Here is a 40,388-nt window from a genome sequence, read left to right as displayed (position 1 = left end):
CGCCCGGTCACATTCCGAACCCGGAAGCTAAGCCTTACAGCGCCGATGGTACTGCAGGGGGGACCCTGTGGGAGAGTAGGACGCCGCCGAACAATCTTTCAGAAAAGGGTTGGGCCCTGAACTTCGGTTCGGAGCCCAACCCTTTTTTGTTTTTCGTCACTCGACGTTCATGTCCCGCGCCCAGCATCCACCGCATGGGTACTGCCGCAATGCTCACGGCCGCAGGTGTCGGAGTCGGTGACGAGGTGATCGTGCCGGCGTTCGGGAACGTCGAAGTAGCCGAAGCGGTGACCCGCGTCGGCGCGCTTCCCACCTTCGCCGATGTGGATCCGGTGACCTACTGCCTGGACGCCGTCGCCGTAGAAGCAGCCACAACTCGCCGGACGGCGGCCGTCGTTGCCGTACATCGGTTCGGGCGACCGGTCGATGTCGGGCCGCTGCACGAGGTCGGGCGGCGGCATGGGCTCTTGGTGCTGGAGCACAGGGAGTCCGAGGCGCCGTACGACGAAGTGGCGGGGCGGCGGGAGTGGGCCGCCTATCTCGACGCGCGGTTGCGCGGGGTGCGGACGCCCGACGGTGGCGACGGGCACACCTATCAGCAGTACGTGGTGCGGGTGCCGGGAAACGGGCGGCCCGACCGTGACGCCTTCGCACGCGCCCTGCGGAGGAGGGGCGTTGACTGCCGGGTGCCGGTCAGGACTCCGCTGCACCGGCTGCCCGCGTTCCGGCGCCGCGTGTCGTTGCCGGAGACCGAGCTGGCCACCGACGAGACACTGGCATTGCCGGTGGACGCCGCGCTGACGAAGCGGGACATGCAGCGGACGGTGTCCGCGTGCAATGCGCTCGGAGGACTGCTCCAACCCGCCCTCTGACCGAGTTTGGGAACACGGCTCCGTTCGGGGTATGATCTATTCCGTTGCCGCGGGGGAAACCTCGACAGGTAACCGGCCCCCATAGCTCAGTCGGCAGAGCGTCTCCATGGTAAGGAGAAGGTCAACGGTTCGATTCCGTTTGGGGGCTCCACCAAAAAGAATCCCCCTGCCCTTCCGGGCGGGGGGATTCTTTTGTTTTCGGTCCCGCTCCTCAGGCCACGCGCATCGCGAGGATGGCCATGTCGTCGGAAGGGGCGTCCGACGCGAAGCGTTCCACCGCGCGCATGATGCGGGCCGCCACCGCGCCGGCCGTGAGACCCGTGCACGCGGTGAGCACCTCGGCGAGGCCGTCGTCGCCCAGCATGCGGGTGCCCTCGCGGCGTTCGGTGACGCCGTCCGTCACACAGAGCAGGACATCGCCGGGGTCGAGGGTGATCGTCTGCTCGTACAGCTCCAGATCCTCCATGACGCCCAGGAGCGGCTGGGGTTCGGCGGCCGGCTCGACGGTGCCGTCCTGGCGCAGGCGGAGCGGGAGCGGGTGTCCGGCGCAGACCATCTTCAGCTCCGCGCTGCCGTCGGCCTGCGGGCGCATCTCGCCGTAGAGGAGGGTCAGGAAGCGGCTGCGGGCGCCCTCGTCGAGGATCGCGGAGTTGAGGCGTTCCAGGACGGCCGGGCCGCTCAGGCCTTCCCTCGCCAGCAGACGGAGGGCGTGGCGGGCGAGGCCCGTCACCGCCGCCGCGTGCGGGCCGGTGCCGCAGACGTCGCCGATGGCGAAGCCGTAGGCGCCGTCGCTGATCGGGAAGAGGTCGTAGAAGTCGCCGCCGACCTCGTTGCCCTCGCCTGCCGCGCGGTAGATGACCTCCACCTCGACACCGTCGATGTCGGGGAGTTCCGGTGGCAGGAGGCTGCGCTGGAGGGACTGGCTGATGGCGGTGCGCTCGGAGTAGAGGCGGGCGTTGTCGAGGGCGAGGGCCGCTCTGCGGCTCAGGTCCTCGGCCAGTTCCAGGATCTCCTGGCGGAAGTGCTCGTCGGTGGGCTTGCCGAGAGTCAGCATGCCGATCACGCGGTTGCGGGCGACCAGGGGGAGGACAACGGTCTCGCCGCCCACCGCGGACGCGGTGGCGAGGGTGGGGCCGATGCCCGAGGACACCTGGTGGGTCGGCCCGCCGGTCAGGCCCAGACTCCGCATCGAGCTGCGCAGCGCCGCGTCGTGCGCCGCCTCGCCGGGCGCCGACCAGACACGGGCGCCCGGGGTGGGCACCGGGTCCGGCGGGGCCACCTTGGAGAGCAACGACTTGATGCCGTCGATGAGTTCCTCGTCCTCGTGCAGGACGTACGACAGATACGGGTCGGAGGCCTGGTCGGCGATCGTGTAGACCGCACACCAGGTGGCCAGCGTCGGGACCGTCATCTGGGCCATCAGGGCCAGGGTCTGGTCGCGGTCGAGGGTGCCGGCCAGCAGGTCGGAGGCCTCGACGAGGAAGCTCAGTGAGCCGCGGCGCAGCCGCTCCAGTTCGCCCAGGCGGGCCGACTCGACGGCCAGCGCGATGCGGTCCGCGGCGAACTGGAGGCGCAGCGCCTCCTCGTTGGAGTAACGGCCTGGGCCTTCGGCCGCGACGCCCAGGGAGCCGGTGAGGCGGCCCTCGACCTTCAGCGGGACCGTGACGACCGAGCGCATGCCCGTGCCGTTCAGGAGGGGGACCGCGCCGGGGACGGCGAGAAGGTCCTCGTGGACGGCAGGCATCCGGGCGGAGCCGTACCGGCCGGGGCCGGCCTCGACGGGGACGCGGGCGAAGCGCTGGCGGGCGGAGGGCAGGCCCGTCGAGGCGCGGACCTCCAGCTCCGTCTCGTCGTCGGTGGCCAGGAGGAGGAAGGCGGAGTCGCCGTCGAGCATGTCGCGGGCGCGCTCCACCGTGCGTTGGAGGAGGCCGTCGAGGTCGTCGGGTGCGGGGGAGCCGATGAAGACCTCGAACGGGTCCGTGCTCTGGCCGTCGGCGGGGGCGTCGGTGACGGGGACGCGGGTCGGGGACTGCAGGACCGCGCGTTCGTGGTCGCGGACCAGGAGGCAGACGGTGGAGGGGTCGCCGTCGGTGGAGCGGACCCTCAGATGGGAGGCGTAGACCGGGGTCACGCGGCCGTCGGCGCCGCGGAGGCCGTAGCTGCCCTCCCAGCGGGAGAGCTGGAGGGCTTCCACGATGCCGGTGCCGGTGCCGGGGGTGTGCGGCCAGGCCGCGAGGTCCGTGAGGGGCTTGCCGACGACCTGGTCGGCCGGATAGCCGAAGAGATCCTCGGCGTCCTCGTTCCAGGCCGAGATGGCGCCGGTGCGGTCGATCTGGACGACGGCGACGCGGACGCGGCTGTCCGCGAGCGGCAGCAGGTGGGCGGGGAGGGCGGGGCCGGCCGTGCGCGTGCCTACCGGGCGGTCGGGCAGGTCGAGCTGGAACCAGACGGTCTTGTGGGTGGGCGTGTAGTCGACGCCCCAGCGAGCGGCGATGGCGGCGCACAGCTGGAGGCCTCGGCCGCCCTCACGGTCGGGGCTGCCCATGGTGGCGAGCGAACCCTGGAGGGGGATCTCGCGCTCCGGGTAGCGGTCGGCGACCTCGATCCGTACGCCGTCCTCGTGGCGCAGGCACTGGAGGTCGGCATGGGTGCCCGCGTGGACGACGGCGTTCGTGACGAGTTCGCTCGTGAGGACGACGGCGTCGTCGACGATGTCGGCGAAACCCCACCCCTGGAGGGTGTCGCGGACGAACGCGCGGGCGGTCGCGACGGATCGCCCGACGGGCTCGAAGCTGGCAGCCGCGCGCGCGGTGATCACAGAACTCCTCGGCCGGTCGTCGACGTGCTGGGTTTCCTCCCGGCTGTCCTGCTCGCGTCGCAGTTGCGGCGGGAACGCGCCCGGGGGCCGGGGGTCCGGGGGCTGTCCCCCCGGGATCAGTCCGGTGGTCATGTGTGCGGCCGCCCCTCCGATGCCCGCTCGTGCTCCTGCCACCGCCCAGGCCGGACGAACCGGCGCGGCTGGACAGCCGCATGCAAGGTTACTTACCTTCCCCGTCCCTGCGGATGCCGGTCACCTGTGTGTGCGCCCCAGGGTGTGCGGAGGGTGTGCGAAAGCTGCCGAACTGTTATGGCCGGGTTCGGTGGGGGTGAAACACTGGGCAGGCTTCTTGTGAAGGTCCGGCAGACTGGATGTCTTCTGTGTTCGCCGGGCAGCAGCCCTCTGGGCCTGCCTGATTACATCGGCAGTACGACGGTCGACCCCTCCGGGAGGGACAACGTGGAGTCTGGCGCAGCGACGCGGGGCACGAAGGCGCGCGCGAAAGGCGGACAGACCCTGAGCAGGCAGCGTTCACCCCGGGGCGGGACCACGACGGTGGACACGGCGGCTCTGAACCGGCTGCTGGCTGCCCTGGTCTCGATGCGGGAGGGGAACTTCCGCAAGCGGCTCACGGTGTCCGGCGACGGCGTGATGTCGGAGATCGCGGCCGTCTTCAACGAGGTGGCCGACCGTAATCTGCATCTCACGGGTGAGCTGTCGCGCGTACGGCGCATGGTCGGGCGTGAGGGAAAACTCACCGAGCGGCTGGAGACGGGTGCCTGCGAGGGCTCCTGGGCGAGCGCCATCGACAACTCGAACGCGCTGGTCGACGACCTCGTACGGCCGGTTTCCGAGGTCGGGCGGGTGCTGTCGGCGGTGGCCGAGGGTGATCTGTCGCCGCGGATGGAGCTGCGGACGCCCACCGCGGAAGGGGCGGGGCATCCGCTGCGCGGGGAGTTCCTGAAGGTCGGGCGGACGGTCAACAACCTGGTCGACCAGTTGTCGACGTTCACCGACGAGGTCACCCGCGTGGCCAGTGAGGTGGGCACCGAGGGCAAGCTGGGCGGGCAGGCCCAGGTGCGCGGTATGTCGGGTTCGTGGAAGGACCTGACCGAGTCCGTCAACACGATGGCGGAGCGGCTGACGGCTCAGGTGCGTGACATCGCGCTGGTGACGACGGCGGTGGCCAAGGGTGATCTGTCCCGCAAGGTCACCGTGCATGTCGAAGGCGAGATGCTGGAGCTGAAGAACACCGTCAACACGATGGTGGACCAGCTCTCGGCGTTCTCGTCCGAGGTGACCCGGGTGGCCCGCGAGGTGGGCACCGAGGGCATCCTCGGGGGGCAGGCCCGGGTGTCCGGCGTCGACGGTGTGTGGAAGGAACTCACCGATTCGGTGAACACCATGGCCGGCAACCTGACGGCCCAGGTGCGCGGGATCGCGGAGGTCACCACGGCGGTCGCCAACGGCGATCTGTCGCAGAAGGTGACGGTGTCGGCGCGTGGCGAGGTCGCGCAGCTGGCCGACACGATCAACCAGATGACCGAGACGCTGCGGACCTTCGCGGACGAGGTCACGCGGGTGGCCAACGAGGTCGGGGCGGCGGGGCAGCTGGGCGGCCAGGCGAACGTGCCGGGTGCCGCCGGCACGTGGAAGGACCTCACCGACTCGGTCAACACCGTGTTCCGCAATCTCACGACGCAGGTGCGCGACATCGCCGCGGTGACGACGGCGGTGGCCAACGGTGATCTGTCGCAGAAGGTCACGGTGGACGTGGCCGGCGAGATGCTGGAGCTGAAGAACACCGTCAACGGCATGGTCGACCAGCTGTCGGCCTTCGGTGCCGAGGTCACACGGGTGGCGCGGGAGATCGGCGTCGAGGGTGAGCTGGGCGGTCAGGCGCAGGTGTCGGGCGCGGCCGGGACGTGGAAGGACCTGACGGATTCCGTCAACACGGCGTTCAGGAATCTCACCGGACAGGTGAGGAACATCGCCCAGGTGACGACGGCGGTGGCCAACGGTGATCTGTCGCAGAAGGTCACCGTGGACGTGTCCGGTGAGATGGCGCAGTTGAAGAACACCGTGAACACGATGGTGGACCAGCTGTCGTCGTTCGCCGACCAGGTGACGCGGATGGCCCGGGACGTGGGCACGGAGGGCCGGCTCGGCGGTCAGGCCCGGGTGGACGGTGTGTCCGGCACGTGGAAGGAGCTCACCGACTCCGTCAACTCGATGGCGGGGAACCTGACGTCGCAGGTGCGCAACATCGCGCAGGTGACGACCGCCGTGGCCCGGGGCGACCTCTCCCAGAAGATCGACGTCGACGCGCGCGGGGAGATCCTGGAGCTGAAGAACACCATCAACACGATGGTCGACCAGCTGTCCGCGTTCGCCGACCAGGTGACCCGGGTGGCGCGTGAGGTGGGCACCGCCGGGCAGCTGGGCGGCCAGGCGCAGGTGCCGGGTGTGGCGGGTGTGTGGCGGGACCTGACGGACTCGGTGAACGGCATGGCCGGCAACCTCACCGCCCAGGTCCGCAACATCGCGCAGGTCGCCACCGCCGTGGCGCGCGGTGACCTGTCCCAGAAGATCACCGTGGACGCGCGCGGGGAGATCCTGGAGCTGAAAAACACCCTGAACACGATGGTGGACCAGCTGTCGTCGTTCGCCCAGGAGGTCACCCGGGTGGCCCGTGAGGTGGGTACGGAGGGGCAGCTCGGGGGTCAGGCGGAGGTGCAGGGCGTCTCCGGCACCTGGAAGGACCTCACGCAGTCGGTGAACTTCATGGCGAACAACCTGACCATCCAGGTGCGTCAGATCGCCGAGGTCACGACCGCGGTCGCCAAGGGCGATCTGTCGAAGAAGATCACCGTCGACGCCAAGGGCGAGATCCTCGAACTCGTCACCACCGTGAACACGATGGTGGACCAGTTGTCGTCGTTCGCGGAGCAGGTGACCCGGGTGGCCCGTGAGGTGGGCACCGAGGGCATTCTGGGTGGTCAGGCGCACGTGCCGGGTATCACGGGCATCTGGAAGGACCTCAGCGGCAACGTCAACCTGATGGCCAAGAACCTGACGATGCAGGTGCGCAACATCTCGCAGGTCGCGGCCGCCGTCGCCAACGGCGACCTGACGCGGCAGGTGACGATCGAGGCGCGCGGCGAGGTCGCGCAGCTCGCCGACACCATCAACACCATGGTCAAGACGCTGGGTTCGTTCGCCGAGCAGGTCACCAAGGTGGCCCGTGAGGTGGGCACGGACGGCATCCTCGGCGGGCAGGCGCACGTGCCGGGTGTGGCGGGCACGTGGAAGGACCTCACCGAGTCGGTGAACCAGATGGCGTCCAACCTGACCGGCCAGGTGCGCAACATCGCCATGGTCACGACGGCCATCGCCAAGGGTGACCTGACGAAGAAGATCGACATCGACGCGCGCGGGGAGATCCTGGAGCTGAAGACGACCATCAACACGATGGTCGACCAGCTGTCGTCGTTCGCCGAGGAGGTCACCCGGGTCGCCCGTGAGGTGGGCACCGAGGGGCAGCTCGGCGGTCAGGCACGCGTGCGTGACGTCGACGGCACCTGGCGGGACCTCACCGAGTCGGTGAACGAGATGGCCGGGAACCTGACCCGGCAGGTGCGTGCCATCGCGCGCGTGGCGACCGCGGTGACGCGTGGCGACCTGAACCTGAAGATCGACGTGGACGCGTCCGGCGAGATCCAGGAACTGCAGGACTACATCAACAAGATGATCGCCAACCTGCGCGACACCACGATCGCCAACAAGGAGCAGGACTGGCTCAAGGGCAACCTCGCGCGCGTGTCCGCGTTGATGCAGGGCCGGCGGGATCTGGAGGACGTGGCCTCGCTGATCATGAGCGAGCTGCCGCCGCTGGTGGCCGCGCAGCACGGCGCGTTCTTCCTGGCGATGCCGCCGGCCGACGGCGCGGGCGATGACTACGAGCTGCGGATGCTGGGCTCCTACGGGTACTCGATGGGGTCGATGCCGACCTCGTTCCGGCCGGGCGAGGCGCTGGTGGGCACGGCGGCCGAGGAGAAGCGGACGATTCTGGTCTCCAACGCGCCGAGCGGCTATCTGAAGATCTCCTCGGGGCTCGGAGAGGCGCCGCCCGCGCAGGTGATCGTGCTGCCCGTGCTGTTCGAGGGGCAGGTGCTCGGCGTGATCGAGCTGGCGTCGTTCACGCCGTTCACGCAGATCCAGAGGGACTTCCTCAACCAGCTGGCCGAGATGATCGCGACCAGCGTGAACACGATCTCCGTCAACACCAAGACGGAGCAGTTGCTGAAGCAGTCGCAGGAGCTGACCGAGCAGTTGCGGGAGCGGTCGGCGGAGTTGGAGCAGCGGCAGAAGGCCCTCCAGGCGTCCAATGCCGAACTGGAGGAGAAGGCCGAGTTGTTGGCCCGGCAGAACCGGGACATCGAGGTGAAGAACACCGAGATCGAGGAGGCGCGGCAGGTCCTGGAGGAGCGGGCCGAGCAGCTCGCGGTGTCGATGCGGTACAAGAGCGAGTTCCTCGCCAACATGTCGCACGAGCTGCGTACGCCGCTCAACTCGCTGCTGATCCTGGCCAAGCTGCTCGCGGACAACGCCGAGGGCAACCTCTCGCCGAAGCAGGTCGAGTTCGCCGAGACGATCCACGGGGCCGGTTCCGACCTGCTCCAGCTGATCAACGACATCCTCGATCTGTCGAAGGTCGAGGCGGGCAAGATGGACGTGTCCCCGACGCGCATCGCGCTGGTGCAGCTCGTGGACTACGTGGAGGCCACCTTCCGTCCGCTCACCGCGGAGAAGGGCCTGGACCTGTCCGTGCGGGTGTCGCCGGAGCTGCCGGCCACGCTGCACACCGACGAGCAGCGGCTCCTTCAGGTGCTGCGCAACCTGTTGTCGAACGCGGTGAAGTTCACCGACTCCGGCTCGGTCGAGCTGGTGATCCGGCCGGCCGGGGCGGACGTACCGGTGGCGATCCGGGAGCAGTTGCTGGAGGCCGGTTCGCTGGCGGACACGGACGCTCCGCTGATCGCGTTCTCGGTGACCGACACCGGCATCGGGATCGCGGCCAGCAAGATGCGTGTGATCTTCGAGGCGTTCAAGCAGGCCGACGGCACCACCAGCCGCAAGTACGGCGGTACGGGCCTCGGGCTGTCGATCTCGCGGGAGATCGCGCAGTTGCTCGGCGGTGAGATCTACGCCCAGAGCGAGCCGGGGCGTGGTTCGACGTTCACGCTGTATCTGCCGCTGCACCCCAGCGAGCTGCCGCCGCAGGGTTACCAGCAGGTCGTGCCCCAGCTGGAGGCCGGGGATCTGGTGGCCTCGGAGAACGGGATGCGGGAGCGGTTGGAGCTGTCCGGGCAGCAGATCCAGACGCCGGCCGAGGTGAGGTCGTACCAGGACACGCAGAACGGTCCGGCGGCGCTGTTCCGGCGTCGGCGCCGCTCGACGGCAGCGAGCGAGCCGCAGGTCGGGCGGCCCGAGCAGTGGGCGCCCGTGCGGCAGGAGGCGGCGCCGCAGCAGGGCCCGCGGGGCATCCGGTTCGGGGGTGAGAAGGTGCTGATCGTCGATGACGACATCCGCAATGTGTTCGCGCTGACCAGCGTCCTGGAGCAGCACGGGCTGTCGGTGCTGTACGCGGAGAACGGCCGCGAGGGCATCGAGGTCCTGGAGCAGCACGAGGACGTGGCGGTCGTCCTGATGGACATCATGATGCCGGAGATGGACGGGTACGCGACGACCACGGCGATCCGACGGATGCCGCAGTTCTCCGGGCTGCCGATCATCGCGCTCACCGCGAAGGCGATGAAGGGCGACCGGGAGAAGGCGATCGAGTCGGGTGCCTCCGACTATGTCACCAAGCCCGTCGATCCCGATCATCTGCTGGCGGTGATGGAGCAGTGGATGCGCGCGGAGTGACGGGAATCCTCCGCGGACGCGTGGCGTTGCTGACTCAGGGTGTACGAAGGCGTGTAGTGGGACGGGATTCCGGGAACCTTCTGGTCTTCCGCCGCGTTCCTGCTACGTGCACTGTGACATCACGGTGACAGGGTGTGGCGACGGTCGGGGTGCGGCTACCATGACCGGCACAAGGAAGGGCGGCGCAACGGAGTCGTCCCCAGGGGCGGCGCCCGGTGCACTGCCGGGGCGAGGAGGGCGGGCCATGGTGCAGAAGGCCAAGATCCTCCTGGTCGATGACCGGCCGGAGAATCTGCTGGCGCTGGAGGCGATCCTCTCTGCGCTCGATCAGACGCTGGTGCGGGCATCGTCCGGGGAAGAAGCGCTCAAGGCACTGCTGACGGACGACTTCGCGGTCATTCTGCTGGACGTCCAGATGCCGGGAATGGACGGTTTCGAAACGGCCGCGCACATCAAGCGGCGAGAACGGACTCGGGACATCCCGATCATCTTTCTCACGGCGATCAATCACGGCCCGCACCACACCTTCCGCGGGTACGCGGCGGGGGCGGTGGACTACATCTCCAAGCCGTTCGACCCGTGGGTGCTGCGCGCGAAGGTCTCCGTCTTCGTCGAGCTGTACATGAAGAACTGCCAGCTTCGGGAGCAGGCGGCCCTGTTGCGGCTCCAGTTGGAGGGCGGCGGGGACAAGGCGTCGGTCGGTGGGGCCAAGGAGTCGGCGGGACTGCTGGCCGAGCTGTCCGCGCGGCTCGCGGCCGTCGAGGAGCAGGCCGAGGCCCTCTCCAAGCAGCTCGACGACGAGTCGGCGGACGCGGCGGCGGTGGCCACGGCGGCGCATCTCGAGCGCAAACTCACCGGTCTGCGCCGGGCGCTGGACGCGTTGGAGCCCGGCACGCAGGGCGGTCCGCCCTCCGTGACGTCGCCGCACTGAACCGGAACGGACGGGTGCCGCGCCCCGAGTTGTGCGTGAGCGGGTGTCAGCCGCGCGGGGGCGCGCGTCAGTTCCGCGCCTCCCCGATGGCGACACGAACGGGTGAAGCAGCGGTCACACGTGTCGGCTGCCGTCTCCCCCGGTAACCTCACACCATGGCCTCACGTCCCTCCGCAGCCAAGAAGCAGCCCGCCAGGAAGGCGGCCGCTCCCGCGAAGGCTCCGGCGAAGAAGGCCGTCGCCAGAAAAGCCCCGGCGAAGAAGGCGCCCGCCCGGAAAGCCGCGGCCGCCAGACCCGCGCCCAGACCCGCCCCCAGTCCGACAGGGGGCGTCTACCGGCTGATGCGCGCCGTCTGGCTGGGCCTGGCGCACGCCGTCGGGGCGGTCTTCCGCGGCATAGGGAACGGCGCCAAGAACCTCGACCCCGCCCACCGCAAGGACGGCGTCGCGCTGCTGCTGCTCGGCCTCGCGCTGATCGTCGCGGCGGGGACGTGGGCCGATCTGCGCGGCCCGGTGGGCGACCTCGTCGAGATCCTGGTGACCGGAGCCTTCGGCCGGCTCGACCTGCTCGTGCCGATCCTGCTCGCCGTCATCGCCGTACGGTTCATCCGGCATCCGGAGCAGCCGGAGGCCAACGGCCGGATCGTGATCGGTCTGTCCGCGCTGCTCATCGGGGTGCTCGGGCAGGTCCACATCGCCTGCGGCTCGCCCGCCCGCAGCGACGGCATGCAGGCGATAAGGGACGCCGGCGGCCTCATCGGCTGGTCCGCGGCGACCCCGCTGACGTACGCCATGGGCGAGGTCCTCGCGGTGCCGCTGCTCGTGCTGCTCACCGTCTTCGGGCTGCTGGTGGTCACCGCCACGCCCGTCAACGCCATCCCGCAGCGGCTGCGGCAGCTCGGAGTGCGCCTCGGCGTGCTCCAGGACACCGAGATCGAGGAGTACGACGAGTTCGGCGACGACGAGGCGCGCTACGACGAGCAGTGGCGCGAGGCGCTGCCCGCGCGCCCCCGGCGCCGCTCCGGCGCCCCCGAGGCGTACGATCCCGACGGCGCGGAGCAGGAGGCCATCAACCGGCGCCGCGGCCGGCCCCGGCGCTCCGCGGTGCCGCAGCCCGCGATGGACCGGCAGCCGGACGCCGTCGACATCGCGGCGGCCGCCGCGGCCGACCTGGACGGCGCCGTGCTGCACGGCATGCCGCCGTCCCGGATCGTCGCCGACCTCACCCAGGGCGTGAGTGCCGGCGATCGCGAGTCCACCACGCCCACGCCCACGCCCGTACCCACGCCGGTGCCGGCCCCGGCCGGCCGGCCGAAGCAGGAGAAGCTCAGGGCCGGCGTCGTGCCCGACCTGACCAAGTCGGCACCCGAGGCACCGCGCGAGATGCCGTCGCGCGCCGAGCAGCTCCAGCTGTCCGGCGACATCACCTACGCGCTGCCCTCGCTCGACCTGCTCACGCGCGGCGGCCCCGGCAAGGTGCGCAGCGCCGCGAACGACGCGGTGGTCGCCTCGCTCACCAACGTCTTCTCGGAATTCAAGGTCGACGCCGCCGTCACCGGCTTCACCCGCGGCCCGACGGTCACCCGCTACGAGGTCGAACTCGGCCCCGCCGTGAAGGTCGAGCGGATCACCGCCCTGACGAAGAACATCGCGTACGCCGTCGCCAGCCCGGACGTGCGGATCATCTCGCCGATCCCGGGGAAGTCCGCGGTCGGCATCGAGATCCCGAACACCGACCGCGAGATGGTCAACCTCGGTGACGTGCTCCGGCTGGCCGAGTCCGCCGAGGACGACGATCCGATGCTGGTCGCCTTCGGCAAGGACGTCGAGGGTGGCTATGTCATGCACTCGCTGGCGAAGATGCCGCACATACTCGTCGCCGGCGCCACCGGTTCCGGCAAGTCGTCCTGCATCAACTGCCTGATCACCTCGGTCATGATGCGGGCGACCCCGGAGGACGTCCGGATGATCCTGGTCGACCCCAAGCGCGTCGAGCTGACCGCCTACGAGGGCATCCCGCACCTGATCACCCCCATCATCACCAACCCGAAGCGGGCCGCCGAGGCGCTCCAGTGGGTCGTACGCGAGATGGACCTGCGGTACGACGACCTGGCGGCGTACGGCTACCGGCACATCGACGACTTCAACCGCGCGGTGCGGGAGGGGACCGTCAAGAAGCCCGAGGGCAGCGAGCGGGAGCTTCAGCCGTACCCCTACCTGCTGGTCATCGTCGACGAGCTGGCCGACCTGATGATGGTCGCGCCGCGGGACGTCGAGGACTCGATCGTGCGGATCACGCAGCTGGCCCGCGCCGCCGGCATCCATCTGGTGCTGGCCACGCAGCGGCCGTCGGTGGACGTCGTGACCGGTCTGATCAAGGCGAACGTGCCGTCGCGGCTGGCGTTCGCCACCTCCTCGCTGGCCGACTCGCGGGTCATCCTCGACCAGCCGGGCGCCGAGAAGCTGATCGGCAAGGGTGACGGGCTGTTCCTGCCGATGGGGGCGAACAAGCCGACGCGTATGCAGGGCGCGTTCGTCACCGAGGCCGAGGTCGCGGTGGTCGTGCAGCACTGCAAGGACCAGATGGCGCCCGTCTTCCGGGACGACGTCACCGTGGGCACCAAGCAGAAGAAGGAGATCGACGAGGACATCGGCGACGACCTCGACCTGCTGTGCCAGGCGGCCGAGCTGGTCGTGTCCACCCAGTTCGGGTCGACGTCCATGCTCCAGCGCAAGCTGCGGGTCGGCTTCGCCAAGGCGGGACGGCTGATGGACCTCATGGAGTCGCGCAACATCGTCGGCCCGAGCGAGGGATCGAAGGCGCGTGACGTTCTCGTGAAACCCGACGAGTTGGACGGACTGCTCGCCGTGATCCGCGGGGAGTCTGAAGGATAGACGTCTGACCGCGGGGAAGGCGTGCGCCCGTGACTCACCCGTTAGGGAGCCGGGAGCAACCGTTTCCGCTCGTCGTACGTCAAGTTGAGCGAGAGAGCAGGTGCGGGTCCCTCGCCGGGAGTCGCACCTGACCCGTCGTCGGCGTGTCCGGCCATTCCGATGGCGTACAAAGTCCCACCGCCCGGTTGCCCCTCCCTTTGGCACCCCCCCTAGACTGAACCTCCAGCACAGGTGGCTACACGCTCGAAAGGCGCCCCCGTGTCCATCGGCAACTCCCCTGAAGACGAGCGTCCGTTCGAAGACGTTTCCGAGGCAGCCCACCCCTCCATCGGCCGAGCCCTCCAGCAGGCCCGTATCGCTGCCGGGCTCACCGTCGACGACGTCAGTACCGCCACCCGGGTCCGTATCGCCATCGTGCACGCCATCGAAGCGGACGACTTCGCGCCCTGCGGCGGCGACGTCTACGCGCGCGGTCACATCCGGACCCTGGCCAGGGCCGTCCACCTCGACCCCGCCCCGCTGATCGAGCAGTACGACGCCACGCACGGCGGACGCCCGGCGCCGACCCCGGCCGCGCCCCTGTTCGAGGCGGAGCGCATCCGCCCCGAGCGGCGCGGGCCGAACTGGACCGCGGCCATGGTCGCGGCGATCGTCGCCGTGGTCGGGTTCGTCGGGTTCACGGCGTTCAAGGACGACGACGGCACGACCGACGTCGCCGACGGCACCGCGCCGTCCAGCAGCGCGCCCGCCACGCCGACCCCCAAGACCGAGAAGCCCGTCGACGAGAAGCCCGAACCCTCCGACAGCGCCATCGCCGCGGCCCCGCAGGACAAGGTGACCGTCCAGGTCACGGCCACCGACGGCAAGAGCTGGATCTTCGCCAAGGACCACAACGGCCGGATGATCTTCGACGGACTGCTCAAGCAGGGCGAGTCGCAGACCTTCCAGGACAGCGAGAAGGTCAATCTCGTCCTCGGCGACGCGGGGGCGGTGACACTCCACGTCAACGGCAAGAAGATCGACGACGACTTCCAGCCGGGCGCCGTGGAGCGGCTGACGTACACCAAGGGCGACCCGCAGGCCGGCTGAGGCAGGCGGCGTCCGGTAGCGCACAGGGGTCGGCGGTCGTCGCCGGCCCCTTCGGCATGGCGCCTGGAGATCGCCAACCCCGTCGACATGGGGTGTCAGTCAGACAAAGTAGTCTTGAGTCCATGCCTGAACGCCGTACCGTCGCACTCGTCACCCTTGGCTGCGCCCGTAACGAGGTGGACTCGGAGGAGCTGGCAGGCCGTTTGGAGGCGGACGGCTGGCAGCTCGTGGAGGACGCCGAGGACGCGGACGTCGCCGTCGTCAACACCTGCGGTTTCGTCGACGCCGCCAAGAAGGACTCCGTCGACGCCCTTCTGGAGGCCAACGACCTCAAGGGCCACGGCAGGACCCAGGCCGTCGTGGCGGTGGGCTGCATGGCCGAACGCTATGGCAAGGATCTCGCGGAGGCCCTGCCGGAGGCCGATGGCGTCCTCGGATTCGACGACTACGCCGACATCTCCGACCGCCTCCAGACCATCCTGAACGGCGGCATCCACGCCTCCCACACCCCCCGCGACCGGCGCAAGCTCCTGCCGATCAGCCCCGCGGAGCGGCAGGACTCCGCCGCCTCGGTGGCCCTTCCGGGGCATGCTCCGGCAGACCTTCCCGACGGTCTCGCTCCGGCCTCCGGACCCCGCGCGCCCCTGCGCCGCCGGCTCGACGGCAACCCGGTCGCCTCGGTCAAGCTCGCCTCCGGCTGCGACCGGCGCTGCTCCTTCTGCGCCATCCCGTCCTTCCGCGGCTCCTTCATCTCCCGCCGCCCGAGCGACGTGCTGAACGAGACGCGTTGGCTGGCCGAGCAGGGCGTCAAGGAGATCATGCTGGTCTCCGAGAACAACACCTCCTACGGCAAGGACCTCGGCGACATCCGGCTGCTGGAGTCGCTGCTGCCCGAACTCGCGGAGGTCGACGGCCTGGAGCGGGTGCGCGTCAGCTACCTCCAGCCCGCCGAGATGCGGCCCGGACTGATCGACGTGCTGACCTCCACGCCGAAGATCGCCCCCTACTTCGACCTGTCCTTCCAGCACTCGGCGCCCGACGTGCTGCGCGCGATGCGCCGCTTCGGCGACACCGACCGCTTCCTCGAACTGCTCGACACCATCCGGAGCAAGGCGCCCGAGGCGGGTGTGCGCTCCAACTTCATCGTCGGCTTCCCCGGCGAGTCGGACGCCGACCTGGCCGAGCTGGAGCGGTTCCTGAACCACGCGCGCCTGGACGCCATCGGGGTCTTCGGATACTCCGACGAGGAGGGCACCGAGGCCGCGACCTACGAGAACAAGCTCCATCAGGACGTCGTCGCCGAGCGGCTCGCGCGGATCTCCCGGCTCGCCGAGGAACTCGTCTCGCAGCGTGCCGAGGAGCGGCTGGGCGAGACCCTGCACGTGCTCGTGGAGTCGGTGGACCCGGCGGAGGGCGTGTACGGCCGCGCGGCCCACCAGGCGCCCGAGACGGACGGCCAGGTGCTGCTCACGAGCGGCGAAGGTCTGATCGTCGGTCGTATGGTCGAGGCGAAGGTGGTCGGTACCGAAGGTGTCGACCTGGTGGCCGAGCCTCTGCCGGGCTCGATCGGGTGTAGTGAGGAGGCGGACAGATGACGGGTGTCCCGGCATCGGCCGCGGGGGGCTCCGCGCGGGCGAAGGGGGCTGCCACGAGCCCCGGCCCCGGTGCTTCCGGTTCCGCCGACGTTTCCGGGGCCGCCCCCGAGATGGGCTCCGACGTCACCGGCCCCACCCCGGACGAGCAGGGAACCCTCAGGCCCGCGCGGGGCGGGAAGATCGCGGCCGCGGCCGTCAACCAGGCCAGCGTCTGGAACGTGGCCAATCTGCTGACCATGCTCCGGCTCCTCCTGGTGCCCGGCCTGGTCGCCCTGATGCTGGCCGACGGCGGATACGACCCGGCGTGGCGCGCCTTCGCCTGGGCGGCCTTCGCCGTCGCCATGATCACCGACCTGTTCGACGGGCACCTGGCGCGGACGTACAACCTCGTCACCGACTTCGGGAAGATCGCCGACCCGATCGCCGACAAGGCGATCATGGGGGCGGCCCTGATCTGCCTCTCCGCGCTCGGCGACCTGCCGTGGTGGGTGACGGGAGTCATCCTCGGCCGGGAACTCGGGATCACCCTGCTGCGTTTCCTGGTCATCCGGTACGGCGTCATCCCGGCGAGCCGGGGCGGCAAGCTGAAGACCCTCACCCAGGGCGTCGCCGTCGGGATGTACATCCTGGCGCTGACGGGCTGGCTGGCCACCCTGCGGTGGTGGGTGATGGCCGCGGCGGTCGTGCTGACCGTCGTGACCGGGCTCGACTACGTAAGACAGGCCATTGTGCTGCGCAGGCAGGGGATCGCCGAGCGGCGGGCGGCTGCACGGGAGACGGAAGCGTGAGTTCGACCGCCACCGACGTGGTGCGACTACTGACGGTGAGGGGCGAGACGCTCGCCGTGGCCGAGTCGCTGACGGGTGGTCTGGTCGCCGCGGAGATCACCGCCGTGCCCGGGGCGTCCAAGGCCTTCCGGGGATCGGTCACGGCGTACGCCACCGCGCTCAAGCACCGGCTGCTCGGCGTGGACGCGGACCTGCTGGCCGCGCGCGGCGCCGTGGACGCGCAGGTGGCGGCCCAGATGGCGGCCGGTGTGCGCAGGGCGCTGGGCGCCGACTGGGGCATCGCGACCACCGGGGTGGCCGGCCCCGACGCCCAGGACGGTCAGCCCGTCGGGACGGTCTTCGTCGCGGTGGACGGCCCCTCGGGACGGGAATCCGGTTCCGCCTCTGGCGGAAAAGTGGAGGCCCTGCGGTTGAACGGCAGCCGTGCGGAAATTCGTAGAGAGAGTGTACGGAGCGTACTCGCAGTGCTTCTGAGGGAGCTGGCGGGCGAACAGACCGGGAATGAGCGGGCACAGGATACGGAACAGAACGGGGGGTTTTGATGTTTGCAGCCCTGAGTGAACACGACATCGCTCCCCGCACGGCCGCGGCGCAAGGCGGTACGGTGGGGCGTGAAGGATGCGGCTACGCGGTCCGAGGAGGGAGCCACCGATGATTCTGCTCCGTCGCCTGCTGGGTGACGTGCTGCGTCGGCAGCGCCAGCGCCAGGGCCGTACTCTGCGCGAAGTCTCCTCGTCCGCCCGAGTCTCACTCGGCTATCTCTCAGAGGTGGAGCGGGGGCAGAAGGAGGCTTCCTCCGAGCTGCTCGCCGCCATCTGCGACGCGCTGGACGTACGGATGTCCGAGCTGATGCGGGAAGTGAGCGACGAGCTGGCGCTCGCCGAGCTGGCCCAGTCGGCTGCGGCCACCCCCAGCCGGCCTGTACCGGCGTCGGTCCGTCCGATGCTGGGTTCCGTGTCGGTGACCGGTGTGCCACCGGAGCGGGTGACCATCAAGGCGCCCGCCGAGGCTGTGGACGTGGTCGCCGCGTGAGGTGCCCCCGGTGGGCGCGTCGACCGACGAGTGCGTGTGAGGACGGGTGCGAGTACGCGTAGGCGTACGGCAACTGTGAGGCCCCGGCCGGGGCTTCTCCGGAGATCCGGAGGGGTGCGGTCGGGGTTTTTGCGTGGGGTGCGCTGGTCCGTTTGCCGCGGTTCCGGGGTGCCGTCATGGTGGAGGGGCATGGCGGGAGTCGATCACCCGGAGGTGCGGATGTACGCCGTGAGGAGCGCGCTGGTCGACGGGGGTCGGTCCGGCGGGGGTCTGTCCGGCGGGGGTGGCGCGCGGACGTGTCTTGGTGCGGTTCGGCGGGTCGGTGTCGTGCGGGGGTTCGGTCTTGTGCGGGGGTTCCGTCTTGTGTGGTGGTCCGGCGGGATGGGGCGGTCCGGCGTTGTGCGGCCGTCCCGTGCCGTGCGGGGGTCAGAAGGCGCCGGGGGCGGGCCGAGGGGCTTCTCGGTGGTGGGCGGGCGGTGACAGGCGTGACGGGCCCGATAGTGCGGCGGGGGGCCGCGCTGGGGCTCGGGGCGGTGTGGTGGTGGGCCGCGGTGCGGCTCGCCGTGGCCCGTGACGCCGGGGTGCTGGAGGGGGCCGTCGCGGCCGGCGGGTGGGGACTGAGTCTGCTGCCGGTGCACTGTGTGGCCAAGTCGAGAGCCGTGGGGGCGGTCGCGGCGGGGCGGTGGGGGGCTGCTTGGCGGGGGGAGCGTGGGCGGGGCGGGGGAGACGGGCAGAGCGGGGCTGGTGGTTCGGGAGGCGGGTGAGGTGCCTGCCCGGGTGGTGCTCCGTGAGGCGGTGAGGTGCCTGCCCGGGTGGTGCTCTGTGAGGCCGGGTGAGGTGCCTGCCCGGTGGTTCGGCAGCCGGGTGAGGTGCCTGCTCGGGTGGTGGGGTCACGCGGCGGGTCGCGTTCTACCAGGGCATGGAGACGCCGCCGTTCGGGCGGAGGATCTGGCCCGTGGTGAAGGCTGACGCGTCCGAGGCCAGGTGGAGTACCGCGTGGGCGACGTCCTCCGGTGTGCCGACGCGGCCCAGCGGGGACATGCGGGACATGCGGGCCTCGGTGTGCGCCTGGGCGTCGGTGTCGTGGCGATCGGTCATGGGCGTGCGGATCCAGCCGGGGGCGACCGCGTTGACGCGGATGCCGTGGGGGCCGACCTCGGTCGCCAGGGTCTTGGTGAGTTGGACCACGGCCGCCTTGGCGGCGCCGTAGCAGAGGAGGCCGGGGCCGCCGGTGTCGACCGCCCCCGAGGCCATGGTGATGATGCTGCCGCGCGTGTGGTGCGCCAGCATCAGGCGGGCCGCCTCCTGGCAGGCGTAGAGGACCCCCTTGAAGTTCACGGTCAGGACGTGGTCCAGGTCCTCGTCGCGGGTCTCCAGGACCGGGCTGCTGTGCATGATGCCGGCGACTGCGGCCATGACGTCCAGCCGCTCGCAGGAGGCTACGGCTCGGCGCAGTCGGTCGCGGTCGGTGACGTCCAGGTGATGGGTGTGGGCCGTACCGCCCCGGTCCTCGATGAGGGCCGCCGTCCGGTGCAGTCCCCGGGCGTCGCGGTCGGCGCCGTGCACGATGGCGCCGGCCTCGGCGAGCAGGACGGCGCAGGCCCGGCCGATGCCGCCGGCGGCGCCGGTGACGAACGCGGTCCGCCCGGTCAGGTCGTACGCCTTCACGCCCATGAGGGGACGGTACGAGAGTGTCTGACGGTCCGTCAATAAACGGTGCGGGGGCGGACGCGGCGCGTGGGCGGGGAGCCCGGTGCCGGGACCGGGCCCGACTGGCAGGTGGGGCACCAGTACGTGGGGCGCTCGCGGGAGCCGTCGCCCTGATCGGCCACGCGGATCGGCGTGCCGCAGCGCAGACAGGGTCGGGGGGCGCGGCCGTAGGTGAACAGGTCCTGGCCGCGGCGGCCGGTGGTGGTGCGGACCGGACGGTCACGGTTCGCTTCGAGGAGCTGCTTGGCGAGGGCCGGAAGCATGGCGGCACGGTCGGCGGGAAGAGCCCCGACGGGCAGCCAGGGAGTGACGCCGAGGAGGAAGCACAGTTCGCACTTGTAGACATTGCCGATGCCGGCGAGATTGCGCTGGTCGAGGAGGGCCTCGCCGAGGGGGCGGGCCGGGTCCGCCAGGAGGTTGGCGAGTGCCTGCCCGGGGTCCCAGTCGGGGCCCAGCAGATCGGGGCCGAGGTGGCCGACCACGCGCTGCTCGTCGGGGGTGCGCAGCAGTTCCAGCACGGGGAGGCGGTAGCCGACGGCCGTACGGTCGTGGGTGGCGAGGATGGCGCGGATCTGGTGGGTCGGGCCGCCGCTCCAGCGTTGGCCGTTGGCGAAGACCTTCCAGGAACCGTCCATCCGCAGGTGCGAGTGGAGGGTGAGACCGCCCTCGATACGGGTGAGGAGGTGCTTGCCGCGCGGGGTGACGTCCAGGACGGTTCGGCCGGTGAGATCGGCGGTGGCGAACCTGGGCACGCGGAGGTCGGAGCGGGTCAGCACCTTGCCCGCGAGGGCGTCGTGCAGCCGGCTCGCGGCCTGCCGGACCGTGTCACCTTCGGGCATGGGTCAAGGGTGGCACGACGGGCGCGGAGTCCGCGCGCAGGAGTGCGGTCCGGCTTCTTGTCACGCTCGCAGTCTCAGACCGCGGGGGGTCGCGACGAAGCCCGCTCCTTCCAGGAGGGCGCCGAAGGGGGAGGTCAGGGCCGAGGTGCCGTTGACCCGCTCCACGGTGACCGTGCCGAGCGAGCCCGCGCGGGCGGCCGCGGCCAGGGACTCCGCAGCCGCGGGCAGCCGGGGATCGTCGGCCGGGGTGTCGGTGTGGTCGGGCGCGCCGGGCCAGGCCAGCAGGGTCTTGCCGCCGCGCTCCATGTACAGGGTCAGCTCGCCGTCCACGAGCACCACGAGGGCGCCTGCCTTGCGGCCCGGTTTGTGTCCGGCGCCGGTCGGCGGTTCGGGCCAGGGCAGGGCGGCGCCGTACGCGTTCGCCGGGTCGGCCGCGGCGAGGACGACGGCTCGGGAGGCGGCGGACGGCATGCCGGACCGCCGGTCGGCGAAGCCCGGCCCGTACGGGGAACCGCTGCCGCCACGGGGGCCACCGGCACCGGGGCTCCCCAGGTCGCGCGCTGAGATCCAGTCGCCCGGCGCCGGCGCGGGCGGGAGATCGGGGGTGTTGTCGAGGCCGGGGAAGTCCCAGTCGATGTCGGCCGCCGGGAAGCCGCCGGGCGCGGCGAAGGGGTCGGGCGCGGCGGAGGCGCCGGACGCGGCCGAGGATTCGGCGGTGCCTGGCGCCGCGGGTGTGCCGAGCATGCTGTACGGGGCGTCCGGGCCCGGGAGCGCCTCGCCCCGGTCGCGGGCGTTGGCCACCGCGCGGACACGGTCCACGGCGCCGTCCATCGCGAACTGCGCGGCGCCGAGCCCTTCCACGACATAGCCGCGCCGGGCCTGACCGCTGTCCTCGAAGGCGGACAGGATCCGGTAGACCGCCGAGAAGCCGCCCTGCACGCCCTCGGCCGCGACCGCTCCCCTGGTCACCACGCCGTGCCGGTCGAGGAGCGTGCGGGCGACGGCGTGGGCGCGGACGGTCGGGTCCGGCTCGGGGGCCGGGAGGAGGGACCAGCGGCCGGCGACGGTCGGAGGACCGCTGCGGGAGGTCGGGCGCGCGGCGGCCGCCAGGGAGCCGTACCGCCCGCGGGGGACCGCGCGCTTGGCACGGTGGGCGGTGGAACCCGCCGTGCGGCCCGAGCCCAGCAGGGCGCGCATGGGCGCCAGCGTGTCGTTGGTGAGGCGGCCGGACCAGGCCAGGTCCCAGACGGTGTCGGCCAGTTGGGGATCGGTGGCCTCGGGATGGGTGGTGGCGCGGACCTGGTCGGCGATCTGGCGGAAGAACAGACCGTAGCCGCCGGAGAGGGTGTCCAGGACGGACTGGTGCAGTGCGGACAGCTCCAGCGGATGCGGTGCGGCCAGGAGCAGTGGCGCCGCGTCCGCCAGGTACAGGGAGACCCAGCCGTCCTTGCCGGGGAGTGCGCCCGCACCGGCCCAGAGGACCTCTCCGGCGGCGGTGAGTTCGTCGAGCATCGCCGGCGCGTAGCCCGTGACGCGGGAGGGAATGACGAGCTTCTCCAGGGCGGACGCGGGCACGGACGCGCCCTGGAGCTGTTCGATCGCGCGCACCAGGCCGTCTGCGCCGCGCAGGGAGTGGCCCTTGCCGATGTGCTGCCACTGGGGAAGGAACTGCGCGAGCGCGGCGGGCGGGACCGGTTCGAGTTCCTGCCGCAGGGCGGCCAGGGAACGCCGGCGCAGCCTGCGCAGGACGGTCGCGTCGCACCACTCCTGACCGATGCCCGCCGGGTGGAACTCACCCTGGACGACGCGGCCGCCCGCCGCGAGCCGCTGGAGGGCACCCTCGGTGACCGCGACGCCCAGACCGAAGCGGGCGGCGGCGCCGGCCGAGGTGAACGGGCCGTGGGTGCGGGCATGGCGGGCGAGGAGGTCGCCGAGCGGGTCCTTCACCGGTTCGGTGAAGGCCTCCGGGACGCCGACGGGAAGCGCGGTGCCCAGGGCGTCGCGCAGGCGTCCCGCGTCCTCGATCGCCGCCCAGTGGTCGGCGCCGGCGATGCGGACCTTGATGGCGCGGCGGGCCGCGGCCAGCTCCGGCGCCCAGTGCGGCTCGGCGCCCCGCTCGGCCAGTTCGGCGTCGGTCAGCGGGCCCAGCACGCGCAGGATGTCGGCGACGCCCTCGACGTCCTTCACCCTGCGGTCCTCGGCCAGCCACTGCAGTTCCCGCTCCAGTTCGGTGAGCACCTCGGCGTCGAGGAGTTCACGCAGCTCCGCCTGGCCGAGCAGCTCCGCCAGCAGCCTGGAGTCCAGGGACAGGGCGGCGGCGCGCCGCTCGGCGAGCGGGGAGTCGCCCTCGTAGAGGAACTGGGCGACGTAACCGAACAGGAGGGAGCGGGCGAAGGGGGACGGCTCCGGGGTGGTGACCTCGACCAGACGCACCCTGCGGGACTCGAGGTCACCCATCAGCTCCACGAGTCCGGGGACGTCGAAGACGTCCTGGAGGCACTCGCGGACCGCTTCCAGGACGATCGGGAACGAGCCGAACTCACTCGCCACCTGGAGCAGTTGGGAGGCGCGCTGGCGCTGCTGCCACAGCGGGGTGCGCTTGCCGGGGCTGCGGCGCGGCAGCAGCAGCGCGCGTGCGGCGCACTCGCGGAAGCGGGCCGCGAACAGGGCCGAGGCGCCCACCTGGTCGGTGACGACCTGGTCGACGTCGCCCTTGTCGAAGACGACGTCCGCCGCGCCGATGGGGGCCTTCTCGGCGTCGTACTCCGTGCCTGCCTTCGGCGGCTGGTCGAGCAGGTCCAGGCCCATGAGGTCGGCGTCCGGCAGACGCAGCACGATGCCGTCGTCGGCGTGCATCACCTGGGCGTCCATGCCGTACCGCTCGGAGAGCTTGGCGCCGAGCGCGAGGGCCCAGGGCGCGTGCACCTGCGCGCCGAACGGGGAGTGCACGACGACCCGCCAGTCGCCCAGCTCGTCGCGGAAGCGCTCCACGACGATCGTGCGGTCGTCGGGGACGTGTCCGCAGGCCTGGCGCTGTTCGTCCAGGTAGGACAGCAGATTGTCGGCGGCCCAGGCGTCCAGGCCCGCGGTGAGCAGGCGCAGCCGGGCGTCGTCCTTGGGGAGCGAGCCGACCTCCCGCAGGAACGCGCCGACCGCGCGGCCCAGTTCCAGCGGGCGGCCCAGCTGGTCGCCCTTCCAGAACGGCAGGCGGCCCGGCACGCCCGGAGCGGGCGAGACGAGGACACGGTCGCGGGTGATGTCCTCGATGCGCCAGGAACTGGTGCCCAGGGTGAAGACGTCGCCGACGCGGGACTCGTAGACCATCTCCTCGTCCAGCTCGCCGACCCGGCCGCCACCCTTCTTGGGGTCGGCGCCCGCGAGGAACACGCCGAAGAGGCCGCGGTCCGGGATGGTGCCGCCGGAGGTCACGGCGAGCCGCTGCGCGCCGGGACGGCCGGTGATCGTGCCGGCGACGCGGTCCCACACCACGCGCGGGCGCAGCTCGGCGAAGGCGTCCGACGGGTACCGGCCCGCGAGCATGTCCAGGACAGCCGTGAAGGCGGAGTCGGGGAGGGACGCGAAGGGGGCGGCGCGGCGGACGAGGGCGAGCAGGTCGTCCAGCTGCCAGGTGTCCATCGCGGTCATCGCGACGAGCTGCTGGGCCAGCACGTCCAGGGGGTTGGACGGAATCCTGAGGGACTCGATGGCGCCCGTACGCATGCGCTCGGTGACCACCGCCGCCTGGACCAGGTCGCCCCGGTACTTCGGGAAGACCACCCCGGTCGAGACGGCTCCCACCTGGTGGCCCGCGCGGCCCACGCGCTGGAGGCCGGAGGCCACGGAGGGCGGTGACTCGACCTGGATGACGAGGTCCACCGCGCCCATGTCGATGCCCAGCTCCAGGCTGGAGGTGGCGACCACCGCGGGCAGGCGGCCCGCCTTGAGGTCCTCCTCGACCAGGGCGCGCTGCTCCTTGGAGACCGAGCCGTGGTGGGCGCGCGCGATGACGGGCGGCGCGCCCTGGGCGGCCCCCGAGCCGCCCATCAGCTCCGCCGGGGCGTGGTGCTCGTCGAGGGGCTCTCCGGTGGCCCGCTCGTAGGCGATCTCGTTGAGCCGGTTGCACAGGCGCTCCGCCAGCCGGCGGGAGTTGGCGAAGACGATCGTGGAGCGGTGGGCCTGGACCAGGTCGGCGATGCGCTCCTCGACGTGCGGCCAGATCGACGGGCGCTCCGCGGCCTCGGAGCCCTCGGCGACCGGGGAGCCGCCCAGCTCCCCCAGGTCCTCGACCGGGACGACCACCGAGAGGTCGAACTCCTTGCCCGACTTCGGCTGCACGATCTCGACCTTGCGGTGCGGGGAGAGATAGCGGGCCACCTCGTCGACCGGGCGGACCGTGGCCGAGAGGCCGATGCGGCGGGCCGGCCTCGGCAGGAGTTCGTCCAGGCGCTCCAGGGAGAGGGCGAGATGGGCGCCGCGCTTGGTGCTCGCCACGGCGTGGACCTCGTCGAGGATCACCGTCTCGACGTTGGTCAGCGCGTCGCGGGTGGCCGACGTCAGCATCAGGAACAGGGACTCCGGGGTGGTGATCAGGATGTCCGGAGGGCGCGTGGACAGGGCGCGGCGCTCGGCGGGCGGCGTGTCTCCGGAGCGGATGCCGACCTTGACCTCGGGCTCGGGCAGGCCCAGGCGCACGGACTCCTGGCGGATGCCGGTGAGCGGGCTGCGGAGGTTGCGCTCCACGTCGACGGCCAGCGCCTTGAGCGGTGAGACGTACAGCACGCGGCAGCGCTTCTTCGGGTCGGCCGGCGGCGGCGTCGAGGCCAGCTGGTCCAGAGCGGCCAGGAACGCGGCCAGGGTCTTGCCGGAGCCGGTCGGCGCCACCACCAGCACGTCCGAGCCCTCGCCGATGGCCTGCCACGCGCCCGCCTGGGCCGCGGTGGGCGCGGAGAAGGCCCCCGTGAACCAGGCGCGGGTCGCGGGGGAGAAGCCGTCCAGGGCTCGGTGTGCGTTGCCGACCATGCGTCCATCCTGCACCCGAGCACTGACAAAGCGCCTGACCTGCTGCTTTGGCGAGCCCGTCGCGGGGCGGGGCCTCGGGTTCGCCGTCGTCGCGGAGAATGGGGGTGTGGCGGGAACTCGTGAGGTGGCGCGGCACTGGCAGTACCCGGAGCTGCCCGGTGTGGACCTGCTGCGCGCCCGGTACGTGCGGAAGAACTTCGTGCGGCACACCCACGAGCACTTCGTGATCGCCGGGATCGCGGAGGGGGTGGAGATCTTCCAGCACCGGGGCGGTGACCAGTACGCGGGGGCGGGGACGCTCGCTCTGGTCAATCCGGACACCCCGCACACCGGGCGGGCCGGGGTGCCCGAGGGCTGGCGGTACGGGGCGGTGTACCCGTCGCCCGAGCTGGTGGCGGGGATCGCCGCCGAGACGACGACCCTGCGAGGTACTCCGGGGTTCGTCAGCCCCGTGCTCGAGGATCCCTACGCCGTCGCACTCGTGCATCAGGTCCTCCGGGCCGCCGAAGAGGGCAACGCGCTCGCCGCCGACACGCTGCTACGGGTCGCCGTGACACGGCTGCTGCGCCTCAACGGCGGCGCCCTGCCCGCCCGGCAGGTGCCCACGGCCGGCACGCGGATGGCCGTACGCGCCCGTGCCGTCCTGGAGGAGCGGCTCGTCGATCCGCCCACCCTGGAGCGGCTCGCGGGCGACCTCGGTTCGAGCCCCTTCGCCCTGCTGCGGGCGTTCCGGAACACCTACGGGATGCCACCGCACACCTGGCTCACCGACGCGCGGGTCCGGCGGGCACGGCGACTCCTGGACGCGGGGACCGCCCCGGCTGAGGCCGCGGTCGCGGTGGGGTTCACCGACCAGTCGCACCTCAACCGTCACTTCGCCCGGATCGTCGGCGTCCCGCCGGGGGCGTACCAGCGGGAGCGCAAGAACGTACAAGACGGTCGGCGGCGGCAGCTCGTACCCTCCGACGGATGGCAGAACAGACAGCACTCGCAGACATAGGGGACGACCGGGGAGGAAGACCGGACTCCGCCGTCGTACGGGACGCCCTCGGAGTCGGGGTCGCCGTCGGACTCTCCGGCTTCGCCTTCGGGGTCACCTCGGCGGGCGGCGGGCTCACGGTGTGGCAGACCTGCGCGCTCAGCCTCCTGGTGTTCACCGGCGCGTCCCAGTTCGCGCTCGTGGGGGCGCTCGCGGCGGGCGGCAACCCGCTCACGGCGGCCGCCGGCGCCTTCTTCCTCGGTGTGCGCAACGCCTTCTACGGTCTGCGCCTGTCCCAGTTGCTGGCCCTCCCGCGCGCGGTGCGCCCGTTCGCCGCCCAGTGGGTGATCGACGAGACGACCGCCGTCTCGCTGGCGCAACGCGATCGACGAGGGGCGCGGATCGGCTTCGCCGTGACCGGGTTCACTCTGTACGTGCTGTGGAACCTCACCACACTGCTGGGAGCCCTCGGCGCGGAAGCCATCGGGGACACCGACGCGTGGGGGCTCGACGCGGCCGGACCAGCCGTCTTCCTCGCGCTGCTCGCGCCCATGCTGAAGACCGCCACCGAGCGGGCCGCCGCGGCGCTCGCGGTCCTGCTGGGACTCGGTCTGCTGCCCGCCCTGCCCAGCGGCGTGCCCGTCCTGGTGGCCGCTCTCGCCGCGCCACTCGCCCTGTGGGCCGAGGGCCGGCGCAAGGGCCGCGCGCGCGACGACGCGGGCGAGGACGAGGACGAGGAGCGGCGGTGAACGTCTGGATCGCGATCGCAGCGACCGCCCTCGGCTGCTACGTCGTCAAGCTCACCGGCCTGCTCGTGCCCGTGGGCGTACTCGAGCGGCCCCTCGTCCGGCGCCTCGCGGCCCTGCTCCCCGTCGCCCTGCTGGCCGCCCTCACGGCCCAGCAGACCTTCGCCGACGGGCAGAGCCTCGTGCTCGACGCCAAGGCCGCCGGGCTCGCCGCGGCCGCCGTGGCGCTCGTGCTGCGAGCCCCGTTCCTGCTCGTCGTGGCGGCGGCCGTGGCGGTCACGGCGGGGGCGCGGGCCGTGGGCGGGTGAGGGTGCCGGCCGGTGCCCGCTGAACGTCGGCCGGCCATGCCCCCGACGTGTCGGGTCAGCCGACGACGCGGCCGTACGACCTGAGGGTTGTCAGCGCTTCGATCGTCACCACGGGGCGCGACTCCCCTTCCGCGCCCGGCGCCCAGCGGTGCCACCGGATCGGCCAGCCGCCGTCCTCCTGCTGCGCGTCGGCGAGGAAGTCCAGGGCGCCCGCCATCTCGGCGTCGCTGAACCACGCGCGTGCGAGCGAGCCCGGGGTCTTCGCGTAGTCGTACGGGAAGTGGTGCTCGCCGGGCGCGTAGCCGGGGGCGACGGGGTACACGTGCTGGTCGGCCGGGTCGAGTACGGCGAGCCGCTGCTCGCGCACCAGGCGGCCCAGGCGGTCGGCGGCCGCCTCCGCGCGCGTGCGGTCCGGGGCGGAGTCGAGGAAGGCCACGGCGGCCTGGACCTCGTACGGATGGGTCGTCTCCAGGGCGTCGACCGCCTGCCAGCAGAAGTCCGTCGCCCTGAACAGCCAGGCGTGCCACACCTCGTTGCGGTGCAACAGGCCCACCACCGGCCCGGTGGCCAGGAGTTCGCTGGGCGGGTCGTCCACGATCGGGACGAAGGGGGCGGCGGGGTAGCCGCGCTGGCTGGGACGGACAACCGGGAGCGCCCCGTCGGCGGCGGAGACGGAGGTGAGGTAGCGGCACACCCGCTCCACGCGCTGCCCGCCGCAGCGGCCGATCGAGTCCAGGACGTGCAGGGCGCGCGCGGCGTGCAGGGGCTGGCTGACGGGGCCGCGGAGATCGGGTTCCAGCGCGTGGCCGTATCCGCCGTCCTCGTTGCGGTAGGCGTCGAGTGCCGTCTCGACGGGGTCGGCGGCGCCATGGAGGAAGTGGTGTGCGAAGAGACGCTGTTCCAGCACGCGCGCGGTGAGCCAGACGAAGTGCTCGGCGCGGAAGACCGGGGAGTGCGCCGGGGGCGTCGGGGGGAGTGGGGATGCTCCTGATTCGACCATGGATCAGACCGTAGGCCGGAAAGCGGTATCCGCAGGCGGTCCCGGCCTGGGCCACCCCCGGGCGCGGGATACTGGTGTCATGCGGTTGACGGTCTTCTGGCAGCGGATGGCGGAGCACTTCGGTTCGGGGTACGCCGAGACCTTCGCGCGCGATCACGTGATGACGGAACTCGGCGGGCGCACCGTGCAGGAGGCGCTGGCGGCCGGCTGGGACGCCAAGGACGTGTGGCGTGTGGTGTGCGCGGTGATGAACGTTCCGCGGGAGCGGCACTGATCCGAGGAGAAGATCGCACGCGGGTCACCGATTGTCGTCGGCGTGGGCGAGACTTGGTCCGTGGCACCCACTGACGAGACCGGGCACGTCGGCCCGCAGACACCCCCGACGCCGCCCAACCGGGCGCCGTCCGGCACCGACACCGCGCCGGACAACCGCATGCCGCGCTGGCTCCCACGCGCCATGGTGCTCGCACTCGCCCTGGTCGGCGCGTTCCAACTGGGCACCTGGGCCTTCCACCAGGTCATCGGCCTGCTGATCAACGTCCTCATCGCGTTCTTCCTGGCCCTGGCCGTCGAACCCGCGGTGAGCCGGATGGCCGCGCGCGGCATGCGCAGGGGGCTCGCCACCTTCCTCGTCTTCTTCGGCCTGCTGATCGTGTTCGCGGGTTTCTTCACGTTGCTCGGCTCGATGCTCGCGGGGCAGATCATCAAGATGATCGAGGACTTCCCGCAGTACCTCGACTCGGTGATCAACTGGGTCAACACCACGTTCGACACCGACCTCAGACGGGTCGACATCCAGGAGGGCCTGCTCCACTCCGACTGGCTGAGGAAGTACGCGCAGAACAGCGCGGCGGGCGTCCTGGACATCTCCACGCAGGTACTCGGCGGCCTCTTCCAGCTGTTGACGATCGCGTTGTTCTCGTTCTACTTCGCCGCCGACGGGCCGCGGCTGCGGCGTGCGTTGTGCTCGATCCTGCCGCCCGCCCGGCAGGCCGAGGTGCTGCGCGCGTGGGAGATCGCCGTCGACAAGACCGGCGGCTACCTCTACTCACGCGGTCTGATGGCCCTGATCTCCGGCGTGGCGCACTACGTACTGCTGCAGATCCTCGGCATCCCCTACGCGCCCGTGCTCGCCGTGTGGGTCGGCGTGGTCTCGCAGTTCATCCCGACCATCGGCACCTATCTCGCGGGCGCGCTCCCCATGCTGATCGCCTTCACGGTCGATCCCTGGTACGCGCTGTGGGTGCTGATCTTCGTCGTGGTCTACCAGCAGTTCGAGAACTACGTGCTGCAACCGAAGCTCACCTCGAAGACCGTCGACATCCACCCCGCCGTGGCCTTCGGCTCGGTCATCGCGGGCACCGCGCTCCTGGGGGCGGTCGGCGCGCTGATCTCCATTCCCGCGGTGGCCACGCTCCAGGCGTTCCTCGGCGCCTATGTGAAGCGCTACGACGTCACCGACGATCCCCGTGTGCAGGGCCACCGAGGGCGGGGCGAGGGTCCGAACCCGCTCACGCGCGCGCGGTGGCTGTGGACGAAGGCGCGGGAGCGGACAGCCCGGCCGGAGGAAGGGCCCCACTGACGCGGGGCCGCTCATGCAGGGGCGCTGACACTGGGGTCCTGCCGGTCCTGCCGGTCCCGGTGGTCCCGCTGGTCTCGTCGGTCCCGCTGGTCTCTTCGGTCCCGGTGGCCCCGGTGGTGCTGAGAGTCGCGGTGGTCCTGCCGGGTTTGGCAGCCCTGGCGGTCCTGGCGAGTCGGGGCGGTCCTGACGCAGGCGCTGCCGCCACGGGCCGGCCGAGCGAGGCGGGCCGTCGAGGGCCCCGAGAGATGCCTGCTGTCACGGCGCCGACGAGAGACGCTGCCGTCACGGGGCCGACGAGACACGCCTGCCGTCACGGGGCTGCCGTGAATGTCTGCCTGCCGTCATGGGTCGTCGGGACGAGGTCCCGAGCGGACCGGTCGCGCCGAGGCCGAAGCGGGGATCCGCGGTGTTGCGGATACGCGAACGTAGGCTCGGAAGTGCCGCGTGGTGCGCTTGACACAAAAATCGAACATCCATTCTGATGGAAGCTCCGGCGAGGCTCTCGGCGGATACTTCGTCCCGGTTTGACCGGGTAGGTGTCCGAGTTATCCACAGGCTGGACCAGCGTCGAGGCGCGTTGTCAGTGGCAGGCGTTAGCGTCTTTGACGTGAAGCGATCGACTCAAGCAAATCGGGTGGAACCCATGGCAGGTACCGACCGCGAGAAGGCCCTGGATGCCGCACTCGCACAGATTGAACGGCAATTCGGCAAGGGCGCGGTCATGCGCATGGGCGACCGGTCGCGGGAGCCCATCGAGGTCATCCCCACCGGGTCGACCGCGCTCGACGTCGCCCTCGGCGTCGGCGGACTGCCGCGCGGCCGCGTCATCGAGGTCTACGGACCGGAGTCCTCCGGCAAGACGACCCTGACCCTGCACGCCGTGGCGAACGCCCAGAAGGCCGGCGGCCAGGTCGCGTTCGTGGACGCGGAGCACGCCCTCGACCCCGAGTACGCGCAGAAGCTCGGCGTCGACATCGACAACCTGCTGCTGTCCCAGCCGGACAACGGCGAGCAGGCCCTGGAGATCGTGGACATGCTCGTCCGCTCCGGAGCCCTCGACCTGATCGTCATCGACTCCGTCGCCGCGCTCGTCCCGCGTGCGGAGATCGAGGGTGAGATGGGAGACAGCCACGTCGGTCTCCAGGCCCGTCTGATGAGCCAGGCCCTGCGGAAGATCACCAGCGCGCTCAACCAGTCCAAGACCACCGCCATCTTCATCAACCAGCTCCGCGAGAAGATCGGTGTGATGTTCGGCTCCCCGGAGACCACGACCGGCGGCCGGGCGTTGAAGTTCTACGCCTCGGTGCGGCTCGACATCCGGCGCATCGAGACGCTCAAGGACGGCACCGACGCGGTCGGCAACCGCACCCGCGTCAAGGTGGTCAAGAACAAGGTCGCGCCGCCCTTCAAGCAGGCCGAGTTCGACATCCTCTACGGGCATGGCATCAGCCGTGAAGGCGGCCTGATCGACATGGGCGTGGAGAACGGCTTCGTCCGCAAGGCCGGCGCCTGGTACACGTACGAGGGCGACCAGCTCGGCCAGGGCAAGGAGAACGCCCGGAACTTCCTCAAGGACAACCCCGACCTCGCCAACGAGATCGAGAGGAAGATCAAGGAGAAGCTGGGTGTGGGCGTGCGCCCCGAGCAGCCCGCCGAGGGCGCGGAGACGGATGCCGCGGCCGCGGTCGCCCTGGGCGCACCGGCGGACGACGCGGCCAAGACGGTTCCCGCTCCCGCCGCCAAGGCCGCCAAGACCAAGGCCGCGGCCGCCAAGAGCTGAGCCGACCGTGACACGACGAACGGACTGGGCCGAGTACGACGCCCACCCCGGCATCTCCCGCCAGTCGGGGATCGGGGACGGCCTGGCCCGGGACGGTGACGAACGGCCGGACAGCGGCTCGCAAGGGGACGACGGGTCGGCCGGCGCAGGCCGACCCCGTGGCCGCCGGGGACGCGGCGGCGAGGGCGGTTCACGAGGCGGACGCCGTCGGCGTGGCTTCGGAGAACCGTCCGCCGAGGACGAAGACACCTCTGCCTCGTCGAGGGCCGAGAAGGGGGAGTCTTCAGGGGACCCGGCTGAGCGGGCTCGGGCGATCTGCCTGCGCCTGCTCACCGGGACCCCGCGCACCCGCAAACAACTCGCCGACGCCCTGGGCAAGCGGGAGATCCCGGACGACGTGGCCGAGGAGGTGCTCTCGCGGTTCGAGGAGGTCGGGCTGATCAACGACGGCGCCTTCGCGGACGCCTGGGTGGAGTCCCGGCATCACGGCCGCGGACTTGCCCGGCGTGCCCTCGTACAGGAGCTGCGGACCAAGGGCGTCGATTCGACGCTGATCGACGAGGCCGTCGCCCAGCTCGACTCCGAGCGGGAGGAGGCGACCGCGCGTGAGCTGGTCGCCCGCAAGCTGCGCTCGACCCGCGGACTCGACCGTGACAAGCGGCTGCGGCGTCTCGCCGGAATGCTCGCGCGCAAGGGCTACCCCCAGGGCATGGCCCTGCGAGTGGTCCGGCAAGCGCTCGAGGAGGAGGGCGAGGACACGGAGTTCCTGGAGGACGGGGAGTTCTGATCCAGGACACGGAGTTCCGGGGGCCGGGGAGCAGTGACGGAGGGGCCGCGGCAGAAGTGGGTGCCGACCGGAGTCTCCTGCACGACGTGACCGGCGGGCATGGGGGAGTGCGGGAGTGGGGCCCACTGGTTCGACTCCGCAGCTCAACAGCTCGACAGCTCGACAGCTCGACAGCTCGACAGCTCGGCAGCTCGGCAGTTCCGCAGGTCCGGTTCCGGACACGGTGGACGCGGGAGGAGGCGTCGATCGCGTTCGGCCCGCCCACGGCCGTGCCTGGGAGGCTGCCGCCCTCACGCCGTACCGGCTGACGGAGGGGACGCCGCCCCGGGCCGCCGCCGGTGTCGGCGTCGGAGTCGACCGGATGGTGCGGGCGCACCAACCGTGACAACGGCGTCGGGCCGCACAGCGGACTCGCGGTGGGACGCGGCCAGGGAGGTGGCCGACATCGGGCGGCTGAACGCCCGGGACATCGACGCGCCGCGCCGATCGTGCAGGCCGTCGGCGTGGACCCCTCGCCCCGAACCTGCCCCGCCGGGCGACAGCTCAGTACGTCACCGGCAGCCCGGCCGTCCGCCACGCCTGGAACCCGCCGACCAGGTCGGTGGCCCGGTTCAGCCCCAACCGGTGCAGGGACGCGGCCGCCAGGCTCGACGCGTAGCCCTCGTTGCAGATCACGACGATCCGCAGGTCGTGACCGGTGGCCTCGGGGGCCCGGTGGCTGCCCTGGGGATCGAGCCGCCACTCCAGTTCGTTGCGCTCGACGACCAGGGCGCCGGGGATCAGCCCGTCCCGGTCGCGCAGGGCCGCGTACCGGATGTCCACGAGGAGTGCCTCACCCGCGCGGGCGGCCTCGTACGCCTCCCGTGCCTGCACGCGCGTGTACCCGGCCCGCACCCGGTCCAGCAACTCGTCCACGCCCACGGGCCGCCGGTCCCGCACCGGAGCGCCCTCGGCCACGTCGCCGCTCGTCGTGCCGCCGCTCACTGCCAGTCCTCGGGGCGCTCGACCTGCTCCAGGCGCAGCACCTGGCCCGTGCGGCTGTACCGCCGGATCCGCGGGAGGGGCGGGTAGTAGGCGTGCACGGAGATCGCGTGCTCCTCGCGGGACTCGTTGAGGACCTCGTGGACGTGGTGGCGTCCGAAGGCGCGGCCCTTGCCGGCCGTCAGAACGCGTTCCCGGTCGACGTCCTCCGACAGCTCCAGCGTCTTCCAGCCGTCCGTGGGCAGTCGCGCGGCCAGGGAGTTCTCCGTCAGCTCGCCGCGGGCCGTGAGGAAGGCGCCGACCGAGTCGGCGTGGTCGTGCCAGCCGGTGCCGGTGCCGGGCGGCCAGCCGATCAGCCAGGCCTCACTGCCGCCGGGTCCCTCCAGGCGCACCCAGGTGCGGCCTTCCGGGTCGAGCGGGAGTGAGGCGATCAGCGCGGTGTCGGCGGCGGTACGCCGTACGAAGTCGAGGAGGTCCGCCTGCGTGGGTGGGGCGGCGGGCGCGGACAGGGAGGAAGACACGGAGGGGGAGACAGACACGGGTACCGTCCTGAGGGCGTTCGCGGGAGCGCGCGGGTACGCGAGAGCACGTCGGCGGCGCGCGCCGGGGCAAGGGGATGCGAATTCAGCAGGACGGACGACACACGCAGCCCGCATAGCGGACGAGGTCCATATGGACCCTCCGCCACAGGCGCACACAGGTGTCGGTCACGATCCGGAGTAGACCATGCCTAGGTGCGCCGGTCAACCGACTGTCACCATGTGGACCACCGAAGTGACGGTGAGTGGGATCAGCCGGTCGTCGCACCGGACTCAAACGGCCACCGCCCGCTCACGGCGACCCTCGAACCGGCGGCCCTCGAACCGGTCCGCCGACGCACCCCGGCCGCCGGGAACGCACTCCGGCCCCCGGAACGCCCGCCGAGCCCCCGGTCACATCACCGAGGGCCGCCCCCGTCCGTCCTCACTTGGCCCCGGCCCTCGCTTCCGCCTCGGTCGCCGCCTCCACGGCTCCCCCCACCGTCGCCTCCGCCGCCGCGTACAGGTCGGCGGGGCGCACCCCGCTCAGCGCGGTGACCAGGTGGCCGTCGGGCCGGATCAGCAGGACGGTGTGGGCGGCCGCGCCCGGATAGCTCTCCGCGACCAGCAGTTCGGCCGGGCTCGGCAGCGCCGTCACCGCGGCGGCGAGCCGGGGCATGATGCCGGCGCCCACCCAGTGCCGGCGCTCCCAGACGCCGGTGCCCGGGGCGATCAGCAGGACGAGCAGTGCCCCGCGGCCCAGCCGGTCCCGCAGCCGTACGAAGGTGCCGTCCTCCGCGGTGACGCGGACGTCCGTGACCTGGACACCGGGAGGCGTGTCCACCGGCACCTCCCCCTCCAGGGGCCGGGGGGCGAGCGGGGAGCCGGCGTACGCGCCGGGCGCGCCCAGCTGACCGCGCCCCAGGTGACCGTCGGTGAGCAGCGCGTCGTGGGCGCGGGTGGCGCCGGGGACGTACGCCCTTATGCCCGGGCCGCCGCGCAGGGTCGGCAGGATCTGGTCGGCGGCGCGCAGCCGGGCGGCGACCACCGTGCGCCGCTCCGCCTGGTAGCTGTCGAGCAGGGCCTCGTGCGGTCCGTGGTGCCAGGCCAGGGACAGTTTCCAGGCGAGGTTGTCGGCGTCCCGCAGACCCTCGTCCAGCCCCTGGGTGCCCAGGGCGCCGAGGAGGTGGGCGGCGTCCCCGGCGAGGAAGACCCGCCCGGCGCGCCAACGGCGGGCCAACCGGTGGTGGACGGTGTGGACACCGGTGTCGAGCAGTTCGTAGGCCGGGAGCGTGCCGCCGCTCCAGCCCGCCAGGGTCTCGCGGACGCGGGCCACCAGCAGCTCGGGTGTGACGAGGTCCTTGCCGGGCGGCAGCAGCCAGTCCAGTCGCCAGACGCCGTCCGGCAGCGGACGTCCGGTGATCTCGCCGGCGGACGGACCGGACGTCCGCCACGGCGGCGTCCGATGGAGCAACGCCTCGTCGGCCCATGGAAGTTCCGTGCGCAGCGCGGCCACGGCGTGCCGCTCCACCGCCGTACGGCCGGGGAAGCGGATGTCGAGGAGTTTGCGGACCGTCGAGCGGGGGCCGTCGCAGCCCACCAGGTAGCTGCCGCGCCACCACGTGCCCTTGGGTCCGCGGGTGTGGGCGGTGACACCGGAAGGTTCCTGCTCGACGCCGTCCAGGCGGCTGTCCACGACGACGCGGACGAGCCGCTCGCCGGCCAGGGCCGTGCGCAGGGCGTCGGTCAGCACATGCTGGGCGAGGTGCAGTGGAGCCGGGTCGCCGTCGTCGAACGTGATCCGGTGTGTCACCTGCTTGCGCCGCATCGACCGCCAACCGGCCCAGTGGACGCCCGCCCCGGCGAGCGAGGCGCCGGTGAGCCGCTCCAGCAGGGCGGCGGTCTCCTCGCGGAGCACGACCGTGCGCGCGAGCCGCGGCTCGTCCTTGCCCGGCCCCTCGTCCAGGACGACGGAGGGCACCTCCTGACGTGCCAGTGCCAGGGCGAGCGTGAGCCCCACGGGCCCCGCTCCGACGATGATCACCGGGTCCACGGCGTGGCGCCCCCTGCCCGCGACGGTGTCCTGAGGGACGTGAGTGAAGAAGGGGTAGGGGCAGGATGCGCGATCACAGAACGTATGCAACCCATTGCCGCAGCTTGCGTCAAGTGACGGAGGCAGCGGCGCGCACGCCACTGCCTCCGTACAGGTCACGCCATATGAGTGAGGGTCAGACCGCCTGGCCCGTTCCGTAGCTGCCGGGGATCGCGGCGGGGTTGTCCTCGACGTCGTCCGGGGCGAGCACCGCGCCCGTGCCGCGCTTGCTGCGGCGCAGCCGGCCCTCCAGCCAGGAGGCGAAGGAGGTGAGGATGAAGTTGACGACGATGAAGATGAGCGCCACGACGATGAAGCTGGGGACGACGTTGGCGTAGTTCGCCGCGAGGGTGCTGCGGGCGTTGAGCAGCTCGGTGAATCCGAGCATCACGCCGCCGAGCGCGGTGTCCTTCACGATGACCACGAGCTGGCTGACGATCGCCGGCAGCATCGCCGTGACGGCCTGCGGCAGCAGGATGCTGGTCATCGTCTGGCCCTTGCGCAGACCGATCGCGAACGCCGCCTCCGTCTGTCCCTTGGGCAGGGCGAGGATGCCGGCCCGGACGACCTCCGCGAGGACCGAGGCGTTGTAGAGCACGAGGCCGGTGACGACCGCGTACAGGGGGCGGTCCTCGCTGGAGATGTCCGACGAGCGGACGTACAGCTCGTTGGCGAACAGCATCAGCAGCAGGACGGGGATGGCCCGGAAGAACTCGACGACCGCGCCGGCCGGGACGCGCACCCAGCGGTGGTCGGACATCCGCGAGATGCCGAGGAACGCGCCCAGGGGAAGGGCGATGACCATGGAGAGCGCCGCGGCCTTCATGGTGTCGGCGAGGCCCGGCAGCAGATAGGTCGTCCAGGCCTGGGACGTCGTGAACGGTTCCCACAGGGCCCATTCGAGCTGCTTCTTGTCGTCCATCTTCTGCCACACCCACCACAGGGCCAGGGCGAGCAGTACGAAGAAGACGACGGACAGAAGGACGTTGCGCCGTCTGGCGCGGGGCCCGGGGGCGTCGTAGAGGACCGAACTCATCGCTTCACCGCCAGTCGCTTGCCGAGCCAGCCGAGCAGCAGGCCGGTGGGAAGGGTCAGGACCACGAAGCCGAGGGCGAAGACCGCGCCGATGGCCAGCGTCTGGGCCTCGTTCTCGATCATTTCCTTCATCAGGAAGGCGGCTTCCGCCACACCGATGGCGGCCGCCACGGTGGTGTTCTTGGTCAGGGCGATCAGGACGTTGGTCAGCGGGCCGATGACCGAGCGGAACGCCTGCGGCAGGATGACGAGTCCCAGCGTCTGGCTGAAGCTCAGTCCGATGGCGCGTGCCGCCTCGGCCTGGCCGAGGGGCACGGTGTTGATGCCGGAACGGATCGACTCGCAGACGAAGGCCGCCGTATAGGCGGTCAGACCGAGCACCGCCAGGCGGAAGCCCTGGACATCGAAGTTGTCGGACGCGCCCATCGTCATACCGAAGATGTCGGCGAGGCCGAGCGAGGTGAAGACGATGATGACCGTCAGGGGGATGTTCCGGACGATGTTGACGTAGGCGGTGCCGAACCCGCGCATCAGCGGGACCGGGCTGACGCGCATCGCGGCCAGCATGGTGCCCCAGACCAGGGAGCCGACGGCGGAGAAGACGGTCAGTTTGACCGTCATCCAGAACGCCGCGAGGACGTCGTAGCCTTCAAGAAAGTCGAACACGATCTCCCGCGCTTCCGGGTGTGTGGGGTACGTGGAGGGCGTGGCGCGCCGCCCGCCGTGATCGCGACGACGGGCGGCGCGCCCGCGGAACCCCACGTCCGGCGCGGGATTCCTGAGGCGGCGGATGCCGGGTTACTTGACGATGACGCCGATCTTCGGGGCGGCCTCGTTCTTGTAGCCGGCCGGGCCGAAGTTCTCCTGGACGGCCTTGTCCCACGAGCCGTCGCTGACCATCTTCTCCAGCGCGGCGTTGATCTTGTCGACGGTGGCCTTGTCGCCCTTCTTGACGCCGATGCCGTAGTTCTCGTTCGAGAGCTTCTCGCCCACGAGCTTGAACTGACCCTTGTACTTGTCCTGCGCGGCGAAGCCCGCGAGGATCGAGTCGTCGGTGGTCACCGCCTCTACGGCGCCGCTCTGGAGGCCCGCGATGCACTCCGAGTATCCGGAGTACTTACGAAGGTTGGCCTTCGGGGCGATCTTGTCCTTGACATTCTGCGCCGACGTCGAGCCGGTCACCGAACACAGGTTCTTGCCGTTGAGGTCCGCACCCTTGGCGATCTTGCTGTCCTTCTTCACCAGCAGGTCCTGGTGGGCCAGCAGGTACGGGCCGGCGAAGTCGACCTTCTTGGCGCGCTCGTCGTTGATCGAGTAGGTGGCCGTGATGAACTTGACGTCGCCACGGGAGAGCGCGTTCTCGCGGTCGGCGCTCTTGGTCTCGACGAACTGGATCTGGTCGGGCTTGTAGCCGAGTTCCTTGGCCACGTACGTCGCCACGTCCACGTCGAAGCCGGAGAAGGAACCGTCGGGCTCCTTCAGGCCGAGACCGGGCTGGTCGTACTTGATACCGATCTTGATCTTGTCGCCGCCGCCGCTGGAGCCGCCGCCGGTGTCGTCCTTGTCGTCGGAGCCGCACGCGGTGGCGGTGAGGGCGAGCACGAGAACGGCGGCCGAGGCGGCGGAGACCTTGCGAAGCTTCATGATCGACTTCCTTTGGGTGATGCCTTCGGTGATGAAGGAGACGTGCGAGCCGTCGAGAGGCGGGTGACGCTGGTCGCGGAGGCGCCGGGCGCCGTCAGTGATGCAGGATCTTGGACAGGAAGTCCTTGGCGCGGTCGCTGCGCGGATTGCTGAAGAACTGGTCTGGCGCAGCCTGTTCGACGATGCGGCCGTCGGCCATGAACACCACGCGGTTTGCAGCCGATCGTGCGAATCCCATCTCATGGGTGACGACGATCATGGTCATGCCGTCCCGGGCGAGCTGCTGCATGACCTCCAGCACCTCGTTGATCATCTCCGGGTCCAGGGCGGACGTCGGCTCGTCGAAGAGCATCACCTTGGGGTTCATGGCCAGGGCGCGCGCGATGGCGACGCGCTGCTGCTGGCCGCCGGAGAGCTGAGCGGGGTACTTGTCGGCCTGACTGGCCACACCGACGCGGTCCAGCAGGAGGCGCGCGTGGTCCTCGGCCTTCTTCTTGTCCGCCTTGCGGACCTTGACCTGCCCCAGCATCACGTTCTGCAGCACGGTCTTGTGCGCGAACAGGTTGAACGACTGGAAGACCATGCCGACGTCGGCGCGCAGCCGCGCCAGCTCCTTGCCCTCCTGGGGCAGCGGCTTCCCGTCGATCGTGATCGTGCCCGCGTCGATCGTCTCCAGGCGGTTGATGGTGCGGCACAGCGTGGACTTACCGGACCCGGAGGGTCCGATGACCACGACGACCTCACCGCGCTCGATGGTCAGATCGATGTCCTGGAGAACGTGCAACGCGCCGAAATGCTTGTTGACGCTCTTCAGGACGACCAGTTCGCCGGGCGCGGCCGCGTCTTCCTTGGCCACCGATACTTCGGTCATCGCTCTCGGGCTCCGTCCTCCTCGGTTTCGGAGGACAGTAGTAACCAGTGCGACCAGCGTCATTACATCTGAGGGGAATCTGAGGATCACGATCCGATAGCAATCGGACACCTGTCGTAGCACTTACGACCTGGGACCGTATCGGGCGGATAACGGAAGCCCCGCGCAACCGGAACCCACTTGACGGCGTCCTCGTCCATCAGCGTGACTGCCATGATGCACGCGCGCGTGCACCGCGCTTTTCCGACACCAAAACCGTACGCCTAGATCGTACGACTTTGTACAGAAAAAGATGGTACGCCCGCTGAACCGGAGGAGGCCGGGATGAGACTGCTGCTCGTCGAGGACGACAACCATGTCGCCGCCGCGCTGTCCGCGGTGCTGAAGCGGCACGGTTTCGACGTCACCCACGCGCGCAGCGGCGAGGAGGCGCTCCAGGCGCTCGTCCCGGAGGGCCCCGGCTTCGGGGTCGTCCTGCTCGACCTGGGCCTGCCCGACCAGGACGGCTACGAGGTCTGCGGCAAGATCCGCAAGCGCACCGCCACCCCCG

30 protein-coding genes, 1 tRNA gene and 1 rRNA gene (1 of these 32 only partly in view) are annotated in these 40,388 nt (G+C 71.2%); 19 read left to right on the top strand and 13 right to left on the bottom strand.

What is annotated here, in order from left to right; genetic code table 11:
• The 3 genes from rrf to ACFYO5_RS34210 all read left to right on the top strand — a co-directional run.
• A 5S ribosomal RNA gene (rrf, locus tag ACFYO5_RS34220) occupies nt 1-92 on the top strand; the annotation flags it as partial.
• Nucleotides 93-209: 117 nt separating this feature from the next.
• On the top strand, nt 210-872 hold the full coding sequence (locus tag ACFYO5_RS34215; RefSeq protein WP_388716479.1) for a DegT/DnrJ/EryC1/StrS family aminotransferase: 663 nt from the start codon (nt 210-212) through the stop codon (nt 870-872).
• Between the two features lie 75 nt (nt 873-947).
• Nucleotides 948-1,023: transfer RNA gene (locus ACFYO5_RS34210), tRNA-Thr, on the top strand.
• 60 nt (nt 1,024-1,083) lie between these two features.
• Here ACFYO5_RS34210 and ACFYO5_RS34205 read toward each other — a convergent pair.
• Nucleotides 1,084-3,822: a SpoIIE family protein phosphatase gene (locus ACFYO5_RS34205; RefSeq protein ID WP_356566741.1), complete on the bottom strand. Its 2,739-nt coding sequence runs from the start codon at nt 3,820-3,822 to the stop codon at nt 1,084-1,086.
• 327 nt (nt 3,823-4,149) lie between these two features.
• On the opposite strand from ACFYO5_RS34205, the gene ACFYO5_RS34200 reads away from it, so the two are divergent.
• The 8 genes from ACFYO5_RS34200 (at nt 4,150) to ACFYO5_RS34165 (ending at nt 17,947) form a co-directional block, all read left to right on the top strand.
• Entirely contained in the window at nt 4,150-9,618 is a 5,469-nt protein-coding gene (locus tag ACFYO5_RS34200) for a HAMP domain-containing protein (RefSeq protein ID WP_388716463.1), read from the top strand.
• Nucleotides 9,619-9,862: 244 nt separating this feature from the next.
• Nucleotides 9,863-10,549 carry a two-component system response regulator gene (locus ACFYO5_RS34195; RefSeq protein ID WP_388716460.1) on the top strand — a complete coding sequence of 229 codons (687 nt, stop codon included), beginning with the start codon at nt 9,863-9,865 and terminating at the stop codon, nt 10,547-10,549.
• A 155-nt stretch (nt 10,550-10,704) separates the two neighbouring features.
• Complete coding sequence (locus ACFYO5_RS34190; protein WP_388716457.1) at nt 10,705-13,443, top strand: DNA translocase FtsK; 2,739 nt, start codon at nt 10,705-10,707, stop codon at nt 13,441-13,443.
• Nucleotides 13,444-13,701: 258 nt separating this feature from the next.
• Complete coding sequence (locus ACFYO5_RS34185) at nt 13,702-14,532, top strand: helix-turn-helix domain-containing protein (RefSeq protein ID WP_388716454.1); 831 nt, start codon at nt 13,702-13,704, stop codon at nt 14,530-14,532.
• Nucleotides 14,533-14,654: 122 nt separating this feature from the next.
• A complete protein-coding gene (rimO, locus tag ACFYO5_RS34180; RefSeq protein WP_388716451.1) occupies nt 14,655-16,127 on the top strand; it encodes a 30S ribosomal protein S12 methylthiotransferase RimO in 1,473 nt (490 codons plus the stop codon).
• Nucleotides 16,124-16,915, top strand: a complete 792-nt coding sequence (gene pgsA, locus ACFYO5_RS34175) for a CDP-diacylglycerol--glycerol-3-phosphate 3-phosphatidyltransferase (RefSeq protein WP_388716448.1) — start codon at nt 16,124-16,126, stop codon at nt 16,913-16,915. The genes rimO and pgsA overlap by 4 nt, the downstream gene beginning before the upstream one ends.
• A complete protein-coding gene (locus ACFYO5_RS34170) occupies nt 16,912-17,457 on the top strand; it encodes a CinA family protein (protein ID WP_388716445.1) in 546 nt (181 codons plus the stop codon). The genes pgsA and ACFYO5_RS34170 overlap by 4 nt, the downstream gene beginning before the upstream one ends.
• A 109-nt stretch (nt 17,458-17,566) precedes the next feature.
• Nucleotides 17,567-17,947, top strand: a complete 381-nt coding sequence (locus tag ACFYO5_RS34165) for a helix-turn-helix transcriptional regulator (protein WP_356566757.1) — start codon at nt 17,567-17,569, stop codon at nt 17,945-17,947.
• Nucleotides 17,948-18,856: 909 nt separating this feature from the next.
• Here ACFYO5_RS34165 and ACFYO5_RS34160 read toward each other — a convergent pair.
• The 3 genes from ACFYO5_RS34160 to ACFYO5_RS34150 are packed head-to-tail and all read right to left on the bottom strand — an operon-like array spanning nt 18,857 to nt 25,515.
• A complete protein-coding gene (locus ACFYO5_RS34160) occupies nt 18,857-19,621 on the bottom strand; it encodes an SDR family NAD(P)-dependent oxidoreductase (RefSeq protein WP_388716441.1) in 765 nt (254 codons plus the stop codon).
• A 32-nt stretch (nt 19,622-19,653) separates the two neighbouring features.
• Nucleotides 19,654-20,496, bottom strand: a complete 843-nt coding sequence (locus ACFYO5_RS34155; protein ID WP_388716438.1) for an Fpg/Nei family DNA glycosylase — start codon at nt 20,494-20,496, stop codon at nt 19,654-19,656.
• A 60-nt stretch (nt 20,497-20,556) separates the two neighbouring features.
• On the bottom strand, nt 20,557-25,515 hold the full coding sequence (locus tag ACFYO5_RS34150) for an ATP-dependent helicase (RefSeq protein ID WP_388716435.1): 4,959 nt from the start codon (nt 25,513-25,515) through the stop codon (nt 20,557-20,559).
• 106 nt (nt 25,516-25,621) lie between these two features.
• Between ACFYO5_RS34150 and ACFYO5_RS34145 the strand changes: the two genes are divergently transcribed.
• From ACFYO5_RS34145 to ACFYO5_RS34135, 3 genes are read left to right on the top strand one after another with little or no spacing between them, the layout of a single operon-like run.
• The gene (locus tag ACFYO5_RS34145; RefSeq protein WP_388716432.1) at nt 25,622-26,515 is read left to right on the top strand and encodes an AraC family transcriptional regulator; all 894 of its coding nucleotides are present in this window, start codon (nt 25,622-25,624) and stop codon (nt 26,513-26,515) included.
• A complete protein-coding gene (locus ACFYO5_RS34140; RefSeq protein WP_388716429.1) occupies nt 26,485-27,243 on the top strand; it encodes an AzlC family ABC transporter permease in 759 nt (252 codons plus the stop codon). Before ACFYO5_RS34145 ends, ACFYO5_RS34140 begins: the two co-directional genes overlap by 31 nt.
• Nucleotides 27,240-27,548: an AzlD domain-containing protein gene (locus tag ACFYO5_RS34135; RefSeq protein ID WP_388716426.1), complete on the top strand. Its 309-nt coding sequence runs from the start codon at nt 27,240-27,242 to the stop codon at nt 27,546-27,548. Before ACFYO5_RS34140 ends, ACFYO5_RS34135 begins: the two co-directional genes overlap by 4 nt.
• Nucleotides 27,549-27,603: 55 nt before the next feature.
• Here the strand turns inward: ACFYO5_RS34135 and ACFYO5_RS34130 are convergent, their stop codons facing one another.
• A complete protein-coding gene (locus ACFYO5_RS34130; protein ID WP_388716423.1) occupies nt 27,604-28,548 on the bottom strand; it encodes a hypothetical protein in 945 nt (314 codons plus the stop codon).
• Between the two features lie 79 nt (nt 28,549-28,627).
• Between ACFYO5_RS34130 and ACFYO5_RS34125 the strand changes: the two genes are divergently transcribed.
• The 4 genes from ACFYO5_RS34125 to recX all read left to right on the top strand — a co-directional run bounded on the left by ACFYO5_RS34125 (nt 28,628) and on the right by recX (nt 32,697).
• Nucleotides 28,628-28,822 (top strand): DUF3046 domain-containing protein, encoded by a 195-nt coding sequence (locus tag ACFYO5_RS34125; protein WP_356566775.1) that lies wholly within the window; start codon nt 28,628-28,630, stop codon nt 28,820-28,822.
• A gap of 60 nt (nt 28,823-28,882) precedes the next feature.
• Nucleotides 28,883-30,130 (top strand): AI-2E family transporter, encoded by a 1,248-nt coding sequence (locus tag ACFYO5_RS34120; RefSeq protein WP_388716419.1) that lies wholly within the window; start codon nt 28,883-28,885, stop codon nt 30,128-30,130.
• A gap of 643 nt (nt 30,131-30,773) precedes the next feature.
• Nucleotides 30,774-31,910 carry a recombinase RecA gene (recA, locus tag ACFYO5_RS34115; RefSeq protein WP_356566777.1) on the top strand — a complete coding sequence of 379 codons (1,137 nt, stop codon included), beginning with the start codon at nt 30,774-30,776 and terminating at the stop codon, nt 31,908-31,910.
• 7 nt (nt 31,911-31,917) lie between these two features.
• Nucleotides 31,918-32,697, top strand: coding sequence for a recombination regulator RecX (gene recX, locus ACFYO5_RS34110; RefSeq protein ID WP_388716417.1), 780 nt, complete (start codon nt 31,918-31,920; stop codon nt 32,695-32,697).
• A gap of 543 nt (nt 32,698-33,240) precedes the next feature.
• Here the strand turns inward: recX and ACFYO5_RS34105 are convergent.
• The 8 genes from ACFYO5_RS34105 to ACFYO5_RS34070 all read right to left on the bottom strand — a co-directional run bounded on the left by ACFYO5_RS34105 (nt 33,241) and on the right by ACFYO5_RS34070 (nt 39,838).
• On the bottom strand, nt 33,241-33,681 hold the full coding sequence (locus ACFYO5_RS34105; RefSeq protein WP_388716414.1) for a rhodanese-like domain-containing protein: 441 nt from the start codon (nt 33,679-33,681) through the stop codon (nt 33,241-33,243).
• Nucleotides 33,678-34,217, bottom strand: coding sequence for a cysteine dioxygenase (locus tag ACFYO5_RS34100; protein ID WP_388716411.1), 540 nt, complete (start codon nt 34,215-34,217; stop codon nt 33,678-33,680). Before ACFYO5_RS34100 ends, ACFYO5_RS34105 begins: the two co-directional genes overlap by 4 nt.
• Nucleotides 34,218-34,302: 85 nt before the next feature.
• Entirely contained in the window at nt 34,303-34,374 is a 72-nt protein-coding gene (locus ACFYO5_RS34095; protein ID WP_309544753.1) for a putative leader peptide, read from the bottom strand.
• Nucleotides 34,375-34,641: 267 nt separating this feature from the next.
• Nucleotides 34,642-36,249: an FAD-dependent monooxygenase gene (locus tag ACFYO5_RS34090; RefSeq protein ID WP_388716408.1), complete on the bottom strand. Its 1,608-nt coding sequence runs from the start codon at nt 36,247-36,249 to the stop codon at nt 34,642-34,644.
• A gap of 175 nt (nt 36,250-36,424) precedes the next feature.
• The gene (locus ACFYO5_RS34085; RefSeq protein ID WP_388716405.1) at nt 36,425-37,324 is read right to left on the bottom strand and encodes an amino acid ABC transporter permease; all 900 of its coding nucleotides are present in this window, start codon (nt 37,322-37,324) and stop codon (nt 36,425-36,427) included.
• Nucleotides 37,321-37,989, bottom strand: coding sequence for an amino acid ABC transporter permease (locus ACFYO5_RS34080; RefSeq protein ID WP_356566788.1), 669 nt, complete (start codon nt 37,987-37,989; stop codon nt 37,321-37,323). Before ACFYO5_RS34080 ends, ACFYO5_RS34085 begins: the two co-directional genes overlap by 4 nt.
• Before the next feature lie 132 nt (nt 37,990-38,121).
• On the bottom strand, nt 38,122-38,967 hold the full coding sequence (locus ACFYO5_RS34075) for a glutamate ABC transporter substrate-binding protein (RefSeq protein WP_388716402.1): 846 nt from the start codon (nt 38,965-38,967) through the stop codon (nt 38,122-38,124).
• A gap of 94 nt (nt 38,968-39,061) precedes the next feature.
• Nucleotides 39,062-39,838, bottom strand: coding sequence for an amino acid ABC transporter ATP-binding protein (locus tag ACFYO5_RS34070; protein WP_388716399.1), 777 nt, complete (start codon nt 39,836-39,838; stop codon nt 39,062-39,064).
• A 324-nt stretch (nt 39,839-40,162) separates the two neighbouring features.
• On the opposite strand from ACFYO5_RS34070, the gene ACFYO5_RS34065 reads away from it, so the two are divergent.
• A protein-coding gene (locus tag ACFYO5_RS34065) for a response regulator transcription factor (protein WP_356566793.1) crosses the window boundary here: on the top strand, nt 40,163-40,388 show its 5' portion. 458 nt of this gene lie beyond the right edge of the window; the window shows 226 of its 684 coding nt (coding positions 1-226); its start codon is at nt 40,163-40,165; its stop codon lies off the right edge, out of view.

The sequence above is a fragment of the Streptomyces sp. NPDC006259 genome, assembly GCF_042870975.1.
Lineage (GTDB): Bacteria > Actinomycetota > Actinomycetes > Streptomycetales > Streptomycetaceae > Streptomyces.
This window is presented reverse-complemented; position numbering and strand designations above follow the sequence as displayed.

Bases quoted from the DNA above. Each gene is read 5' to 3' on its own strand.
- ACFYO5_RS34215 (WP_388716479.1), top strand. From the start codon at position 210: ATGCTCACGGCCGCAGGTGTCGGAGTCGGTGACGAGGTGATCGTGCCG.
- ACFYO5_RS34205 (WP_356566741.1), bottom strand. From the start codon at position 3,822: ATGACCACCGGACTGATCCCGGGGGGACAGCCCCCGGACCCCCGGCCC.
- ACFYO5_RS34195 (WP_388716460.1), top strand. From the start codon at position 9,863: ATGGTGCAGAAGGCCAAGATCCTCCTGGTCGATGACCGGCCGGAGAAT.
- ACFYO5_RS34190 (WP_388716457.1), top strand. From the start codon at position 10,705: ATGGCCTCACGTCCCTCCGCAGCCAAGAAGCAGCCCGCCAGGAAGGCG.
- rimO (WP_388716451.1), top strand. From the start codon at position 14,655: ATGCCTGAACGCCGTACCGTCGCACTCGTCACCCTTGGCTGCGCCCGT.
- pgsA (WP_388716448.1), top strand. From the start codon at position 16,124: ATGACGGGTGTCCCGGCATCGGCCGCGGGGGGCTCCGCGCGGGCGAAG.
- ACFYO5_RS34165 (WP_356566757.1), top strand. From the start codon at position 17,567: ATGATTCTGCTCCGTCGCCTGCTGGGTGACGTGCTGCGTCGGCAGCGC.
- ACFYO5_RS34160 (WP_388716441.1), bottom strand. From the start codon at position 19,621: ATGGGCGTGAAGGCGTACGACCTGACCGGGCGGACCGCGTTCGTCACC.
- ACFYO5_RS34155 (WP_388716438.1), bottom strand. From the start codon at position 20,496: ATGCCCGAAGGTGACACGGTCCGGCAGGCCGCGAGCCGGCTGCACGAC.
- ACFYO5_RS34150 (WP_388716435.1), bottom strand. From the start codon at position 25,515: ATGGTCGGCAACGCACACCGAGCCCTGGACGGCTTCTCCCCCGCGACC.
- ACFYO5_RS34140 (WP_388716429.1), top strand. From the start codon at position 26,485: ATGGCAGAACAGACAGCACTCGCAGACATAGGGGACGACCGGGGAGGA.
- ACFYO5_RS34130 (WP_388716423.1), bottom strand. From the start codon at position 28,548: ATGGTCGAATCAGGAGCATCCCCACTCCCCCCGACGCCCCCGGCGCAC.
- ACFYO5_RS34125 (WP_356566775.1), top strand. From the start codon at position 28,628: ATGCGGTTGACGGTCTTCTGGCAGCGGATGGCGGAGCACTTCGGTTCG.
- recA (WP_356566777.1), top strand. From the start codon at position 30,774: ATGGCAGGTACCGACCGCGAGAAGGCCCTGGATGCCGCACTCGCACAG.
- ACFYO5_RS34085 (WP_388716405.1), bottom strand. From the start codon at position 37,324: ATGAGTTCGGTCCTCTACGACGCCCCCGGGCCCCGCGCCAGACGGCGC.
- ACFYO5_RS34075 (WP_388716402.1), bottom strand. From the start codon at position 38,967: ATGAAGCTTCGCAAGGTCTCCGCCGCCTCGGCCGCCGTTCTCGTGCTC.
- ACFYO5_RS34070 (WP_388716399.1), bottom strand. From the start codon at position 39,838: ATGACCGAAGTATCGGTGGCCAAGGAAGACGCGGCCGCGCCCGGCGAA.